Annotated in this window: 57 protein-coding genes, 5 tRNA genes and 1 pseudogene (2 of these 63 cut by a window edge); 38 read left to right on the top strand and 25 right to left on the bottom strand. The window is 52.7% G+C overall.

Going from position 1 to position 57671, the window contains the following annotated elements:
- On the top strand, nucleotides 1-218 hold the end of the coding sequence (locus R3196_RS01555; protein ID WP_318934849.1) for a 2-dehydropantoate 2-reductase. The gene continues 685 nt to the left of window position 1, outside the view; 218 of the gene's 903 nt are visible here — the last part of the coding sequence; the start codon falls outside the window, past its left edge; its stop codon occupies nucleotides 216-218.
- Here R3196_RS01555 and ribBA read toward each other — a convergent pair.
- Genes ribBA through glyA form a run of 4 tightly spaced genes read right to left on the bottom strand, consistent with a single transcriptional unit; the run spans nucleotide 193 to nucleotide 4169 of the window.
- On the bottom strand, nucleotides 193-1263 hold the full coding sequence (gene ribBA / locus R3196_RS01550) for a bifunctional 3,4-dihydroxy-2-butanone-4-phosphate synthase/GTP cyclohydrolase II (protein ID WP_413242890.1): 1071 nt from the start codon (nucleotides 1261-1263) through the stop codon (nucleotides 193-195). The two genes, R3196_RS01555 and ribBA, sit on opposite strands and share 26 nt — an antisense overlap.
- 50 nt (nucleotides 1264-1313) lie before the next feature.
- Complete coding sequence (ribD, locus tag R3196_RS01545) at nucleotides 1314-2426, bottom strand: bifunctional diaminohydroxyphosphoribosylaminopyrimidine deaminase/5-amino-6-(5-phosphoribosylamino)uracil reductase RibD (RefSeq protein WP_318934846.1); 1113 nt, start codon at nucleotides 2424-2426, stop codon at nucleotides 1314-1316.
- Nucleotides 2419-2868, bottom strand: coding sequence for a transcriptional regulator NrdR (nrdR, locus tag R3196_RS01540; RefSeq protein WP_318934845.1), 450 nt, complete (start codon nucleotides 2866-2868; stop codon nucleotides 2419-2421). The genes ribD and nrdR overlap by 8 nt, the downstream gene beginning before the upstream one ends.
- Nucleotides 2869-2912: 44 nt before the next feature.
- Nucleotides 2913-4169: a serine hydroxymethyltransferase gene (gene glyA / locus R3196_RS01535; protein ID WP_318934843.1), complete on the bottom strand. Its 1257-nt coding sequence runs from the start codon at nucleotides 4167-4169 to the stop codon at nucleotides 2913-2915.
- Between the two features lie 162 nt (nucleotides 4170-4331).
- Between glyA and ettA the strand changes: the two genes are divergently transcribed.
- Nucleotides 4332-5999: an energy-dependent translational throttle protein EttA gene (gene ettA / locus R3196_RS01530; protein ID WP_318934842.1), complete on the top strand. Its 1668-nt coding sequence runs from the start codon at nucleotides 4332-4334 to the stop codon at nucleotides 5997-5999.
- Nucleotides 6000-6018: 19 nt separating this feature from the next.
- On the opposite strand, the gene R3196_RS01525 is transcribed toward ettA, so the two are convergent.
- The 10 genes and pseudogenes from R3196_RS01525 to hemA all read right to left on the bottom strand — a co-directional run bounded on the left by R3196_RS01525 (nucleotide 6019) and on the right by hemA (nucleotide 16283).
- Nucleotides 6019-8319, bottom strand: coding sequence for an acyl-CoA dehydrogenase (locus R3196_RS01525; RefSeq protein ID WP_318934839.1), 2301 nt, complete (start codon nucleotides 8317-8319; stop codon nucleotides 6019-6021).
- A gap of 48 nt (nucleotides 8320-8367) precedes the next feature.
- On the bottom strand, nucleotides 8368-8994 hold the full coding sequence (locus R3196_RS01520; protein ID WP_318934838.1) for a TetR/AcrR family transcriptional regulator: 627 nt from the start codon (nucleotides 8992-8994) through the stop codon (nucleotides 8368-8370).
- An 82-nt stretch (nucleotides 8995-9076) separates the two neighbouring features.
- Entirely contained in the window at nucleotides 9077-9925 is an 849-nt protein-coding gene (kdsA, locus tag R3196_RS01515; protein WP_318934938.1) for a 3-deoxy-8-phosphooctulonate synthase, read from the bottom strand.
- Nucleotides 9926-9955: 30 nt separating this feature from the next.
- A complete protein-coding gene (locus R3196_RS01510; protein ID WP_318934836.1) occupies nucleotides 9956-11206 on the bottom strand; it encodes a DUF819 domain-containing protein in 1251 nt (416 codons plus the stop codon).
- A 59-nt stretch (nucleotides 11207-11265) separates the two neighbouring features.
- Nucleotides 11266-12069 carry a SirB1 family protein gene (locus R3196_RS01505; RefSeq protein WP_318934835.1) on the bottom strand — a complete coding sequence of 268 codons (804 nt, stop codon included), beginning with the start codon at nucleotides 12067-12069 and terminating at the stop codon, nucleotides 11266-11268.
- 9 nt (nucleotides 12070-12078) lie between these two features.
- Entirely contained in the window at nucleotides 12079-12456 is a 378-nt protein-coding gene (locus tag R3196_RS01500; RefSeq protein ID WP_318934834.1) for a SirB2 family protein, read from the bottom strand.
- A gap of 89 nt (nucleotides 12457-12545) precedes the next feature.
- Nucleotides 12546-13052: pseudogene (locus R3196_RS01495) on the bottom strand (response regulator); the annotation flags it as partial.
- Nucleotides 13045-13923 carry a peptide chain release factor N(5)-glutamine methyltransferase gene (prmC, locus tag R3196_RS01490; RefSeq protein ID WP_413242889.1) on the bottom strand — a complete coding sequence of 293 codons (879 nt, stop codon included), beginning with the start codon at nucleotides 13921-13923 and terminating at the stop codon, nucleotides 13045-13047. The gene prmC and the pseudogene R3196_RS01495, both read right to left, overlap by 8 nt.
- 5 nt (nucleotides 13924-13928) lie before the next feature.
- Nucleotides 13929-15017 (bottom strand): peptide chain release factor 1, encoded by a 1089-nt coding sequence (gene prfA, locus R3196_RS01485; RefSeq protein WP_318934936.1) that lies wholly within the window; start codon nucleotides 15015-15017, stop codon nucleotides 13929-13931.
- A 15-nt stretch (nucleotides 15018-15032) separates the two neighbouring features.
- Nucleotides 15033-16283, bottom strand: a complete 1251-nt coding sequence (hemA, locus tag R3196_RS01480; protein WP_318934831.1) for a glutamyl-tRNA reductase — start codon at nucleotides 16281-16283, stop codon at nucleotides 15033-15035.
- A gap of 98 nt (nucleotides 16284-16381) precedes the next feature.
- Here hemA and lolB point away from each other — a divergent pair, with 98 nt between their 5' ends.
- The 6 genes from lolB (at nucleotide 16382) to ychF (ending at nucleotide 21311) form a co-directional block, all read left to right on the top strand.
- Nucleotides 16382-17011 (top strand): lipoprotein insertase outer membrane protein LolB, encoded by a 630-nt coding sequence (lolB, locus tag R3196_RS01475; protein ID WP_318934830.1) that lies wholly within the window; start codon nucleotides 16382-16384, stop codon nucleotides 17009-17011.
- Nucleotides 16999-17868: a 4-(cytidine 5'-diphospho)-2-C-methyl-D-erythritol kinase gene (ispE, locus tag R3196_RS01470; RefSeq protein ID WP_318934828.1), complete on the top strand. Its 870-nt coding sequence runs from the start codon at nucleotides 16999-17001 to the stop codon at nucleotides 17866-17868. Before lolB ends, ispE begins: the two co-directional genes overlap by 13 nt.
- 8 nt (nucleotides 17869-17876) lie before the next feature.
- Nucleotides 17877-18824 (top strand): ribose-phosphate pyrophosphokinase, encoded by a 948-nt coding sequence (locus tag R3196_RS01465; protein WP_318934827.1) that lies wholly within the window; start codon nucleotides 17877-17879, stop codon nucleotides 18822-18824.
- 112 nt (nucleotides 18825-18936) lie between these two features.
- Nucleotides 18937-19617 carry a 50S ribosomal protein L25/general stress protein Ctc gene (locus tag R3196_RS01460; RefSeq protein ID WP_318934825.1) on the top strand — a complete coding sequence of 227 codons (681 nt, stop codon included), beginning with the start codon at nucleotides 18937-18939 and terminating at the stop codon, nucleotides 19615-19617.
- 6 nt (nucleotides 19618-19623) lie between these two features.
- Nucleotides 19624-20214, top strand: a complete 591-nt coding sequence (pth, locus tag R3196_RS01455) for an aminoacyl-tRNA hydrolase (RefSeq protein WP_318934824.1) — start codon at nucleotides 19624-19626, stop codon at nucleotides 20212-20214.
- Between the two features lie 5 nt (nucleotides 20215-20219).
- The gene (ychF, locus tag R3196_RS01450; RefSeq protein ID WP_318934822.1) at nucleotides 20220-21311 is read left to right on the top strand and encodes a redox-regulated ATPase YchF; all 1092 of its coding nucleotides are present in this window, start codon (nucleotides 20220-20222) and stop codon (nucleotides 21309-21311) included.
- A gap of 82 nt (nucleotides 21312-21393) precedes the next feature.
- Here ychF and R3196_RS01445 read toward each other — a convergent pair whose 3' ends face one another.
- From R3196_RS01445 to R3196_RS01425, 5 genes are read right to left on the bottom strand one after another with little or no spacing between them, the layout of a single operon-like run.
- Nucleotides 21394-22770 (bottom strand): YfcC family protein, encoded by a 1377-nt coding sequence (locus R3196_RS01445; RefSeq protein WP_318934821.1) that lies wholly within the window; start codon nucleotides 22768-22770, stop codon nucleotides 21394-21396.
- Between the two features lie 41 nt (nucleotides 22771-22811).
- Nucleotides 22812-23231, bottom strand: coding sequence for a group 1 truncated hemoglobin (locus R3196_RS01440; RefSeq protein ID WP_318934819.1), 420 nt, complete (start codon nucleotides 23229-23231; stop codon nucleotides 22812-22814).
- Nucleotides 23232-23250: 19 nt separating this feature from the next.
- A complete protein-coding gene (locus R3196_RS01435) occupies nucleotides 23251-24093 on the bottom strand; it encodes a DUF3034 family protein (RefSeq protein WP_318934935.1) in 843 nt (280 codons plus the stop codon).
- Nucleotides 24093-26411 (bottom strand): putative bifunctional diguanylate cyclase/phosphodiesterase, encoded by a 2319-nt coding sequence (locus R3196_RS01430; RefSeq protein ID WP_318934818.1) that lies wholly within the window; start codon nucleotides 26409-26411, stop codon nucleotides 24093-24095. Before R3196_RS01430 ends, R3196_RS01435 begins: the two co-directional genes overlap by 1 nt.
- On the bottom strand, nucleotides 26404-27063 hold the full coding sequence (locus tag R3196_RS01425) for a methylamine utilization protein (RefSeq protein ID WP_318934817.1): 660 nt from the start codon (nucleotides 27061-27063) through the stop codon (nucleotides 26404-26406). Before R3196_RS01425 ends, R3196_RS01430 begins: the two co-directional genes overlap by 8 nt.
- Nucleotides 27064-27171: 108 nt before the next feature.
- On the opposite strand from R3196_RS01425, the gene R3196_RS01420 reads away from it, so the two are divergent.
- The 7 genes from R3196_RS01420 (at nucleotide 27172) to R3196_RS01390 (ending at nucleotide 30035) form a co-directional block, all read left to right on the top strand.
- The gene (locus R3196_RS01420) at nucleotides 27172-28572 is read left to right on the top strand and encodes a class II fumarate hydratase (protein WP_318934816.1); all 1401 of its coding nucleotides are present in this window, start codon (nucleotides 27172-27174) and stop codon (nucleotides 28570-28572) included.
- Between the two features lie 30 nt (nucleotides 28573-28602).
- Nucleotides 28603-29271 carry an SDR family oxidoreductase gene (locus tag R3196_RS01415; RefSeq protein ID WP_318934815.1) on the top strand — a complete coding sequence of 223 codons (669 nt, stop codon included), beginning with the start codon at nucleotides 28603-28605 and terminating at the stop codon, nucleotides 29269-29271.
- 218 nt (nucleotides 29272-29489) lie between these two features.
- A tRNA-Met gene (locus tag R3196_RS01410) sits at nucleotides 29490-29566 on the top strand.
- Between the two features lie 13 nt (nucleotides 29567-29579).
- Nucleotides 29580-29664: transfer RNA gene (locus R3196_RS01405), tRNA-Leu, on the top strand.
- A 35-nt stretch (nucleotides 29665-29699) separates the two neighbouring features.
- Nucleotides 29700-29774, top strand: a tRNA-Gln gene (locus R3196_RS01400).
- 82 nt (nucleotides 29775-29856) lie between these two features.
- A tRNA-Gln gene (locus R3196_RS01395) sits at nucleotides 29857-29931 on the top strand.
- Between the two features lie 17 nt (nucleotides 29932-29948).
- Nucleotides 29949-30035, top strand: a tRNA-Leu gene (locus R3196_RS01390).
- A gap of 78 nt (nucleotides 30036-30113) precedes the next feature.
- On the opposite strand, the gene R3196_RS01385 is transcribed toward R3196_RS01390, so the two are convergent.
- Nucleotides 30114-31244 carry an FAD-dependent oxidoreductase gene (locus tag R3196_RS01385; protein WP_318934814.1) on the bottom strand — a complete coding sequence of 377 codons (1131 nt, stop codon included), beginning with the start codon at nucleotides 31242-31244 and terminating at the stop codon, nucleotides 30114-30116.
- A 113-nt stretch (nucleotides 31245-31357) separates the two neighbouring features.
- Between R3196_RS01385 and R3196_RS01380 the strand changes: the two genes are divergently transcribed.
- The 23 genes from R3196_RS01380 (at nucleotide 31358) to R3196_RS01270 (ending at nucleotide 52874) form a co-directional block, all read left to right on the top strand.
- A complete protein-coding gene (locus tag R3196_RS01380; RefSeq protein WP_318934813.1) occupies nucleotides 31358-32242 on the top strand; it encodes a DMT family transporter in 885 nt (294 codons plus the stop codon).
- 53 nt (nucleotides 32243-32295) lie between these two features.
- Nucleotides 32296-33738: a tRNA (N6-isopentenyl adenosine(37)-C2)-methylthiotransferase MiaB gene (gene miaB, locus R3196_RS01375; RefSeq protein WP_318934812.1), complete on the top strand. Its 1443-nt coding sequence runs from the start codon at nucleotides 32296-32298 to the stop codon at nucleotides 33736-33738.
- Nucleotides 33739-33758: 20 nt separating this feature from the next.
- A complete protein-coding gene (locus R3196_RS01370; protein WP_318934811.1) occupies nucleotides 33759-34763 on the top strand; it encodes a PhoH family protein in 1005 nt (334 codons plus the stop codon).
- On the top strand, nucleotides 34760-35230 hold the full coding sequence (ybeY, locus tag R3196_RS01365; protein WP_318934810.1) for an rRNA maturation RNase YbeY: 471 nt from the start codon (nucleotides 34760-34762) through the stop codon (nucleotides 35228-35230). Before R3196_RS01370 ends, ybeY begins: the two co-directional genes overlap by 4 nt.
- 18 nt (nucleotides 35231-35248) lie before the next feature.
- Nucleotides 35249-36127 carry a CNNM family magnesium/cobalt transport protein CorC gene (gene corC / locus R3196_RS01360; RefSeq protein ID WP_318934809.1) on the top strand — a complete coding sequence of 293 codons (879 nt, stop codon included), beginning with the start codon at nucleotides 35249-35251 and terminating at the stop codon, nucleotides 36125-36127.
- 6 nt (nucleotides 36128-36133) lie between these two features.
- A complete protein-coding gene (gene lnt, locus R3196_RS01355) occupies nucleotides 36134-37675 on the top strand; it encodes an apolipoprotein N-acyltransferase (protein ID WP_318934808.1) in 1542 nt (513 codons plus the stop codon).
- Nucleotides 37676-37720: 45 nt separating this feature from the next.
- Nucleotides 37721-37915, top strand: coding sequence for a hypothetical protein (locus tag R3196_RS01350; RefSeq protein ID WP_318934807.1), 195 nt, complete (start codon nucleotides 37721-37723; stop codon nucleotides 37913-37915).
- Between the two features lie 50 nt (nucleotides 37916-37965).
- Nucleotides 37966-40551, top strand: coding sequence for a leucine--tRNA ligase (leuS, locus tag R3196_RS01345; RefSeq protein WP_318934934.1), 2586 nt, complete (start codon nucleotides 37966-37968; stop codon nucleotides 40549-40551).
- 33 nt (nucleotides 40552-40584) lie between these two features.
- Nucleotides 40585-41061 (top strand): LPS assembly lipoprotein LptE, encoded by a 477-nt coding sequence (gene lptE, locus R3196_RS01340; protein WP_318934806.1) that lies wholly within the window; start codon nucleotides 40585-40587, stop codon nucleotides 41059-41061.
- A gap of 2 nt (nucleotides 41062-41063) precedes the next feature.
- The gene (gene holA, locus R3196_RS01335) at nucleotides 41064-42098 is read left to right on the top strand and encodes a DNA polymerase III subunit delta (protein ID WP_318934805.1); all 1035 of its coding nucleotides are present in this window, start codon (nucleotides 41064-41066) and stop codon (nucleotides 42096-42098) included.
- The gene (nadD, locus tag R3196_RS01330) at nucleotides 42095-42724 is read left to right on the top strand and encodes a nicotinate-nucleotide adenylyltransferase (protein ID WP_318934804.1); all 630 of its coding nucleotides are present in this window, start codon (nucleotides 42095-42097) and stop codon (nucleotides 42722-42724) included. Before holA ends, nadD begins: the two co-directional genes overlap by 4 nt.
- A gap of 88 nt (nucleotides 42725-42812) precedes the next feature.
- Nucleotides 42813-43136, top strand: coding sequence for a ribosome silencing factor (gene rsfS, locus R3196_RS01325; RefSeq protein ID WP_318934803.1), 324 nt, complete (start codon nucleotides 42813-42815; stop codon nucleotides 43134-43136).
- On the top strand, nucleotides 43136-43606 hold the full coding sequence (rlmH, locus tag R3196_RS01320) for a 23S rRNA (pseudouridine(1915)-N(3))-methyltransferase RlmH (RefSeq protein WP_318934802.1): 471 nt from the start codon (nucleotides 43136-43138) through the stop codon (nucleotides 43604-43606). The genes rsfS and rlmH overlap by 1 nt, the downstream gene beginning before the upstream one ends.
- A 10-nt stretch (nucleotides 43607-43616) precedes the next feature.
- Nucleotides 43617-45488: a penicillin-binding protein 2 gene (gene mrdA / locus R3196_RS01315; protein WP_318934801.1), complete on the top strand. Its 1872-nt coding sequence runs from the start codon at nucleotides 43617-43619 to the stop codon at nucleotides 45486-45488.
- Nucleotides 45475-46590, top strand: a complete 1116-nt coding sequence (rodA, locus tag R3196_RS01310; RefSeq protein WP_318934800.1) for a rod shape-determining protein RodA — start codon at nucleotides 45475-45477, stop codon at nucleotides 46588-46590. The genes mrdA and rodA overlap by 14 nt, the downstream gene beginning before the upstream one ends.
- 17 nt (nucleotides 46591-46607) lie before the next feature.
- A complete protein-coding gene (gene mltB / locus R3196_RS01305; RefSeq protein ID WP_318934799.1) occupies nucleotides 46608-47621 on the top strand; it encodes a lytic murein transglycosylase B in 1014 nt (337 codons plus the stop codon).
- The gene (locus R3196_RS01300) at nucleotides 47611-48417 is read left to right on the top strand and encodes a septal ring lytic transglycosylase RlpA family protein (protein WP_318934798.1); all 807 of its coding nucleotides are present in this window, start codon (nucleotides 47611-47613) and stop codon (nucleotides 48415-48417) included. Before mltB ends, R3196_RS01300 begins: the two co-directional genes overlap by 11 nt.
- A gap of 90 nt (nucleotides 48418-48507) precedes the next feature.
- Nucleotides 48508-49671 (top strand): serine hydrolase, encoded by a 1164-nt coding sequence (locus R3196_RS01295; RefSeq protein ID WP_318934797.1) that lies wholly within the window; start codon nucleotides 48508-48510, stop codon nucleotides 49669-49671.
- 7 nt (nucleotides 49672-49678) lie between these two features.
- Nucleotides 49679-50539: a D-amino acid aminotransferase gene (locus R3196_RS01290; protein WP_318934796.1), complete on the top strand. Its 861-nt coding sequence runs from the start codon at nucleotides 49679-49681 to the stop codon at nucleotides 50537-50539.
- 28 nt (nucleotides 50540-50567) lie between these two features.
- The gene (ybeD, locus tag R3196_RS01285; RefSeq protein WP_318934795.1) at nucleotides 50568-50834 is read left to right on the top strand and encodes a DUF493 family protein YbeD; all 267 of its coding nucleotides are present in this window, start codon (nucleotides 50568-50570) and stop codon (nucleotides 50832-50834) included.
- Nucleotides 50824-51489, top strand: coding sequence for a lipoyl(octanoyl) transferase LipB (lipB, locus tag R3196_RS01280; RefSeq protein ID WP_318934794.1), 666 nt, complete (start codon nucleotides 50824-50826; stop codon nucleotides 51487-51489). Before ybeD ends, lipB begins: the two co-directional genes overlap by 11 nt.
- Nucleotides 51473-52438 carry a lipoyl synthase gene (gene lipA / locus R3196_RS01275; RefSeq protein WP_318934793.1) on the top strand — a complete coding sequence of 322 codons (966 nt, stop codon included), beginning with the start codon at nucleotides 51473-51475 and terminating at the stop codon, nucleotides 52436-52438. The genes lipB and lipA overlap by 17 nt, the downstream gene beginning before the upstream one ends.
- A 25-nt stretch (nucleotides 52439-52463) precedes the next feature.
- A complete protein-coding gene (locus R3196_RS01270; RefSeq protein WP_318934792.1) occupies nucleotides 52464-52874 on the top strand; it encodes an MAPEG family protein in 411 nt (136 codons plus the stop codon).
- Here R3196_RS01270 and R3196_RS01265 read toward each other — a convergent pair.
- From R3196_RS01265 to truB, 5 genes are all read right to left on the bottom strand, one after another.
- The gene (locus tag R3196_RS01265) at nucleotides 52858-53712 is read right to left on the bottom strand and encodes a hypothetical protein (protein ID WP_318934791.1); all 855 of its coding nucleotides are present in this window, start codon (nucleotides 53710-53712) and stop codon (nucleotides 52858-52860) included. The two genes, R3196_RS01270 and R3196_RS01265, sit on opposite strands and share 17 nt — an antisense overlap.
- Nucleotides 53705-54601, bottom strand: coding sequence for a lipoprotein NlpI (nlpI, locus tag R3196_RS01260; RefSeq protein WP_318934790.1), 897 nt, complete (start codon nucleotides 54599-54601; stop codon nucleotides 53705-53707). Before nlpI ends, R3196_RS01265 begins: the two co-directional genes overlap by 8 nt.
- Nucleotides 54602-54723: 122 nt before the next feature.
- The gene (gene pnp / locus R3196_RS01255; RefSeq protein ID WP_318934789.1) at nucleotides 54724-56883 is read right to left on the bottom strand and encodes a polyribonucleotide nucleotidyltransferase; all 2160 of its coding nucleotides are present in this window, start codon (nucleotides 56881-56883) and stop codon (nucleotides 54724-54726) included.
- 94 nt (nucleotides 56884-56977) lie between these two features.
- Nucleotides 56978-57247 carry a 30S ribosomal protein S15 gene (rpsO, locus tag R3196_RS01250; protein WP_034773857.1) on the bottom strand — a complete coding sequence of 90 codons (270 nt, stop codon included), beginning with the start codon at nucleotides 57245-57247 and terminating at the stop codon, nucleotides 56978-56980.
- A 130-nt stretch (nucleotides 57248-57377) separates the two neighbouring features.
- Nucleotides 57378-57671: the end of a tRNA pseudouridine(55) synthase TruB gene (truB, locus tag R3196_RS01245; RefSeq protein ID WP_318934788.1), read on the bottom strand. It continues 645 nt past the right edge of the window; the window shows 294 of its 939 coding nt (coding positions 646-939); the start codon falls outside the window, past its right edge; its stop codon occupies nucleotides 57378-57380.

The following is a 57671-nucleotide window of genomic DNA, read 5'->3' as shown; positions in this document are numbered from 1 at the left end:
CTGAGATTGTTGGCCTGACCCGGCGCGTGGCCAGCCAAACCGCTGCCAACTGGTCGTCCATGCTCAGTGACGTGCGCAACCAACGGCCTACGGAAATTGATTATCTGAATGGTTATATTGCCAGCGGCTGCCAGCGGGTGGGCGCTGCTGCCCCAGCCAATGAACAACTGTGGCAGCAGGTCACGACCTTAACTAAGGATTTTTCTCATCTTCGATAAAGTCGATTACTTCCAGACCAAAACCTGACAGTGCCGAGTAACGTTTCGGCGAACTCATCAGATGCATCTTGTGCACCCCCAGATCAGCCAGGATTTGCGAGCCTATACCTACATTGCGTGACGCGTTGGATGCTGCGGCACTCGGCTTATGCACGCCCTGGTCTTCTTTGGCGAAACTAGCTACCTGCCCGAGAATATCATCGGAATCCTGATGGCGGCCAATCACGACGATAACTCCGCCTTGCTTACCGATATAATCCATTGCATGGCCCAGAGGCCAACTGCGCTTAGCAGCCCGATCCGTAGCGAATAAATCGTTGAAGGTATCCTGCAGGTGCACCCGCACATTGACGATGTCCTGTTCGCCGATATCACCTTTAACCAGGGCATAATGAACTTGCTTATCAATAGTGTCCTGATAGGTAATAAGCTCAAACTCACCATGAGCTGTGGGTAGGTGGCAATGATTTTTGCGCTGCACAGTTTTTTCTTTCAGCGAGCGGTACTCAATTAAGTCAGCAATAGTGCCAATTTTCAGGTCGTGTTCAGCGGCAAATTTTTCCAGATCCGGACGCCGCGCCATAGTGCCGTCTTCATTCAGGATCTCGACAATAACCGCCGCCGGCTCGAAGCCCGCCAGCCGCGCCAGATCGCATCCGGCTTCCGTGTGCCCGGCCCGGTTCAAAACGCCACCCGGCTTAGCTTTCAGCGGGAAAATGTGACCCGGCATAACCAGGTCTTTGGGTTTGGCGTCCGTAGCCACAGCTGCCTGCACGGTACGGGCGCGATCGGCAGCCGAGATCCCGGTAGTTACGCCCTCGGCGGCTTCAATTGAAACGGTAAAATTAGTCGCATAAGGCGCCTGGTTCTGGTTCACCATTAACGGCAGTTGCAATTGCGCGCAGCGCTCTTCAGTAAGCGTCAGACAGATCAGCCCACGCCCGTAGCGCGCCATAAAATTGATTGCAGCCGGGGTCACACATTCGGCGGCAAGAATTAAATCACCTTCGTTTTCCCGATCCTCATCATCCATCAGGATCACCATTTTTCCCTGACGGATATCTTCAATAATTTCGGCAGCGCTTGACAGTGTTGTCACGACTGAGTCTCTCCTCTTACAGCTTGCGGAATGGCAGTCACACGAATATCTTCGCCGACCAGACGTAGGTCTTTTATAACCAGTTCAGGTACCTGTTGCACCTGCTGGAAAGCCGGCAGTTGCAGTAAACTACGGCCAGTGTCACCGAATAGTTTCGGTGCCATATAAATAATCAGTTCATCAACCAGCCCGGCCGACAACAGAGCACCTGCCAGTTCAGCGCCGCACTCGGTCCAGACCTCGTTAACCTCGCGTACAGCCAGTTCCTGCATTAACGCATTTAGATCGACTTTGCCATTAAGCGCTGGTAACCAGCAGCGCTCGACATGTTCGGGCCAGCTTTGCTCATCATCATGCTCAGGCTCTGGACCTGCATAAACGAGTAATACCGGCGAGGTTTCATGAAAAAACGCCTGTGTTGGAGCAAGCTGTCGTTGGGTATCGATAATCACCCGCAACGGCTGCCGCTCAGCCAGCTCATGGCGGGCGGTAAGCCGGGCATTGTCCGCCAGTACCGTGCGGGCAGTGCTGAGAATAGCGCCACTGCAGGCCCGCCAGCGATGCACGTCATGACGCGCGGCAGGGCCAGTAATCCACTGGCTCACACCATTAGCCAGCGCCGTTCGGCCATCAAGGGTCGCCGCCAGTTTTACCCGCAACCAGGGCCGCCGACGGCGTATGCGCGACAAAAATCCGCGATTAAGCAGCTCCGCCTGAGCTTCTAATATGCCAACCTCAACAGCTATTCCTGCTTCAAGTAAGCGGCTGATACCTTTGCCGCCTACCAGAGGGTTTGGATCCTGCATAGCGATGACAACCCGCCCTACCTGAGCGTCAATTACGGCATCGACGCAAGGTGGGGTCCGGCCAAAATGACTGCAGGGCTCCAGGGTAACGTATAGGGTTGCGCCGGCAGCTGCTGCGCCGGCTTCGCGCAGGGCGTGCACTTCGGCGTGTGGTTCACCTGGGCGCACATGCCAGCCACTGCCAATGATCTGACCATCGCGCACGATGACACAGCCGACCATAGGGTTCGGTGCCGCGCTGAACTGCGCCCGGGCGGCCAAATCCAGCGCCTGTTGCATAAAGCTGTGGTGCGTCTCAGTCATTAAGTCGGGCTATCTCCTCGCCAAACTCGCGGATATCGTCAAAGGCGCGATACACTGAGGCAAACCGGATATAAGCTACCTTATCCAGCGCCTTCAGATTTTCCATAACCAGACCACCGATAACCTGGCTGGTTATCTCCCGTTCACCGGTTGCCCGCAGTGATGATTTCACATTATTAATCGCCTGCTCCGTCGCCTCCAGGCTCACCGGACGCTTCTCCAGCGCCCTTAACAAGCCGCTCCGCAGTTTGTCTTCATTAAAGGGCTCGCGGGTGCCGTCGGATTTAATCACCCGCGGCATAATGAGCTCAGCGGTTTCAAAGGTGGTGAAACGTTCCTTACAATTAGTACATTCACGCCGCCGCCGTACCGATGAACCGTCAGCAATCAGCCGCGAATCGATCACTTTGGTATCCTGCATCTCACAAAATGGACAATGCATACGGGCTATCCTTCTTTAAAGCAATCAGTATCAGGCTGTCAGTTTCAGGCATAAACCGGAAAGCGTTTGCACAGCACCTTGACCTGCTCACGCACGGATTCGATAACGCTTTCATCAGAAATATTATCCAGCACATCGCAAATCCAGTTCGCTACCTGCTCAGCTTCCGCTTGTTTAAAACCACGACGGGTAATCGCCGGGGTACCCAAACGCAGCCCTGAAGTGACAAAAGGTGAACGCGGGTCGTTCGGAACCGAGTTTTTATTCACAGTAATGAACGCACGACCAAGCGCCGCGTCCGCATCCTTACCGGTAATGTCTTTATCAATCAAATCCACCAGGAATAAATGGTTCTTGGTGCCGCCGGACACAATCTTGTAGCCTCTCGATTGCATCACCTGCACCATCGTATTGGCGTTATCCAGTACCTGTTGCTGGTAGGCTTTGAACTCGGGTTCCATGGCTTCTTTAAAGGCCACCGCTTTAGCTGCGATCACATGACACAGCGGGCCGCCCTGGCTGCCCGGGAATACACCGCTGTTCAGCTTTTTATGCAGGGCTTCATCGTCACGGCCAGACAAAATCAGTCCGCTGCGCGGGCCTGCCAGGGTTTTATGGGTGGTCGTAGTAACGACGTCAGCGTGGGGGACCGGATTCGGATACAAACCAGCGGCAACTAAGCCAGCTACATGCGCCATATCAACCAACAGGTAGGCACCCACTTCATCGGCAATCTCACGGAACCTGGCCCAGTCAACGATTCCTGAATAGGCAGAGAAACCGGCAACGATCATCTTCGGCTTGTGTTCGCGGGCCAATGACGCAACTTCGGCGTAATCGATTTCACCGGTGCTTTCATCAAGACCGTACTGAATAGCGTTATAAAGTTTGCCGGAAAAGTTAACCGACGAGCCGTGGGTCAGGTGGCCACCATGGGCCAGGCTCATACCTAGCACCGTGTCACCAGCATTCAATAGCGCCAGAAACACAGCGGAATTGGCCTGTGACCCGGCATGGGGCTGCACATTCGCGTATTTCGCGCCAAACAGCTGCTTAGCCCGTTCAATTGCCAGATCTTCAACCACGTCAACGAACTCACAACCGCCATAGTAGCGTTTGTGCGGATAGCCTTCGGCATATTTGTTCGTCAGTTGCGAACCTTGCGCCTGCAGAACCCGTGGGCTGGTATAGTTTTCAGAAGCAATAAGTTCAATGTGCTCTTCCTGACGTTGCGCTTCCTCGGTCATTGCCTGCCATAAATCAGCATCATACTCAGCGATATTCATTTCACGTTTTAACATTAGGGCTCCTGCCTTTGTCGGCTGCCGGGCATGACAGCAAAGTAAAGGGAAATATATGCCGCGTAGTTTACCAATATACTTGGGTTCGCGCCAACTTCAGGGTTAAAATAGCAGGCTGAAATTTTGGCTCACTATTCGCCTTACTAAGGAATGCTTGCAGTTATGGCTCAATATATCTATTCCATGTCACGGGTTTCGAAAGTTGTCCCGCCGAAAAAGACAATTCTCAAGGACATCTCCCTGTCATTTTATCCGGGCGCCAAAATCGGCGTATTGGGTCTGAACGGTTCGGGTAAATCCACCTTGTTGCGAATTATGGCTGGCGTCGATAAAGAAATTGACGGCGAAGCCCGCCCGCTGGCAGGAATTCATATCGGTTACCTTGAGCAGGAACCACAGCTCGACGAGAATAAATCGGTACGCGAAGTGGTAGAAGAAGCTGTAGCTGATGTGAAAGATGCCCTGGCGAAGCTCGACGCAATTTATGCCGCTTATGCTGAAGAAGACGCTGATTTTGATGCGCTGGCGAAACAGCAAGGCGAGCTTGAAGCCTTACTGCAGGCGCGTGATGGCCATAATCTGGATAATACTCTGGAGCGTGCCGCCGATGCCCTGCGTTTACCGCCGTGGGACGCCAAAATCAAATTACTCTCTGGTGGTGAACGCCGCCGTGTTGCCATTTGCCGGTTGCTGCTAAGCCGCCCCGACATGCTGTTGCTCGATGAGCCAACCAACCACCTCGATGCTGAATCCGTGGCCTGGCTGGAACAGTTCCTGCATGATTATGACGGCACCGTGGTAGCTATTACCCACGATCGCTATTTTCTAGATAACGTCGCTGGCTGGATCCTGGAGTTGGATCGCGGCTATGGCATTCCATGGCAGGGTAACTACTCGTCATGGCTTGAGCAGAAAGATAAGCGTCTTGAACAGGAAGAGAAACAGGAACGTGGCCGGCAGCGCAGCATTAAGCAGGAGCTGGAATGGGTTCGGACCAATCCGAAGGGCCGTCAGGCCAAGAGCAAGGCACGCATGGCCCGTTTTGAAGAGCTGCAGAACAGCGACTACCAGAAGCGCAATGAAACGAACGAACTCTTTATTCCGCCGGGCCCGCGCCTGGGTGAGAAAGTGGTTGAGGTTAATAATCTGGTTAAAGCCTACTCCGGCCGTATGCTGATTGACGACCTGAGCTTTACCCTACCTAAAGGGGCTATTGTCGGAATTATCGGCCCGAACGGTGCCGGTAAGTCGACCCTGTTCCGGATGATTACCGGTGAAGAACAACCTGACGCAGGTTCGATTGAATTAGGTGAAACCGTGCAACTTGCCAGTGTTGATCAGTTCCGTAACGATATGGTCGATACCAACACCATCTGGCAGGAAATTTCTGACGGCCAGGACGTTATTCGCATTGGCAACTTCGAAGTAAACAGCCGCGCTTACGTGGGCCGTTTTAACTTCCGCGGTAATGACCAGCAAAAACGCATCGGTGAATTGTCCGGCGGTGAACGCAATCGCGTGCACCTGGCTAAATTACTGAAAGCCGGCGGCAATCTGCTGCTGCTCGATGAGCCCACCAATGACCTGGATGTAGAAACACTGCGAGCACTTGAAGAAGCCCTGCTGGAGTTCCCCGGTTCAGCCATGGTGATCTCGCACGATCGCTGGTTCCTGGACCGGATCGCGACGCACATTCTCGATTACCGCGATGAGGGCAAAGTGAACTTCTACGAAGGGAACTACAGTGATTACGAAGAGTACATGAAGAAAACCCACGGCGAACAAGCCATGGAGCCGCACCGAACGCGTTACAAGCCGATTGGCGTGTAACGCGCCGGCTACGGCTGCATCAGAAGAACTTATTCTTCTCCAGAGCGCCGGGTTTGAAGCTATCAACACCGATAGCTGAAACCCGGAGCTTTTCGCTTTTCTTCAGCGCTTTGGCTTCTTCTGCGTTAATAACTTCTGCTTTACGGGCAGCTTTCACCAGATTATCGCCGTTCAGATCTTCAGCTATATCACCCCGTTTAATTGCCTTGCGAATCCGCTTATAAAGTTCGGCATGCTCATGCATCGCCTGAAATGCCAGTTCCATATGGCCAGTCATGTCTTCGCTGTCATCCTTCCAGTAACACAGGAAGGTATGCCGATCACGGTTTACACCCGGTTCCATCATCAGATCCGCAATGTCCTGATAGCTACGATCCGCGGGCGGGCTATAACGAATACCCCAGGGGAATGATACCAAACGCAGGGCACAGGCCAGGATCCGGTTCGGGAAGTTCGCATAAAAGCCGCGGAAGGCTTCGCCGATCGCGTGCAGATGATAATCTAGTGCATACTCGACAAAGGCGATATCGCCCTTCTGACGGCCCTCATCTTCGTACCGCTTGAGTACCGCTGAAGCCATATACAAATGGCTCAACACATCACCTAAGCGTGCGGACAGCATTTCTTTGCGTTTCAAATCACCACCCAGTGACAACATAGCTAAGTCAGAGGTCAGCGCCAGAGCCCGACTCATCCGTGTAAGTTGCTGGTAATAACGGGCAGTGAAACCACTTACCGGGCTGCTATTAAAGCGCGCGCCGGTCAGCCCCATCCATAGGCTGCTGAACACATTAGCAGTCGCAAAGCGAAGATGCTTCATTAATAGACTGTCAAACTCACGTAGCGCAGCTTCTTCATCCGGATTGTTGGCCGCTTCCATCTCTTTAAGTACGTAAGGATGGCAACGAATAGCGCCCTGCCCGAAGATAATCAGGCTACGGGTAAGAATATTAGCGCCCTCAACGGTAATTGAGATCGGCATGGCGATATAGCCATGGCCCAGGTAATTCTTTGGGCCCAGTTGAATGCCTTTACCGGCATGAACGTCCATAGCCCGATCCATCACCGTGCGACCCATTTCAGTCATATGATATTTGGTCATAGCCGTGATCACCGACGGGCTTTTGCCTTCACATAACGCGGTCAGGGTCAGGCGCCGCATCGATTCGAGAATATAGTTAGTGCCACCAATGGTTCCCATCGCTGCCTGCACGCCTTCAAACTTGCCTATTGGCAAGCCAAATTGCTGCCGCACATAGCCGTAGGCCCCGGTCATACGCTGCGCGACATGCCCGGTCGCGGTAGCCAGTGCCGGCAAGGAGATACCGCGTCCGGCTGATAAAGATTCCATCAGCATACGCCAGCCCCTACCAGCGTAATCCTGGCCGCCGATAATCCAGTCGAGCGGGATAAATACATCCTTGCCTGAAGTGGTACCGTTCATGAAAGCCTGATCCAACGGCAGGTGACGGTCGCCTGTCTTCACGCCTTTATGTTTAACCGGGATTAACGCACAGGTAATACCTATGTCTTCTTTGTCGCCGATTAAGCACTCGGGGTCATAGAGCTTAAATGCCAGCCCCAGTACTGTCGCAACCGGGGCAAGGGTAATGTAACGTTTGTCCCAGTTAAGACGTATCCCGGTAACTTCCTGACCTTCATGCTCGCCCTTGCAGACAACCCCGGTATCCGGGATTGCGCCGGCGTCAGATCCCGCTTCGGTGCCGGTTAAGGCAAAACAGGGAATATCGGTTCCGTCTGCCAGCCTTGGTAACCAATATTTTTTCTGCTCATTCGTACCATAGTGCGTTAACAGCTCGCCGGGCCCTAATGAATTTGGAACCATCACGGTTACCGCCACGCTGATAGAGCGTGATGCGATCCGTGATACAATATGAGAATTGGCGGCAGCCGAAAAAGCCAGGCCACCGAAATCTTCACTGATGGTCATGGCAAAGAATTTTTCTGTGCGTAGATATTCCCAGATTTCCGGCGGCAGATCGCGGTCCTGCTGAACAATCTTGAAGTCATTTATCATCCCCAGCAGGGTTGGCAGCTGGTTATCGATAAACGCCTGTTCTTTTTTGGTAAAAGTCGGCGCCGATATTTTATGAAACTCATGCCAGTCTGGCCGGCCGCTGAACAGATCGGCATCCCACCAGGTGTCGCCCGACTGCATTGCCTCACGTTCAGTATCAGAGAGCGGCGGCAACACCCTTTTAAAAAGGGCCAGTACCGGCCGGCTTATCAGGCTGCGGCGAATTTCACTAACCGCAAACAAGAGTACCAGCAGGACAATAATAAGAATCAGGATTTCCATAACTCACCTATTTTTTCGTGGAGTGGCCGCATACCGGGTTATCCTAGTTTAGGATGCATTCATGCCGCCTGCCAAAAACGGAATTAATTTATCGACAATCTGATCTGCCCGCACGCGCTCACCAAAGTCTGCCGCAGCGATTTCACGCAATGCAGGACCGGATACTTGCGCAAAAACTGTAGCGCCAAGCACAAAGTGCAGCCGCCAGAACATATCAACTGGGCTCAGCTGCGGATTCGCCGTATGCAGTACCGCCATCAACCGCTGCATAACCTCACCAAAGTTGTCCATGGTATAGCGGCGCAGGTGGCCCTGAATTTCAGCGTAGGCGAAACCCAATAAACTCAAAAATAAGGTAGGACCATGCTTACGGACGGCTGACAACTCCCGTAGCGGTTCACGAAAACAATCAAAAACTGCCAGCGTGGTGATCTGCTGCTGTTGCTGCAGCGCCATCAGTTCGCGCTCAAGGGCTGGCATAAATATTTCCAGGTAACGGGCCATGACAGCCTGGATCAGCGCCTTCTTGGAACCGAAATGGTAGTTCACCGAAGCCAGATTGACCTCTGCCCCGGCAGTTATTTGTCGTAATGACGTCTGCTCAAAGCCTTGTTCAGCGAACAAAGCTTCAGCTGCGTTGAGGATTTTTTCTTTCGTCGTTAAGCGCTTTGCCATAGGTCCAGCCGTTTAGAACGTCCATTTAAAACATGTGTTTTAATCTAAAGCATGTGCCTGGCTTGCGCAAGTCGGGAATAGCTTAACCGGTTTCCGTATTAAGAGGTGAAAATGATTTAACCAGTTGGTCAACCGCCTGCATTTGCTGCAGGTACGGCTCCAGTTTATCCAGTGGCAATGCGCAGGGACCATCGCACTTGGCCTGATCCGGATCCGGATGGGCTTCGATAAATAAACCAGCCAGGCCCAAAGCCATGCCGGATCGCGCCAGCACCGTCGCCTGCGCTCTGCGGCCACCGGCGGAGTCTTCCCGACCGCCAGGCTTTTGCAAAGCATGGGTGGCGTCAAACATCACCGGAGCCATTTGCTTCATTTCGTCCATGCCCAGCATATCAACCACCAGATTGTTATAGCCAAAACTACTGCCACGTTCACAGAGAATAACCTGGCGATTACCGGCTTCGGCAAATTTTTTCAGAATATGGCGCATTTCATGGGGCGCCAGAAACTGTGGCTTCTTCACATTGATGATCGCACCGGTCTGCGCCATGGCCACCACCAGATCGGTCTGACGGGCAAGAAAAGCTGGCAGCTGAATGATATCAACCACTTCGGCAACCGGAGCAGCCTGATGCGGTTCATGGACATCGGTAATGACGGGGACGTTAAACGTGGATTTTATCTCAGCGAATATCTCGAGACCTTTATCCAGACCCGGCCCCCGGTACGAATGAACCGAAGACCGATTAGCCTTATCAAAGGACGCTTTAAAAACATATGGAATACCCAGCTTGTTGGTTACCTCTACATAGTGCTCAGCGATGCGCATCGCCAAATCACGTGATTCGAGCACATTCATGCCGCCGAAAAGTACGAACGGCAACTGGTTACCCACCTGCACATCACCAACTTTAATAATCTGAGTATTAATCACATTAAGGTCCCGTCTGTTAGCTAAGGGTTACTGTCCGGCCACAACCCGCAGAATCTGTCCACAAATATAGGCCATATAGGTTCCCAATGCATAGCCGAATACGGCCAGCAGCACACCCACCGGAGCCAGCGAGGGATGGAACGCCGAGGCGACCACGGGTGCCGACGCTGCTCCACCGACGTTGGCCTGACTACCGACAGCCATATAGAAAACCGGGGCTTTTAGCAGTTTCGCGACCAACAACATCAGTCCGGCATGAACAATCATCCACACAGCGCCAATCAGGAAGTACTTGGGCACTTCAACGATTTTGCTGACGTCCATATGCAAACCAATAGTCGCCACCAGGATGTAAACAAATAAGGAACCGAACTTGGAAGCGCCGACCCCTTCAAGTTTACGCACTGGAGTAAAGGATAAGGCGACGCCCAGGGTTGTGGCGATCACAATCAGCCAGAAGAACTTCTTATCGAGACTGAAATCTACCAGCGCTGGCATATTGGCACCAATGTAGGGTGCCAGCACGTCAGAACCCAAATGCGCAATAGCAGTCACACCAAAAGCCACCGCCATAATAAACACCAGATCAGGCAGCTTCGCCTCACGCCGATGCTCACTCTCATAGTGTTCCATCAGCTCTTTAATATCCTCGATCGCCTTGGTATTGGCACCGGTACGGGCATCAATGCGTTGATGATTCGCTGCCATATACAGCAATACCGCCATCCACAGGTTCGCGACAATAATATCTACGGTCACCATGGCTGAGAAAATGTTACCGCCCACCTCATAAACTTCTTTCATCGCCGCCTGGTTAGCCCCGCCGCCGATCCAGCTACCGGCAATGGTGGTCATGCCGCGCCAGACTGCATCAGGGCCCGCCCCGCCTAACATCTCCGGGAATACCGCCGACACCAGTAACAGTGCGATAGGTCCACCGATCACGATACCCAGAGTACCGGTCAAAAACAGAATTAATAGTTTAGGGCCCAGCCTGACAATTGATTTGAGGTCCAGGCTCAGCGTCAGCAACACCAGACAGGCTGGCAGCAGATACCCCATCACCAGCGGATAAATTGCGGTGGTAGTGCCGTCAACGATGTTAAAGGTATTGAGTAAAGAAGGTATGAAATAGCACAACAATAGCGCCGGTACCCACTTATAAAACTTTTGCCAGAAAGGTGATTCACTGCGCTGGGTATAGAAAATACTCCCCAGAATGACTGCAAGAATACCGAAAATAATACCGTCGTTGGTTATCAGAGCTGTGGTTTCCACGAAAACCCCTTATTTTTTATTATTATTGTCAGGCCAGCGCCGCTTCGTATTCTGCCTTGCTAGTGCAAGGTATGTTGTGGCGTTGGCCAGGTTTCCAGTTGCAGACGCAGAAGCTGCGCACTGGGATCATCCGGGCATTGTTCGACAAAATACTGGTAGTCGTCAACTGCCGCATGCTGACAGTCGAGTTCTTCCAGTACATACCCTCTGTCCCGAATCTCATAAGGGTCATCAGGCAGAATGGTCAGAATCATGTGTACTACAGTGAGCGCATTAGCAAATTCAAGATCATTAATAAAAGCATGCTTAAGTTCTGTCAGATAACGCACCAGCACTGATTTCTGATCGGCGACTTCGACCATATCCCAGGAAAAATCCAGCGCATCTTCAGTGACTTCGGTAAAACGTTCCTGTACCTGCCGGTCTTCCAGTAGTTCACCGTTAAGCGGGTCGACAAAATAGCTCTGGTGCTGCCAGTCAAAGCGCAATAACGGGTACCCGGGAAAATCAACGACTTCCAGTGGCAAGCCAGCGTATGCTGCCGCCTCCTGCAGCAACAGTGCCAGACTAACCGGCAGACCGGTACGCAGGCTGATCACCCGATCCAACAGAATTCGCTTACTGCCAGCCACAGGTTCCGGCGCATCGCTGAAGCCTAACGTAAAATAAAAGCGATCAATCAGCGCCTGTAACCGCTTCACCCCTTGCAGCTCAGCAGTTGCCTCTGCGGTTTCGCGCAGCAGCTGATAATATTCGGCTACGTAATGATCACTATCGCTGTGAAAGGCACGGCTAACTTCCCACAGGATTTCTATGGTCGGCAGCATCTCACGATCAACCTGCTCTAAATAAGAAAAATGCATAAACCCCGGTTAGCCAATAAGTGCTTGTTTGCTGAATGCCACATGGAATAAGAAGCCAATCCAGCCCAGCGCGATAATAAAACCGACCATACGCAGACGGAAGCTTGATGCTTTCATCGCCATCAGCCCAAAAGCGATATAACCCAGCAGCCCCAGTAATTTATTTGCTAACCAGGCAGTGTCCCAGGGCCACTGGCTCAGCTGCAGCAACAGACCGATGATCGTCAGCAGTAAAAAAGTATCAATAATATGGGGAACGATTTTCACCCATTTCTTGCTGGCGATAGCCGAACCACAGGAGACCCAGAAAAAGCGCAGCACAAAAAGGCTGATACTGAGTACCACAAACATCACGTGCATATGTTTCAGAGCAGTATAAGAAAGCATTATTCGTCCTTACCTAAGGTTGATTTGATCCGTTGATAAATCTCCGGATGATTTTGTTCTAATTGTTCAAACACCTGTTGTAATTTATGTTCTGCTGCCTTGCGGGCGGCATCCACACGGATAATGTCGCGATAGGAGCGTAATGCCGACATCACACAAGTAAAGAGCTTCTGCGAAGTTAGTTCAGTTTTGGCTTTATAATCATTGATATCGTAGTTAATAACCACATAACGTTCCGGCGCCTGGCCGGGCTGACCAGTACGCAGGATAATCCGCGCATGCTGATTTTGCGCCTGTTCGCGAATAAACTTGGCGACTTTCAGGCCCGCATCATCGGTATCCATCACCACATCGAGCAGTACCAGAGCCAGATCGTTGTGTTCCATAACCAATTGCTCGGCTTCCTGCCGCGAATAGGCACTGAGAAAGTCGAGGCCCCGACCTTCGAAGGTCAACTCCATTAATGCCAGCCGGGTTACTGCGTGAACTTCTTTTTCATCATCCACTATCAGTACTTTCCAGCGCTCGCCACTAGTGGCCGCCGGCATCGTTAACTGCGCTTCCTGCTCATCAGCAAAGAGAAAATCATTATTCATGACACTTTTCCCCACCCTCTCCTGAGTTTGGTTTTCGATATAGGCCCTGACTAATCCGATCCAGATTACCATAATCACGCCAGGTATGAACCTGCTGGTAACCATTTTGCGCCAGCAACTCACGTACGGCCTCACCCTGCTGCCAACCATGTTCGAGCATCAGGTAGCCACCGTCAAACAAATAAGCCGGGGCAGCTTCAATGATATTGCGCAGATCGGAAAGGCCTCCGGCGTCCGCCACCAGTGCCGAAAGCGGCTCAAATCGCACGTCGCCCTGCTGCAGATGAACATCATCGGCCGCAATATAAGGCGGATTGCTCACGATCAGGTCATAGCTATTAATATCCACTACGGCGTCAAACCACGAGCTTTGCCATACCCGCACCGACAACTCTAGTTGCCGGGCATTGGCCTGCGCCAATGCTACCGCTGCAGCTGACTGATCGGTCGCCTCTACCACCCAGCCCGGTCTTTCGCTTTTCAACGCCAGCGCGATAGCGCCGGTACCGGTCCCCAGATCCAATACCCGGGCATGTTCCGGCAGGTTTAACGCCAGCGCCTGTTCAACCAAAACTTCAGTATCAGGACGTGGAATCAGGGTGCTGTCATTAACCAGTAGCGGTAGCGACCAGAACTCGCGATGGCCAGTCAGGTGCGCGACAGGCTCACCCTGAGCCCGGCGCGTGACCAACTCATTAAAGTCCGCATATTGCGCAGCGGTTAGTGCACGTTCAGGCCAGGTCAGCAGGTAAGTTCTGGTTTTTTGTAAACTGTGCGCCAGCAACAACTCAGCATCAAGCCGCGGGGTATCACTGGCTGCCAGCCGCGCTGCCGCCTGCAGTACAGCTTCGGCAATAGTCACTGCGGGCATTAGCATTATTGGTTTTCCGACAGTGCCGCCAGCTGATCCGCCTGGTGTTCCTGGATAATTGGCTCCAGGATTAGGTCCAGCGACCCGGCCAATACTTCATCAAGACGGTAAAGGGTCAAATTGATGCGGTGATCACTGACCCGGCCCTGGGGGTAGTTATAGGTACGGATCCGCTCCGAGCGATCGCCGCTGCCAACCAGGCTGCGGCGAGTGCTCTGCTCTTCCTGGGTACGTTTATCTTCAGCAGCCTGCTGCAAACGCGCCTGTAGCACCGACATCGCTTTAGCCCGGTTTTTATGCTGACTGCGCTCATCTTGGCACTCCACTACGAAACCTGACGGAATATGGGTGATGCGGATGGCTGAATCGGTCCGGTTAACGTGCTGACCACCGGCGCCCGAGGCACGGAAGGTATCCACGCGCAAATCAGCTGGATTAATTTCAATCGCCTCGGTTTCCGGGACTTCCGGCAACACAGCCACAGTGCAGGCAGAGGTATGAACCCGGCCCTGGGATTCAGTTTCCGGTACCCGCTGCACCCGGTGCCCGCCGGATTCAAACTTGAGCTTACCGTATGCTCCATCGCCTGACACGTGGGCAATCACTTCCTTGTAACCACCATGTTCGCCTTCACTGGCCCCAACGATGCTGACCTTCCAGCCGTGCTGTTCGGCATAGCGGCCATACATGCGGAATAAATCCCCGGCAAAAATCGCCGCTTCATCACCCCCGGCGCCCGCCCGGATTTCCACGTAACAAGGTCTGTCATCATTAGGATCGCGGGGCAGTAACAGCACCTGCAGTTCCTGCGCTAACTGTTCTTGCTGTTGTTCACTCTCTTCCAGCTCGACCGCTGCCATTTCGCGCATCTCAGGATCGTCTTCCTGCATCATTTCACGCGCCGCAGCCGCGTTGTTTTGTACCTGCTGATAGGTGGTAAAGCATTTTACCACTTCTTCCAACTGCGAATATTCCCGCGACAAGCCACGAAACTTGTTCTGATCAGCGATCACCTGCGGATCACTCAACAGGTGCTGAATTTCTTCATAACGCTCCAGCAAGCCTTCCAGCTTGCGGGTAATCGAGCTATTCATCATTAAGCGGAAACCTTATTCATCATCAGCATTAAATTGTTTGAATACCGCCAGGGTGGTGTAATCACCTTCAGCACCTGCGGCACGTATAATTCGGGTGGGCGCGTGCAGAAATTGTCGCGTCAGCCGCTGCGTCAGTTCCTGTAAGACTTCATCCGAAGCTTTGCCGGCAGCCAGCTGCCCCTGAGCCCTTACCAGTTGTTCAGCGGCCATGGCTTCGGTTCTGGTGCGAAAATCGCGGATCAAATCCACGTGGTTCAGACTGCGTAGCCAGGCAGAGAAGGCTGCGGTCTGTTCAGCAATAATCTGCTCAGCCTCGGCAGCAGCCTCTTCGCGGTTTTTAATATTTTCGGTAATAATGCCCTGCAGATCATCAACGGTGTATAAATAAGCATCATTAAGATCATTAACCTGAGCTTCGATATCGCGCGGTACCGCCAGATCGATCAACAGCATGGGTTGCCGCCGCCGTTCACGCAGCGCGCTTTCAACCAAGCCCTTACCGATAATGGGCAAGGTGCTGGCGGTGGAACTGATAACGATATCAGCCTGGGGCAAGAGCTCAGGCAGTTCGCCAAGGGTATGGGCCTGGCCGCCAAAACGGGTGGCGACAGCCGCAGCCCGATCCAGCGTACGGTTCGCTACCATCAGGTGCTGCACCCCCTGCTCGGTTAGATGCTGTGCAACTAACTCGGCGGTATCACCCGCGCCGACCAGTAATACCCGGGCGCTATCGAGCTGAGCAAAAATATGGCGCGCCAGATTTACCGCCGCGAAAGCGACGGAGACGGCATTTTCGCCTACCCGGGTTTCGCTGCGAACGGTTTTCGCGACCCGGAAGCTATTCTGAAATAACCGTTCAAGAACCCCACCGACACTGGCCTGGTTTTTTGCAAACTGATAAGCCTGCTTCACCTGCCCCAGAATTTGCGGCTCGCCAAGTATCAGCGAGTCGAGCCCGCTGGCCACCCGCATTAAATGGGAAATAGCCTGAGTATCTTCGTAACTATAAGAATGCGTGCGTAGCTCAGCCACAGACAGCTGATGATAGTCAGCCAGCCAACTGAGCAGGAGCGCCGCTGAAGCCTGACCGTGACAGTATATTTCAGTGCGGTTACAAGTCGATAAGATAACCGCTTCCTGCACGCCGGTCTGCTCGCGTAGCACCGGCAAGGCCTGATGCAGCTGCTCAGCCGAGAAAGCTACCCGTTCCCGTAAGGCAACCGAAGCTGTTTTATGGTTAACACCGAGTGCGAAAATGGTCATAATAGCGGAATTAAACGAGCCCCTGGCTACTGCGAAACGCTGGCAATTGTACGTGAAAGCCCGCATGATGAAAAGCATGGCGCAGTTTGGATGAAGGTATGAAACTCTTAGTTCTATTACTGGCTTTGGCGGGTCTGACCGCCTGTACCACGATTCCGGTAACAAGCCCGGCTACGGCCGTGGACTCTGCGGCAGTGATCCGCCATCAGACTAATCTGGCAGCCATTGATAACTGGACATTGCGCGGCCAGCTGGCAATCTTTGATTTGACCGCGGACGAGCGCCACGCAGTTTACATTGACTGGCAGCAAACACCGACATCGCTGTCTATGCGGTTATCGCATCCATTAAAAGGCACCCTGGCCCGACTCGAAGAGTCGCCCCTCGGCGCCATCCTCACTGACGAGGATGGTATGACGTACCAGGCCTCCACCGCAGAACAACTGCTTAGTCAATATTTCGGGCTCGACCTGCCGCTCGACCTGATGCGCGAACTAGTGCTGGGCCGCCAGTTACCGGGCATGTCGGGCCGCGAGTTTATTTTACAGGGCACGGAGTCCGGGCAGCTTGCCCTGCTCAGCAGTTATCAGTTATCTGCGGCGGGCCAGCAATGGCAGGCCAGCCTTAGCCATTACGCATCAGTCGATGGCGTTCTGCTACCACATAGCTTCCACCTGTCAGCTCCAGCCTGGCGCATTAAATTACGGATTACCCAGTGGCTGATTTAACCCTGCCGGCACCGGCTAAGCTGAATTTATTTTTGCACATTACCGGGCGGCGCAGCGATGGCTACCATCAGCTACAAACCTTGTTTCAGTTTATTGATCAGGCTGACCAACTGACATTTTCGGACACTGCTCAGAGCGGCATTGAGTTTTCCTGCAGCAATCCGGCCCTGGCCGGCCCGGATAACCTGGTAGTCAGGGCGGCCAAGTTGTTACGCCACCATTGTGCGCCCAAGGCGAGCGCGCGTATTCATCTCGAGAAAAAGCTCCCCTTCGGCGGCGGCCTTGGCGGTGGCTCTTCAGATGCAGCCACAACCTTACTGGCGTTGCGGCAGCTCTGGCAACTGAATATAAGCGATCAACAGTTGCAACAGCTTGGTTTGCAGCTGGGTGCCGATGTACCGGTATTTCTTCGCGGTCAGGCAGCCTTTGCCGAAGGCATTGGCGAACAGCTAACACCAACCCAGCCGCCAGCACTCTGGTATCTGATTGTGCACCCCGGTATTGCAGTCAGTACCGCCGATATTTTCCGCCACCCTGACCTGCCCCGCCAACACACGCCGATGCAACTTGAGGACTGGAGCTGGGAAAATACCCGCAATGACTGCGAGCAGCTGGTCCGCCGACTTTATCCTGAAGTTGCCAATGCCCTTGACTGGTTGGTAGAATACGCGCCAGCGCGGCTGACTGGCACCGGAGCCTGTATCTTCGGACGATTCAGCAGTCAGCAGCAAGCGCGTGCTGCGTTGCAGCAAATGCCTGCCCAGTGGACAGGCCTTGTTGCCAGAGGCGTAAACGAATCCCCGGTCTGCCAGCTACTACGGCAGGCTTCAACTGTGAACCTGACCAACCAAGATTGAGGTTTAGTGTGCCTGATATGAAGCTCTTCGCTGGCAATGCCGTGCCAGAACTCGCCCAGAAAATAGCCGACCGGCTTTACATCAAACTCGGTGATGCCGATGTCGGTCGCTTCAGCGATGGCGAAATCAGCGTCATGGTTAATGAAAATGTCCGCGGTTCCGATGTTTTTATTATCCAGTCAACCTGTGCCCCGACCAATGATAACCTGATGGAACTTATCGTCATGGTCGATGCGTTACGTCGCGCTTCAGCCGGCCGTATTACCGCAGTAATTCCCTATTTCGGTTATGCCCGCCAGGACCGCCGGGTACGTTCTGCGCGGGTGCCCATTACCGCCAAAGTCGTCGCCGACTTCCTGTCCAGCGTTGGGGTCGACCGGGTATTAACCGTCGATTTGCACGCTGAGCAAATCCAGGGCTTTTTCGACGTACCGGTAGATAACGTATTCGGTAGCCCGGTATTGCTTGAACATCTGCGGCAACAAGACTTCCATAATCCGGTGGTGGTATCGCCGGACATCGGTGGCGTGGTTCGTGCCCGCGCTATCGCTAAGCTCCTCAATGACATTGACCTGGCCATTATCGATAAACGCCGGCCCCGCGCCAATGAATCACAAGTCATGCATATCATCGGTGATATCCAGGGCCGCGACTGCATTATTGTGGACGACATGATTGATACCGGCGGTACCTTATGTAAGGCAGCTGAAGCACTGAAAGCAAATGGCGCACGTCGCGTATTTGCCTATGCCACACATCCGGTTTTCTCAGGCAACGCGGTAGCAAATATCCGCGACTCAGAAATCGATCAGGTAGTCGTCACCGACAGTATTCCGCTAAGCAAAGATATGAAAGCACTGGACAAAGTCCATCAGCTGACGCTGAGCGGTATGCTCTCCGAAGCGTTGCGCCGGGTGAGTAACGAAGAATCGATCTCAGCAATGTTCGAGTATTGATTGAATTTTGTCGGGCCGGGTGCTACTATTCCGCGCCCTCGAAATCGAGGTACATGTCGGGTTTTTGGTCGCGAATTACCCGGCTTATTTTATTTAACGGAGACACTCCATCATGTCGACTATTGATTTTACAATCCAAGCAGAACTGCGTACGGATACAGGGAAAGGTGCGAGCCGCCGCCTGCGTCGTGCGGAAAAACTGCCTGCAATTTTATACGGTGCGAACAAAGAAGCCGTATCTCTGACTCTTGATCACAACAAAGTGAACAACATGGCAGACTACGAAGCCTTCTATTCGCATATCCTGACTCTGGTTATCGATGGCAAAAAACATCAGGCGATTCTGAAAGATGTTCAGCGTCACCCGTTTAAGCCAAAGCTGACGCACCTGGATTTCCAGCGTGTTGAAAAAGGTCAGAAACTGCATACTCACGTTCCGGTTCACTTCATCAACGAGAAAGCATCTGTTGGCGTGAAAGACGAAGGTGGTGTTGTTGTTCACCATATCAATGACGTTGAAGTGACCTGTTTGCCAAAAGATCTGCCAGAATTCATCGAAATCGACGTAGCTGGCATGGTACTGGGCGACACCTTACATCTGACCGACCTGCATATGCCTAAAGGTGTTGAGCTGGTGGAGCTGACTAAAGGTGAAGATCACGATCAGGCAGTGGTTTCAATCGTTGCTCCGCGTGTTGAGAAAGAGCCAGAGCCAGAAGAAGAAGCACCGTCTGCTGAAGTACCGACGACTAAAGAAAGCGACGAAGACGCAGAAGAGAAAGGCGACGAATAAGTCCCCATGTCTGCAATTCGCTTACTCGTGGGCCTGGGTAATCCAGGCCCCGAATATTCTCAAACCCGCCATAACGCAGGTTTCTGGTTAGTTGAACAGTTCGCCCGCCAACATGGTCAGGCGCTGCAGCCTGAAGCAAAATTTTTTGGTCACACCGCTCGTATCCAGCATGGTAGCCTTGATTTGCGCCTGCTACTCCCGATGAATTTCATGAACCGCAGTGGGCAATCCGTTGCCGCAATGGCGAACTTTTATAAAATTGCACCGCAAGAAATTCTCGTGGCATATGACGAACTTGACTTGCCTCCGGGTACCGCTAAATTAAAAACCGGCGGCGGCACTGGCGGACATAACGGCATTAAGGACATAGTCGCGCAGTTAGGCAGTCCTGAATTTCATCGCTTACGTATTGGTATCGGTCATCCTGGTGACAAAAGCCGGGTAACGGGTTTTGTGTTAGGCAAGGCGCCTGCCACCGAACAGCAATTGATGGACGATACCATTACGCAAGCCTGTCACAGCATCAAAATTCTGCTTGAGCAGGGGATGATTGCGGCACAACAGCACCTTCACAGTTTCAAAGCACAGAGAGAGTAATCAGTATGGGTTTCAAATGCGGTATTGTCGGCCTGCCGAACGTTGGTAAATCAACTTTGTTTAATGCGCTGACAAAAGCTGGCATCGAGGCTGCTAACTTCCCGTTTTGTACCATTGAGCCGAACACCGGTGTGGTGGCTGTACCTGATGAGCGCCTGCACCAGCTGGCTGCGGTAGTTAATCCACAACGTACTATTCCGACCACCATGGAATTTGTTGATATTGCAGGCCTGGTTAAAGGCGCCTCTAAAGGTGAAGGTCTGGGTAACCAGTTCCTTGCCAATATTCGTGAAACCGATGCTATCGGCCATGTGGTCCGTTGTTTTGAGAACGACAATATCGTCCATGTCGCCGGCAAAGTGGATCCTCAGTCTGATATTGAAGTCATTAATATGGAACTGGCGCTGGCTGATCTGGACAGTGTCGAGAAATCCATCCACCGTCTGAGCAAAAAAGCCAAAGGCGGCGATAAACAGGCAGCTGCTGAAGTTGCCGTGCTGCAAAAACTGCTACCAGCGCTGGAACAGGGTGAAATGGCCCGTTCCATAGCGCTGACGCCCGATGAGCGCGCGCTTATCCGCTCTTATAACCTGTTGACGCTCAAGCCCACCATGTATATCGCAAACGTTAACGACAACGGCTTTGAGAATAATCCTTTCCTGGATAAGGTTCGTGAAATTGCCGCCAAAGAAGACGCTATTGTGGTTCCGGTCTGTGCCGAGATCGAATCAGAAATCGCTGAACTGGATGACGAAGAGAAAGCCGAGTTTATGGCTGACTTAGGCTTGACCGAACCCGGTCTGAACCGCGTTATTCGTGGCGGCTACGAATTGCTGAACCTGCAGACATACTTTACCGCCGGCCCGAAAGAAGTTCGCGCCTGGACCGTACCCGTTGGTGCCACAGCCCCGCAAGCTGCCGGCCGTATTCACACTGACTTTGAGAAAGGCTTTATCCGCGCGGTGGTTGTTGGCTTTGACGACTACATTCAGTATAAGGGCGAACAAGGCGCAAAAGAAGCGGGCAAACGTCGCGAAGAAGGCAAAGAGTATATCGTTAAAGACGGCGACGTTATTCTGTTCCGTTTTAACGTCTGATCCTGTTTTAAAGCCAAAGTTTACAGCATTAAGCTGAGAGCGGTTCTGCCCCGCTCTCAGCCACTGCACTTGCCACGTAAAATCACGAATACCCGATACTTACCGCAATCACCATCGCTATTGCACAAGCAAAGAGTAATTTTACCAGTAACGGCGCTACGAACTTAAACCAACGCTCGTAAGGCACTCCCGCCAGACCAAGAATTCCCATTAATACCGGATTCGTCGGCACAATCATATTCATCAGGCCATCGCCCATCTGGAACGCCAGAACCGCAACCTGCCGGCCTATGCCGGCGGTATCCGCAATCGGTACCATAATTGGCATCGTGACAAAAGCCTGGCCACTGCCCGACGGAATAAATAAATTCAGCATACTCTGGATGATCAGCATACTGACGGCGCCGAAGTGCGCACCAAATGCTTCCACCGGCATGGCCATATAGTAAATAACCGTATCCAGTACCTGGCCCTGCTCCAGAATCATCGCTATCGACCGGGCAAAGCCGATCAGCAGCGCCGTCGCCGTCAGTTCACTGGCTCCTTCGATAAAGCGTTGGGCTGCGCTATCGCTGCCCATGCGCGATACCAGCGCTGCAAACAGGCCAAAACCAAGAAAGAGCGCACTCAGCTCGATCAGATACCAGCCGTGGGCAACGATGCCGTAAACCAGCAACACCAGCACTGCGACAAAGCCAAGTAAAATGAGTTTATGGCGGCCGTTTAGTTGCGGGTATGTCTTGGTATCAGTCAGCTCGGGCGGGGTAATATCCGCTACCAGTGACTGGCTTGGATCAGCGGCCACCTTTTTCGCATAACGGTAAACGTGATGAAAGCCGATAGCAAAAATGGGTACCCAGAGCACCAGCCGATACCACAGGCCAGACGCCGGCGGCACCTCAGCAATTGACTGTGCGATCAGTAAGGTAAAGGGGTTAAACAGCGATAAGCCATAGCCAATGCCGTAGCCGACAATGAGAATGCCCATCGCAGTTATGCCGTCGAGTTTGAGCGCGCGGCACAGGGCCACCAGCATGGCCACGAAAATCAGGTACTCTTCGGCCACGCCAATAAGCGCCGAAAAGATACCGAAGGTCAGCATACCACCGAATATCAACCAGCCGGTTTTATCGGCAAAGCGCTGCAGCAGCAGACCAATTACAGCATCCAGCATACCCGTCGCACGCAAAATACCCATTACCCCGCCAATAAGCAGCACAAAGAAGATCACACCGGACGCATCAGCAAGTGCCTGGGGGATGACGGTAAACAAAGTGAGTGGGTTGAGCAACGGCTGCTCTTCAAGCTGAGTATAGCTACCGGCGCTGACTACGGTCTGGCCAATGTCATTAACGGTACGCTCAAACTCGCCCGCGGGGATTAACCAGGTAAGAATCAAGGCCCCTACCATCAAGTACATCATTAATACCAGCGTATGGGGAATCTTTATTTTTATCATTATGAGAAGACCCTGTTTTATGACTTGTTATAAATAATTTTTTATAAAAGGATTATGTCGTCACGCATGGCCGCCAGTATAGCAAGTAACTTATTTTGTGTACCTACCGGGATTTCCTCAGCTTCCATGGCCGCGATTAAGTCCTCCACCAGGGCATTAAATTCACTGGTTGAAATGGCCATACCGCGGTGAACATTGCGCATCGCCGCTCCCTCATATTTACAAGGCCCGCCGCTCACCTCACAAAGATGAATAGTCAGCATTTCGTGAAAGCGGTCGATATCCGCATTTGCGAAATAATGAATAATGCGATCGTCCTGTGCGATCTCCAGAATAAAGGTTTCTACCAGCTGGCTGATACCACTGCGGCCGCCGAGTTCCTGATATAACTGCTGCGCTTTGACTGGAACCGGCGTCAGCCACAATAATAACATCAGCACGAGCGATATCGGTTTGCTCACTTAAATAATCTCCTCAGAACTAAAAGGTGACTTGCAACGATAGGTACCAACCTTTCTGATCAGGTAGTCCGGCGATGGATTTGAGATTAGTATAAGCGCCGACCACGCCCATCGTCTTATTCGGGAACCAGGCCACAAATACATCATGCCAGTCATGTTCGCCAGCGAACCCGAGATTATCTGGTTTTTGCCGGTATTCAGTACCTATCACCCAGTAGCGATTGACGAACATGGCGACGGCGGCTTCTGCCATCAGCTCGTGACTATTGCCCTTATCGCCACCAAATCCCAGTAATCCGGTCTGGTTCGCTTTAGTTGCACGCAGGGTGATATTGGCCAGCCAGGTTCGGGCGAAAGGCCCGTGCAACCATGCCTTGCCAGCGCTGAGGTAGTAATCCGTACCTTTATCAGACCGGGCGCCAACGGCTTGGGGCAACGCGAAAGTGCGATTTTTCTTATGTTGCACGCCAAGACTGATCTGGGGTATGTCACCATAAATCAGATCGCCGGTCAGCCGGACTTTGGCGCCCCAGATATCCTGTTCCAGCTCGCCACCGATGGTGTCTAAATCAAACTGCTGGCGAGCATAGGATACTTCAACGCGGTTTCCATAAGTCACACTGACACCTTGCACACGCAAGCCAAAATCATCGACCCCTGCGGCACTATAAGTCAGTGTGGCTCCCCATTCATCTGCTTCAGCATAACTGGAGAGACTTGCCCAGGGGGTAATGCCGCCTCCACCGGAGCCTTCTATGTTCGTCACACCGCCAGTGGCGAGCAGGCGTCCCTTACCGGCATGGGCAGGCACTACGGTCATCAGAACGCTTATCCAGAAACAGCTAATAATAGTCGGCCGCATCATTTGAGCTCCTTTGTATGAGGCACTTCATAATTGTGCAGCCATTTGTCGAATTCGACGGCGGCCAGCGGCCGGCTGAAATAAAAGCCCTGCATGGTCTCGCAGCCCAGTTGACGTAATACTTGCCAGGCCGATTCATCTTCCACGCCCTCGGCGACCGTCGCCAGGTTCATTTCGTGCGCTAGAGCCAGAGTCGATCGAACTATAGTTTGATCGGCTCGGTTAGCCGACAATTCAGTTATGAATGAACGGTCCAGCTTCAGTTCATCCACTGGCAGGCGTTTCAGCTGAGCCAGCGAGGAGTAGCCCGTACCATAGTCATCAATCGAAATGCGCATACCAGCAGCGCGCAGCTGACCCAGCCGTGCGATAGCCTGTTCAGGATCAGCCATTACCGCGCTTTCTGTCACCTCCAGGGTTACCCGGCCCGGCGGCAGCCCCCGGGCCTTCAGTAACCCAGCCAGGTAATCACCCAGCTCATCCCACTGCAAATCCAGCGCCGAGAGGTTGATCGCCATCACCAGCGAATGGCCTTGCTCATGCCAGAGCTGGAGTTGATCCAATGCCGCCGCACATACCCAGCGGGTTATCCGGTTAATTTCACCGGTTTGCTCAGCTAACGGAATAAACTCATCAGGCCGCACCACGCCAAGCTCGTCGTGGCGCCAGCGGACCAGCGCTTCGGCTCCAATGACAGTGCCGTGCTGGCAATCAAGCTTAGGTTGAAAGTGTAGCTGCAGATCATTTTTACTGACTGCTTCGGGCAGGGCCTTGAGGATCTGCAGCCGGCGCATATAGGTCTCGTCCATGCCGGATTCGTAGGCGCGGGCAAACTCTTTCTTCTGTTTCGCCAGGGTTGAGCAGATCTGGGCCCGGCGTACTAAAGTGTCAACATCCTCGCCATGATCAGGATATTCAAGATAACCAACCCGGAAATCCAGCAGATAATGGGACGCGCCCAGCATCCAGCGTTGCTCCAGCAGTGGCTTCAGTCGCTCAAGTAAAAGCTCAAAGGACTGCAGGTCTTTGCCGTCACTGAGCAAGACAAATTCGTCACCTGCCAGACGGCCAAGCCACCAGGCATCATCGATGTTGTTCTCCAGTCGTTTGCCAACCAGTTGCAGAATCTGGTCACCAATGCGCTGACCCAGCCGATCATTGATCTCCCGGAAGCGGATAACATTCAGTACTCCGAGCACCCCACCTCGCCCTTCCTTTAGCGAGTGGTTGAGGCGGCGTTGGAATGATGCACGGTTCGGCAAACCGGTCAGCAGATCGTGTTCCACCTGATAAACAATATGCTGCTCACGTTCACTGATAGCTTGCCGCATGCTGTCAAAAGCACGCCCCAGCTGGCCAAACTCATCGGTGCGATTCAGCTCAACAGGTTCACTGTAATCGCCACTGCGCAAGGCTTCAGCAGCGTCATTTAGACGTGCCAGCGGCTGGTTGATGCGGCGCGCAGTTAGTCCTGCCAGCAACAGCGCCACCACTAAGGTAACCACCCCGATACCTATATACTGCCGCCGTAACAACAAAAATTCTGCTGCGGCAGCCGCACGGTCGGTGGTTAGCAGAATATAGAGATCATCATCGGTACTGAATGCCAGGTCACTGTTTTGCAGGCTTACCAGATGAGCCGCCATTTCCTGCTCCGTCAGCCACCGCTTCAGGGCATTCAGATTCCCCGGCAGCGCGCTCAGCGCTTGTTGCTCAATAACCGGAAGGCTGGAAGCGAATACCTCCGCCCGCTGCACATCGATAAAAGAAATATTGGCGTTGGTCAGTTGTTGCATCAGTGCCGACAACTCATCATCGACCGCAAAGCCCAGGGTTGCCCAGGCGATCAGGTCAGGTGCTTTTACCGGTACCGTCACCAACTGATAAATCGTATCGTCAACCAGCACCAGTCCGGCGCTTTTATCCATCTCTACCAGCTCATCTCTGGCAGGCAGTAGCGTTACATCATGAGTTGCGGCTATCGGATCGCCGGCCGGGCTTTGCAACACCATGAGTTCGGTACCGATACGCTCACCGTGATTAATTAGCGCCGATACGATAGTTTCTTCGTCGCCGCTGGCTACGGCCTCACGAAAGCCAAAATCATTGGTCAGAACTTCCGCTGCCTGCAGCAACTGCGCGCTGCGCGCCCGCAGTAGTTCGCCAAGCACCCGCTCACTCACCTCCAGTTCACGCTCAATGGTTCGTTCCGACTGATTACTGGTTGCCAGCCAAACCGCAATCAGGGAAATAAGCAACACCCCGCCAGCGAGACTGGCGAACATCAGCAACAAGCGGCTACGAAAACTGTTAACCATTATTTTTTAACCGGTTAAAGCGTTGCTGTAACGACGACGGCGGCGGTGGCGACTGGCCGTCTGGTTTAACCGGCAACGCCACCGACAGAGTCGTTGCATCAGCATCGACAGTGAATACCTTTTCAGCAGTAATTTCGGCGCCCAGCCCCGGATACCAGGCGTAAACGATAACAGGCCCGGTAGCAAGATGTTCCAGAGTGGCCACGCCAGCGTTATTAGTGGTCACTGACTGCCCGTGGGGGCTGACATAAATATAAGCCCTCATGTGGTCATGTATATTACAACCGAGTACCACTATGCCCGGCTCTTCAAATATTAGTTCCGGTGCCTCTTGGTTACTGTACAGTGGCAGTTCGAAGGGCTTGGTTTTAGAAAACGAATAGACCTGATGACGCAGGTTATCACTATTTGGAAACTGCACCTGGCTACCAGCATTCACCGCCAGTACAAAGGGAACAAACAGTTTGTCTACCTGGTCCATAGTCGCCGTACCAGGCGAGCTTTGTTGTGCAGCGATGCTGACCACAGCCTCAGGTAGCGGCCGGCCCTGATTATCCACCACGGTTACCGTCAGCTGTCTGGCCTGCGGCACGGAGGGTATAGCGGCACCGGCGGCGACCAGGCAGGCGAAAATAATTTGAAAGTTGCGCATCGACCACCCATGCTTGTAGTTATCTAAGAGTTATATGAACGTTATCTCTTCTGTACCTTACTTATAGAGTAAAGCAAAACAAACAGATCACAAGAACGGGAGCCAGCAATGACGAAGCAAACGCGTACCGAAACTGACAGCATGGGGAAAATTGAAGTTCCTGCTCATGCTTTATGGCGAGCTCAGACCGAACGAGCACGACAAAACTTCCAACTTAGCCAGTTGCGCTTCCCAACCTCTTTCATCAGCGCGCTGGCGTCCATCAAAGCTTCAGCAGCCCAGGCCAACCAGCAACTTGGCATTCTTACCCGCGAACAGGCAGACGCTATCGTTAGAGCCGCTGGCGCTGTTATTGACGGTGATCATTTCCAGGAATTTCCACTGGATATTTTCCAGACCGGTTCCGGTACCAGTACCAATATGAATATGAATGAGGTGCTGACCAGCCTCGCCAGTCAGCAGTCCGGCGTGGATATCAATCCCAATGATCATGTGAATGCCAGCCAGAGCAGCAATGATGTGATTCCGACCGCCATCCAGGTCGGTGTCACCTTAGCTATTACCAAAAACCTGCTGCCCGCCCTGAACCATCTTCAGCAAATTATCGGGAATAAGGCGGAGACCCTGACGGGGACAGTAAAAACCGGGCGCACCCACTTGATGGATGCCATGCCGATCACTATGGCGCAAGAACTCCAGGCCTGGCAGCATCAATTAGCGCACTGTCAGCAAGCCCTGGAGCATCAGTTGGAGCAGCTTAGCCAGTTGCCCCAGGGCGGCACCGCCGTGGGCACCGGTATTAATGCGCCGCGGCAATTCAGTCCGCTATTCTGTGACTATCTGAGCAAGCGCACTGCCCACAATTTCAGGCCGGCGCCTAATCTGTTTAGTGGCATTGCCGGGCAGGAGGTCAACTTACTCTTGTCGGGGATCCTCAACAGCCTCGCCGCGGTGCTGATGAAGATCAGCAATGATTTACGCTGGATGAATAGTGGCCCACTAGCCGGCTTAGCAGAAATTAGTCTTAAGGCATTACAGCCGGGCAGCAGCATTATGCCTGGCAAAGTGAACCCGGTTATCCCCGAGGCGGTTGCTATGGTTGCGGCGCAGATCGCCGGTAACCATCAGACCATTAGTGTTGCTGCGCAACAAGGTAATTTTCAGCTCAACGTCATGTTGCCGGTGATTGCTTATAATCAGTTACAAAGTATTGAATTACTTAGTAACGCCTGCCGTACCCTGGCCAATGACGCCATCGCCGACTTTACTGTGAATCATGAGCGATTGAATGATGCGCTGTCACGTAACCCGATTCTGGTCACCGCGCTCAACCGTGAGATCGGTTACGACAAAGCCGCCAGCATTGCCAAACAAGCTTATAAAGAGCAGCGGCCAATCATTGATGTGGCAGAAGAAATGACTGATTTATCCCGTCAGCGCCTTGAGCAACTGCTTGATCCGCAGCAATTAACGCAGGGCGGCGTGCCTGGCGAAGAGGATAAATCCTAGCACAAACAGATAAATTAAAAGGAGTACGTTATGAGTAAGCTTCACGTTGTCATTACCGGCTCAAACCGCGGCATTGGCCTGGCCCTGACTAAAAAGTACGTTGAACGCGGCGACCGGGTTACTGCGCTATGCCGTTCTCCTTCAGCCGAACTCAAAGAGCTTGATGTGAATATCGTCGAAGGTATTGATGTCACTGATCCTGAAGGCATCAAAAAAGCCGCCGCGGCGCTTTCTGATCGCACCGTTGATGTGTTGATTAATAATGCCGGACAGCTGAAAAATGAAGATCTCGGTGACCTTGACCGCGACAGTATCGAGCAACAGTTCCGCGTGAATGCCGTCGGCCCACTGCTGCTGACTGAAGCCCTGCAGCCTTCAATGCGTGAAGGCAGCAAAGTTGCGATGATTACCAGCAGAATGGGCTCCATGGCTGACAATGGCTCGGGCGGTTATTATGGCTACCGCATGAGTAAAGCGGCATTAAACGCAGCCGGGGTTTCGCTGGCAAATGATTTACAGGATCACGGCATCGCCGTAGGGATGTTGCATCCCGGCTTCGTCAAAACCGATATGGTCGACAAACAGGGAGATATAACGCCGGAAGACGCAGCTGCCCGCCTGGTGCAGCGAATTGATGAGTTAGGCCTGTCTAACACCGGACACTTCCGGCATAGTAATGGCGAATCCCTACCCTGGTAACTGCAGCACTGACAACGGAAACCGCCCGCGCATCTGAAAATTGAGCGGGTGGTTTCCACGCTTGAGCACCAACTCGTCGATTAAATAACCAAACTATCGGTTTTTTAAACAATCGCACCTATTCCCAGCGTATTTTGCGAAAAATAGGTTGACGCTATGGTCCCTGATTTGCATAATACGCGCCGCACTCACAGAGCGCAGTTTGATAATTCTGAAATGGCTACGTAGCTCAGCTGGTTAGAGCACAGCACTCATAATGCTGGGGTCGCAGGTTCGAATCCCGCCGTAGCCACCATCAGAACTTTTGGGCGGACGTGGTGGAATTGGTAGACACGCTGGATTTAGGTTCCAGTGCTTCACGGCGTGAGAGTTCAAGTCTCTCCGTCCGCACCAACTCATCAGACTAACAAGCAGATTTTTAAGCTAGTTGGGGTATAGCCAAGCGGTAAGGCAGCGGGTTTTGATCCCGCCATTCCCAGGTTCAAATCCTGGTACCCCAGCCACTTAAAAATATCGTAAAAAGTACGCTTGCTTTGTGGATGTTTTCAGGTAATATACGCCCACATTAGCTGTGGGGCCTGAGTTTGGGGTATAGCCAAGCGGTAAGGCAGCGGGTTTTGATCCCGCCATTCCCAGGTTCAAATCCTGGTACCCCAGCCATTTATCTCCTGTTTGTTGCGGGGGTGGCGGAATTGGTAGACGCGCTAGCTTCAGGTGCTAGTGAGCGAAAGCTCGTGGGGGTTCAAGTCCCCCCCTCCGCACCACTTTAATGGTGGTGAGCAACAAGCAAGAACAAAAATAACCGCCGCTGGCGGTTTTTTTGTTTCTATCCCCCCGGTAATTTACTCGCCCATAGCCGCCCGGATAATACGTCGTTTCAGTGGCGCTACCCGCGCTGTCAGAGCCAGGCTCAGACCAACCGCTGCCCGCGGCAATAAATGCCGGGAGCGGAAACCCAGGTGAATCGCGTCCATTGCCCGCATCATGCGTTGATTTACCGCCAACCGCTGACGCTGGTAGTCAGCTAGCGCTGTCGGGAGATGAGGCTGTTGCAGCGACTTCATCAGTTGCTGCACATCACCAAAGCCAAGATTCACGCCCTGACCGGCCAGCGGATGAATGCTATGGGCGGCATCGCCGATAAGCGCCACGCAATCATGAGCGTAATAGCGCAACGCGCGCTGTCGGCGCAGCGGAAAACTGGCCGCTCGCTGCACAGTAAATGGCCCCACCCGCGGCGCAAAGACTTTCTGCAGTTCGTTCCGGACCTGTGTTTTACCAGCGGCTTCCAGCGCTGTCCAGGTCTGGTTGCTGCGGTAATCAATCAGACACGCCTGATGATCATCAAGTGGTAGCAGCGCATAAGGTCCGCAGGGTCGGAAATTTTCCCAGGTAGCAGGCGCAACTGGCTTTTCGGTCGTTACGACAGCCAGCAAACAGCGCATATCATAATCCCAGCCACGCGTGCTAATAGCGGCCATAGTTGCCACCGAAGAAAACGCACCGTCGGCACCAAGCAGCAGATCAAAGACTATTGAGTCGTCATTATCCAGCTTAGCCAGCTGTTGCGACCAGTCAACTGACACCAGGGTGGCACCAGTTATACAGGTCACCAGAGGATGCTCAGCAAGCTGTTGCCACATGGCATACTGTAGCGCATTATTTTCAACCATGGCTCCCAGTGTCCCGGTACCGACTTCCGTTGCAGTAAAGCTAACCTGTTGTTGATCCAGGCTCTGTACCGCTAAGCTGGTATAACTGCGCTGGCGATGGCAGGGAACGCGCTGCCAGATGCCCAGCTCCCGCAACCAGTCGACATTCTGCAGATGCACTGAAGAAATTCGCAGATCCCATGCCTCGCCGGTAGGCTCGGGTGCCGAGCGCTCAATCAGAGTTACCCGGTGGTTGTTAGCGGCAGCTTCAGCAGCCGCTGCGGCGCCGACCAGGCCACCACCGATAATCACAATATGCATCTGCTTTAATCCTGCTTGCTGTATTCATTATACTTACATAATAAAAAATTCTGCCTTCAGAATACACCGCACAGTCATGATAAGATAATGCTTCTTCATTGTCCGGGTCCTGTATGGAAACACCACATCGCACAATTCTCATTGCTTCGGCACTGGTGCTCGCGGCTGAATTCTGTTTTGCCGGCGTCAGTGCGCTGGTCAAATACCTGAGTACCGACCTGCCCTCTGAACAACTGGTATTTTTTCGTAACCTCATGGCTTTTGTGGTGTTACTTCCCTGGCTTTGGCGTAAAGGCCCGGCGGCCTTCAGAACCACCGTGTGGCGTTTTCACCTTAGCCGTGGTATAGCTGGCCTGGCAGCCATGTATCTGTTCTTCTATGCGCTGGCTCATCTGCCGCTGGCGCAGGCCACACTGGTGCTGTTGCTGTCGCCATTTTTAATCCCGATAATCAGCCGCTTTTGGTTAAAGGAACTGGTATTACCGCAAACGTGGCTAGCTATCGCCATCGGTTTTATCGGCGTTTTTATATTTTTAAATCCGCTAAACGCTGATCTGTCACCAGTCATTCTGGTGGCGTTTTTAGCGGCGGTACTGGCCGCTTATACGAAAACCTTGATCCGACGCATGTCGGCTACGGAATCATCCACTAAGATCGTCTTCTATTTTGCCACCCTCGCCACAGTACTCTCGGCCATTCCACTGATCTGGCGCGGCGACTCCATTGCCAGCGAACATGGCTTGGCAATTATGGCGATGAGCTTGCTGGCCGTAGCCGGACAGCTCGGGATGACCAAAGCGTTTTCGCTGGCACCAGCGGCGCGGGTGGGTGTTTTTACTTATAGTTCAGTGGTTTTCGCCGCGCTTATGGGCTACCTGTTCTGGAATGAACCCATCACCTGGTATATGTTCATCGGCGCCATTATTATTACCGCGGCTGGATATCTTGCACTGCGTACCCGCAGAAAAGCAGAAACTGGCGGCAAAGTTGGCAGTTGACTGCAGTTCACGCTAAAATAGCAGTCCGTTTTACCAGTGAGACCGCAAGACCTATGAGCAAGAAGTTATATATCAAAACCTGGGGTTGTCAGATGAATGAGTACGACTCAGCCAAAATGGCTGATCTGCTCAAGTCGACCCATGGCTACGACGTCGCGGCAGAGCCCGAAGACGCTGATCTGATCCTGCTCAATACCTGTTCAATTCGTGAGAAAGCTCAGGAAAAAGTATTCCATCAACTCGGCCGCTGGAAAAACCTGAAAGATAAGAAACCAGGCTTGTTGATTGGTGTCGGCGGTTGCGTTGCCTCACAAGAGGGCGATCATATCCGCGCCCGGGCGCCTTACGTCGATATCGTATTCGGTCCGCAAACCCTGCACCGCTTGCCAGAAATGGTTAATTCCGTGCAGGAAAACCATGCCCCCATGGTCGATATTTCGTTTCCGGAAATTGAAAAGTTTGATCGTTTACCGGAACCGCGTGCCGATGGCCCGACCGCCTTCGTTTCTATTATGGAAGGCTGCAGCAAATATTGTACCTTTTGTGTAGTGCCTTATACCCGTGGCGAAGAAGTCAGTCGCCCGGTTGATGACGTGTTATTTGAGATTGCCCAGTTAGCAGATCAGGGCGTACGTGAAGTTAATCTGCTCGGACAAAACGTAAACGCTTTCCGCGGCGAGCGTTACGATGGCAGCACCTGTCGCTTTGCCGAATTGCTGCATCTGGTTGCTGCGATTGATGGCATTGACCGCATCCGCTATACAACCTCACATCCGGTGGAGTTTACCGACGATATTATTGAAGCCTATGCCGCTATTCCGGAGCTGGTGGATCACCTGCACCTACCAGTACAAAGTGGCTCAGATCGCATTCTTACGCTGATGAAGCGCGGCCATACCGCGATTGAATACAAATCGCAGATCCGCAAGCTGCGCAAAGTGCGCCCGGATATTGCCATGTCGTCTGATTTCATCATCGGCTTCCCGGGTGAAACCGATGCCGACTTTGAGGCAACCATGGATCTGATCCAGGCTGTTGATTTTGATATGAGCTTCAGTTTTATCTACAGCGCTCGGCCGGGTACACCGGCAGCTGATCTGCCTGATGATGTTAGTGAAGATACCAAAAAAGTGCGCCTGCAATTACTGCAACAACGCCTGAACCAACAATCCCATGCTCACGCGCGGCGTATGTTACACACGGAGCAACGCATTCTGGTTATCGGACCGTCGAAGAAAGATCCAATGGAGCTTAGCGGCCGCACCGAGAACAACCGGGTAGTCAACTTTGTCGGCTCACCTGATCTTATCGGCCAGTTCGTTGACGTTTACATCAACGACGTGTTTGTTAACTCGCTGCGGGGTGAACTGCTCCGCACCGAAGCGGAAATGGGACTGCGCGTGGATACCGCTCCCCAGGCCATTCTGAGTAAAAAAGTACGGAGCCAGCCGGATCATCTGGGTGTTACCACAGTGATACCGACGGTGTCGCTTTAACCAAAATTAAAGAGGTTTTTTTGAGTTCATCCCCGACTACCCTGGATATTGATTTAGCGCCCGCAGACTCCCGCCGTCTGGCGGATTTGACCGGCCCTTTTGATGAGAATTTGAAGCACATCGAACGCCGTCTGGGCGTTGAAATAACCTATCGCAGCAATGCGTTCCGTATTATTGGTCCCGCCCACACCGCTGAAGCAGCGGCCACTATTCTTCGTGACCTCTATGTTGAGACCGCGGTAGTCAAAGGTGAGTCCAGCGAAATTGATCCCCAGCAGGTGCATCTGGCCATTCAGGAGGCCAAAGTTCTGGAACAGGAGCCTGCCGATCCCAAAGCGGCCGATCCGACGCTGGATAAGATGGTGCATATCAAAACCAAGCGTGGCCTGATCAAACCCCGTAACCCCAATCAGGCTGGCTACGTGCGCGCGATTCTCAGTCATGACGTGAATTTTGGCGTCGGCCCGGCTGGCACCGGTAAAACCTATCTCGCGGTTGCTTGCGCTGTTGATGCGCTGGAGCGTCAGGAAATACGCCGCATATTGCTGACCCGGCCAGCTGTTGAGGCGGGTGAAAAGCTCGGCTTCTTACCGGGAGATCTGGCGCAGAAAGTCGACCCCTACCTGCGGCCGCTATACGATGCCCTGTTTGAAATGCTTGGCTTCGAGAAAGTCGAAAAACTGATTGAACGTAACGTCATTGAAGTTGCACCGCTGGCTTATATGCGTGGCCGCACCCTCAATGACGCTTTTATTATCCTCGATGAAAGCCAGAACACGACCTGTGAACAAATGAAGATGTTCTTAACCCGGATCGGTTTTAATTCGCGGGCGGTCATTACCGGCGATATCACTCAGGTCGATCTGCCCCGTGGACAAAAATCCGGGCTGCGCCATGTTATCGAAGTTCTTAAAGATATTGACGATATTAGCTTTACCTTCTTCCAGGCAACTGACGTGGTCCGGCATCCGGTGGTACAACGTATCGTTCAGGCTTATGATTCCTTTGAAGAGAAAAATCCGTGAGCCACGTTACTATTGATCTTCAGCTTGCTTCAACTTGCGCCAAACCGCCCGCTGAAGCGGATATAGAGCTTTGGGTCAGTGCTGCGTTGCGCCAGATAGAAGAACAAGAGCCTTGTGAACTCACTGTCCGTATAGTGGACGAAACCGAAGCGCTGGAACTGAATCAGAGTTACCGGCAACGCGATTATCCAACCAATGTCCTGTCATTCCCTTTCGAGGCTCCGATTGAATTACCGGTGCGGTTGCTTGGCGATCTGGTAATTTGTGGACCGGTTATCGAACGTGAGGCGGCCATGCAGCAGAAGCCACTGACTGCACACTGGGCGCATATGATTGTACACGGCACCTTGCATTTGCTAGGTTATGACCATATTGACGACGATGAGGCAGTGGTCATGGAACGCCTCGAACAACAAATTCTCGAGGCATTGGGTTATGCTGACCCCTATGTTGATGATTATGTCTAAACGGAGTAAGACCAGCAAATGAGCGATGATAATCCCCACTCTAGCAGCGGCTCTTCACGTAAATCGTGGGCAACCAAACTGTTGCAGGTGTTTACCGGAGAGCCGAGCAGCCGCGAAGAACTCGTCGATATGATTCAGGACGCCGAAGAGCGTGACCTGATTGATAACGATACCAAAGAAATGATCGAAGGGGTGCTGGACGTCGCCGAACTCAAGGTTCGGGACATTATGGTGCCGCGCTCCCAGATGGTGACCATTGATATCAACCAGACGGTCGAATCCTTCCTGCCAATAGTAATAGACTCACAACACAGCCGTTATCCTGTGGTCAGTGAAAATAAAGACCATATTGAAGGTATTTTGCTGGCCAAAGATCTGCTGGCCTACGGTTTTGGCATGACTGATGAAGAATTTTCCCTGACCAAAGTTATCCGCCCTGCCGTGATTGTCCCGGAAGGCAAGCGCGTCGACGTGCTACTCAAAGAGTTTCGCGAACAGCGTTACCATATGGCTATTGTCGTTGATGAATATGGCGGCGTTTCCGGTCTGGTTACTATCGAAGATATTCTTGAAGAGATCGTTGGCGAAATCGAAGATGAAACGGATTTCGATGAAGACCTCAAAGCCGACATCCGGCGCATAAATAAATCCCGTTATTCAGTAAAAGCGCTGACCACCATTGAAGATTTCAATGACTATTTTGACACCCGCTATGGGGATGAAGAGTATGACACTATAGGCGGCATGGTGGCTCATGGCTTTGGTCATTTGCCGCAGCCCGGCGAAGAGATTACTCTGGCTGGTATTTTGTTCAAGGTTACCGGCGCCGATAAGCGCCGCATCCAGCAGTTACAAATTACTATCCCGGAGCAAACATCAGCCACTGACGCAGACTAGGTCCTGATGTTGACGCTTACACGCCCGCGCTGGCAACCGCTCATTCACCGCCTTACCGCGCTGCTACTTGGAGCCAGCCTGGTATTTAGTTATGCGCCCTTTAACCAAGCCTGGCTAACGATTCCGGTATTGGTGCTATTACTGGCACTAACGCGACGCAGTTCCCCACGTCAGGCTGCACAAACGGGTTACTTTTTTGGTTTTGGCTGGTTTAGTGCCGGCCTGAGCTGGATTTACGTCAGCATTGACAGTTTCGGGGGACTGCATCCAATCCTGTCAGTGGCCGTGCTGATAGTGCTGTTTCTCTACCTCAGCCTGTTTCCGGCTCTGGCGCTGTGGTTGTGGCGTCGCAGTTCACGCTGGTTCGCTGACGCAGCTATCTGGCTGCTACCGCTAATATGGCTGGGTACCGAAAGTCTGCGCGGTTGGTTGCTGACCGGTTTCCCCTGGCTTGAACTTGGTTATACCCAGACCGACAGCGCCTTAGGCAACTACGCTCCCTGGCTGGGCGGTGCGGGGATCACTCTGGTCATGCTGATGGTGAGTATCACCTTAATCCGGTGGCTGCAGACCCGCAAGGCGTATTTCCTCGTGGTGGCAGCTGCCCCGCTGCTGCTGACGTTTGTGCTGCCGCTGCTATCGCCCCTTGAGCGTACCGGCGAATCAGCGAGGGTCCTGCTGGTGCAGGGTAATATCAGCCAGTCAGTTAAATGGAATCCGGATCAGCACTGGCCTACCCTGATGCGTTACCTTAATCTCAGCCGCCCTTACTATGAACAGCACGACATCATCGTCTGGCCTGAATCTGCGGTGACCATGCCAGAGCCTTTCACTGATGATGTGCTGTCAGATATGCACGAGCATGCTGCAGCCACTGAAACGGCCCTGATTACCGGTATTATTGATTATCAGAATGATAACTATTACAACAGCCTGATTGTGCTCGGACAAGATGCTGAGGATCAGGTTGAGCAGCCCTATCACCATGGCCATGGCAACCGCTACCGTAAGCATCACCTGCTACCTATTGGTGAATTTGTGCCATTTGAAGATTTCATCCGCCCGTTAGCGCCGTTATTCGATTTACCGATGTCATCTTTTTCCCGGGGCAGCTTCCGTCAGCCAAACCTGAACGCTCGAGGCTTCCGTCTTAATGCGGCCATTTGTTATGAAATTCTGTTTCCGGCGCAGGTTCGGGCCAATCTGCAACAAGACACGGACTTTATTCTGACGGTCAGTAATGATACCTGGTTTGGTCGTTCTCACGGCCCCGCCCAGCACATGCAGATTGCCCGCATGCGAGCGCTTGAACTGGGTCGCCCGCTAATTCGCGCAACCAACAGCGGCATCAGCGCGCTGGTTGACGAACGCGGTCAGCAGGTACAAACCGCGCCGCAGTTTACCGCCGCCACCCTGAGTGCGGATCTGGCAGTAGTAAACGGAACCACAGGTTTTTCCCGCTGGGGATCTTCACTAAACTGGTTACTGGCTATTTTCCTTGGCTTCATCCCTATATTCAGCATGGTCAAGCGGCGCCAAAATAAGTAAACTGTTGGCAATTAACTCCCTATTCAATAAATAATGGACTTCACCATGGCTAATATTATCAGTGCGATTATTTTTGCCCTTCTAGTTGCTGCCGGCACCTTAGGTGTGACCTCTCTGGCAATGTACCTGTTGCATCGCAACCCGGAAGACCGGGATGCGCAACAACGTCAACGTATTGAGTACGCCTTTTTCGGTGTGGCGGCCCTTATTGTGATGCTGCTGATGTGGTACGCCCTGTAAGATTTCCTTTTTTATTATGTCGTTATACGGAATTTGAAATGTCTAAACTGATGCAGGACCACTACGATCCGGCGGCCATTGAGTCAGCCGCTCAGCAACGCTGGGAGAATGAAAATCTGTTCGCCGTGAGCGAGAAGCCAGATCAGGAAAAGTTTTATTGTCTGGCTATGTTTCCCTACCCCAGTGGCAAACTCCATATGGGTCATGTGCGCAATTACACCCTTGGCGACGTCGTTGCCCGTTATCAGCGGATGCAGGGCAAAAATGTGCTCCAGCCGATGGGTTGGGATGCCTTCGGTTTGCCAGCGGAAAATGCTGCTATTCAGCACCAGACGGCACCGGCGAAGTGGACTTATCAGAACATTGATTACATGCGCAATCAGCTGAAATCGCTTGGCTTTAGCTATGACTGGTCACGCGAAATCGCGACCTGCAAACCAGACTATTACCGGTGGGAACAATGGTTCTTCACCAAGCTTTTCGAAAAAGGCCTGGTTTATAAAAAACATGCCACAGTGAACTGGGATCCGGTTGATCAGACGGTACTGGCCAATGAACAAGTTATTGACGGACGAGGCTGGCGCTCGGGCGCCAAAGTTGAACAAAAAGAAATTCCACAGTGGTTTATAAAAATTACCGCGTATGCGGACGAACTATTAGACGATCTTGAACAACTGGAAGGTTGGCCGGAGCAGGTTAAGACCATGCAGCGCAACTGGATCGGTCGCTCGGAAGGGGTCGAGATCGATTTTAGTGTCAGCGCACAAAACGATCCACTGACCGTCTACACCACCCGCCCGGATACCCTGTATGGGGTCACTTATATGGCCGTTGCCGCGCAGCACCCATTAGCCCGCAGGGCAGCGGCAAATAATCCGGAGCTAGCCGCGTTTATCGAGTCTATTAAATCAGCCAAGATGGCTGAAGCCGACCTTGCCACTATTGAGAAGAAAGGTATGGATACTGGCATGCGCGCCATTCATCCACTAACCGGCGAGAAGATTCCGGTATGGGTCGCTAACTTTGTACTGATGGATTACGGCTCTGGCGCCGTGATGGCGGTACCAGCCCATGATCAGCGTGACTGGGAGTTTGCCACCACTTATCAGTTACCGATCAAACCTGTTATCGCTCCACACTCAGGTGAAGGCGATATCAGTAACAGCGCTATTACTGAAAAAGGCCTCACTATTGAATCAGGACCATATACCGGGCTGAGCAGCGAAGAGGCCTTTAATGCCATTGCCGCGGCGCTGGAACAAAAAGGCATTGGCCGCCGCCAGGTTAACTACCGTTTACGCGACTGGGGTGTATCCCGTCAACGCTATTGGGGTGCGCCCATCCCTATGCTGAATCTGGCCGATGGCAGCTCGGTGCCAGTACCTGAAGACCAGTTGCCCGTGACCTTGCCGGAAGACGTGATCATGGATGGCACCACCTCGCCGATTAAAGCGGACCCACAGTGGCGGCAGACTAGCTATCAGGGGCAACCGGCAGAACATGAGACCGATACCTTTGATACTTTTATGGAGTCATCTTGGTATTACGCTCGCTATTGCAGTGCCAATTATCAGGACGGTATGCTCGACCCCGAGCAGGCCAACTACTGGCTGCCCGTCGACCAGTACATCGGTGGTATTGAACATGCCATCCTGCACCTGCTGTACGCACGGTTCTTCCATAAACTCCTGCGCGATGCCGGCCTGGTTAATTCAGACGAACCTTTTAAGCGGTTATTAACCCAGGGCATGGTGCTGGCTGATACTTATTATCGTGAAGATGCCAGCGGCGTGACCACCTGGTACTCACCGCTGGACGTGGACATTCAGCGTGACGAAAAAGGCAAGATTGTTTCCGCTGTGCTGCGCAGCGATGGTAACCCCGTCAACTACGGCGGCATGACCAAAATGTCCAAATCAAAGAACAATGGTATTGATCCCCAGGTCATGATCGATAAATACGGGGCTGATACTGTTCGTTTATTTATGATGTTTGCCGCGCCACCAGAAGCCACTCTCGAATGGTCCGATTCCGGCGTTGAGGGCGCGCAGCGTTTTTTACGCCGCGTCTGGCGTCTGGTCAGCGATTTTGTTGCCGTCAGTGACCAACCGCGGGCCGATAACTGGCAGGACCTCAGCGCTGCGCAGGAAGATCTGCGCCGTGACGTGCACCGCACCATTCAGAAAGTCACCGATGATATGGGCCGTCGGCAACACTTTAATACCGCCATTGCCGCTATTATGGAACTACTGAATAAATTACAGAAGGCGTCTCTGGAGAGCCCTTCGGACCGTGCCATTATGGCCGAGGCGCTGGATGCTGTAGTGCTGATGCTGGCCCCGGTAACACCACACCTGAGTGAAGTGTTATGGCAGGCGCTGGGCCATAGTAGCGACGCTAATTTCGCACCATGGCCTGAATATGATGAAAAAGCTCTGGTCGAGTCATCAGTGCTGATAGTCATCCAGGTAAACGGTAAAGTAAGAGGCAAGCTGACTGTGCCGGCGGACGCTTCCGCGGAGACCGTCATTGCGGCTGCATTACAGGATGAAAATGTTGCCCGCTTCACGGCTGACAAAACCATCCGTAAACAGATTTATGTGCCCGGAAAGTTAGTCAATATTGTGGCTAACTGAACCGGAAATCGCGCCAACCAACGAGGATAAGCCATGCGTTATCTAGCGGTGCTGTTATTGAGTATCATGCTGACTGCCTGTGGCTTCCAGCTACGAGACAGCTATCAGTTACCGCCACAGCTCGAACGGGTGCATATTGATGCGGCGGCTTTCAGTGAAATCAGGCAGGTCGTGATCCAACGCTTTGAGCTGGCCGGTGCCGAAGTTGTCGATGACAGCGAAGCTCTGACGGTGCGTATCATTAGTGACGCGCTAGACCGCCGCGCACTGTCATTGTCGCGCAGTGGCCAGGTGGCTGAGTATGAGCTGATTTATACCCTGTGGTATGAACTAATCCGTCGCGACGGCACTGCCGCGCCGGCACAGCGGATCGAAGTCTATCGTGATTATCAGGATGACCCTAATTTTGCGCTGGCCAAAACCCGCGAACGGGAAGTGCTGGTGGCCGAAATGCGCGAAGATGCGGCCCGGCTGTTGTTGCGGCAGGTCATCACCCAGTTGGCCGAATAACCATGCAGTTGGCACTGCCCCAACTTGCCGGCCATTTGCAGCAGCATGGCCTCCCGCCCCTGCTCAGCGTGTTTGGGGATACCCCACTGTTGGTTGATGATGCCTTACAGATCATCCGTCAGTTCGCCCGCAGCCAGGGCATTGATGAGCGCGAGCGATATATCCAGGATAGCCAGTTTGACTGGCGCCAACTCGCTGAGCAGAGCGCCAGTCTGAGTCTGTTTTCGCAGCACCGGCTGCTGGAGCTTGAACTACCCGAAGCAAAACCCGGTCGTGAAGGCGGCGACGCCCTGCGTAATTATTTCAGCGCGCCGCCCCCTGACCAGACCCTTGTTATCATTGGCCCCAAGCTCAAAAATGAACAGCTTAAAGCCAAGTGGTACCAACAACTGAGCCAGGCCGGTCCGGTGATCCAGGCCAATAGCCCCGATCGCGCCTCATTACCGCGTTTCATTGACCAGCGTTCAGCTCGATATAATTTGGCGCTGGGGCCCGATGCTGTACAACTGATAGCAGACTGGTTTGAAGGCAACTTACTGGCTCTGGATCAGGAGTTGCAGAAGCTCGCCCTGATGGATCTGCCACAACCCGTCGCGGCTGCGGAGATACAGCAAGCGGCTCAGGATCAAAGTCGCTTCAGTGTATTTGCCCTGCAGGAAGCGATTCTCGCTGCCGATGTCGACAATGCACTGCATCGGTTGCAACGGTTATTCGAGGAGGATATTGAAGTCGCTATCCTAAACTGGATGTTGCAGCGCGAATGGTACAAGCTACAGCGCCTGCAGCAAGGCCTGGCCGGCGGCGGCGATCTGAGCACCCTGTTCCGCCGCGAGGGGATCTGGCGCAATCAGGAGGCCAGCTACCGGCAATTTGTTCAACGTATGCAAGGCGCCCCCCTAAGCCAGGCAGCAGACCTCTTGCGCCGCTTAGAGCTGGCGTTTAAACGCGACAGCGGCGAGCGCGTCCAGACTCTGGTAACCCATCTGGTAGTACTTTATTGTCGCCCCGATCTGGCAGTCAGGTTTACCGCGTCATGATGCGCCTTATCCTGGGGGGAACTTTTGACCCGATTCACTGGGGCCACCTGCGCCCTGCAGCGGCGGCCCGGGAATGGCTGCGCGCCGACATGCTGCACTTGTTACCCAGTGCGCAACCACCGCATCGCGACTACCCTGCCGCCAGTGCTGATCAACGCCTCAGTATGGTACAACTAGCCGCCCGGGAATTGGCCTGCTGTCAGGCCGACGACTGGGAATTGCAGCAAGCGCGGCCGTCCTACACTGTGCAGACCTTAGCTGAATTAAAACGCCGCTGGCCGGATGACACCCTGGTTTTTCTGCTCGGTGATGACGCTTTTGCCAACCTGGATAAATGGCACAACTGGCAGCAACTGACCGCTCATGCGCACCTGGTGGTTATGCAGCGCCCAAACCACAGCCCTGGCTGGAGCCCGGAAGTACTCAGCTTCTATCAGGATCATTACGCCACCACCCCCATGGAACTGACGCGCCGCAGCAGTGGCTTAGTGCTGCTTGCTCCGACACCCGAAGTTACCATTTCTGCTACCGCTATACGTACCGCAATAGCCCGCGGCGAGGCTTGGGAACACTGGCTACCCCTCGCAGTAGCTGACTTTATTAAAAGCCATCATCTCTATCGTTAACAGCTGCTTTTTGAGGCTCTCTCGTGTTAAACTATCGCACTTACAGATTCAATGAATCTCATGCTTTTTTTAACGGAGAAATGAACTCTTGCAAGCGGAACAATTAAGCCATTTTGTAGTCGAAAAAATTGAAGAACTGAAGGGCCGGGATGTTAAGGTGCTGGATGTACAGGAACAAACGGACGTTGCTGTATACATGATCGTCTGCTCCGGCAGCTCCAAAACCCATGTAAAAAGTATCGCCAACCATGTCGCCACCGAAGCCAAACGTGAAGGTGTAGCGCCACTGGGCGTCGAAGGTCATGAACACTCTGAATGGGTGCTGGTCGACTTAGGTGATGTGGTCGTGCATGTGATGCAGGAACCCATCCGTGACTTCTATGAACTTGAAAAGCTCTGGAGCCGCAAATAATGCGGATTCAGCTGATTGCAGTCGGTCAGAAAATGCCGGACTGGATCAGCACCGGTTATCAGTTATACGCTAAACGCTTTCCGCCCGATTGCCATCTTCAGTTGACTGAGATTGCCGCCGGTAAGCGTGGCAAAAATGCCGATATTGCCCGTATTCTCCGGCAAGAGGGCGAGGCGATGCTGGCAGCAGTCGGCAAAGGCGATCGTATTGTAACTCTGGAAGTGGAAGGTAAAAGCTGGACCACAGCTCAGCTTGCCCAGCGACTCCAAAGCTGGCAGATGGACGGCCGCGATTTGAGCCTGCTAGTCGGCGGACCTGAGGGTCTGGCTCCCGCCTGTCTGACGGCTGCCGATGAGCGCTGGTCACTGTCTGCGCTGACCTTGCCCCATCCGCTGGTCCGTGTGCTTATCGCTGAAAGCCTCTATCGCGCCTGGAGCCTGACGACAAATCATCCCTATCACCGTGAATAACTAACCGATTATGGTAAAGCAACGCGCCACTATTCGTGATCATCAGGCAGAATCTGCACTCTTCGCTCGCCGGGCCTGGGTGGCCCTGCTATTGACCACAGTGGTATTCGCGATCTTGCTTTACAACATGTATGGACTGCAGGTTACGCAGCATCAGAATTTTCAGACCCGTTCCAACGACAACCGGATAAAAGTCGTTCCCCTGGCACCTAACCGCGGACTCATCTACGACCGCAACGGCCAGTTGCTGGCTGAAAATCGTCCGGTACTAAGCCTTGAGCTGGTGCCGGAACGCGTACCGGACCTTGATGCCACTCTCAGCCGTTTGCAGCAATTACTGTCTATAAGCGATCAGCAAGTTGAAGAGTTCCAGCAAAACCGCAAGCGCGAACGGCGCTTTAATCAGATCATTTTGCTGGACCGTTTAAATGAAGCCCAGGTCGCTCGTTTCGCGGTGCGTCAGCATGAATTCCCCGGTGTTAGCATTGAAGCGCGACTGGTGCGCTATTATCCCCACGGAGACCTATTGACCCATGCCCTAGGTTATGTCGCGAAAATTAATCGTAATGACCTTGAAAAACTACGTGCAGAAGGCGTTCACGCTAACTACGTTGCCACTCGTACCATGGGTAAACTGGGTATCGAGCGATTCTACGAAGAACAATTGCATGGCGTGATTGGCTACCAGCAAGTCGAGGTGGATATTCACGGTCGCCCGATACGCACGCTGTCGGTGGAACCTCCGGTACCGGGGCAGGATCTGCAGCTTGAACTGGATTTAGATTTGCAACGTTATGCCCATGAGCAACTCGGCGATGGCCGCGGCTCTATTATCGTTATGGATCCGCGCGATGGCGGTCTGCTGGCGATGGTCAGTAAACCAGGTTATGACCCGAACTGGTTCGCCCAGGGCATTTCCTATCAGCAGTACGAGGGATTATTGAGTTCCCCCCATTCGCCATTACTCAACCGTTCGACTCAGGGCGGCTATCCTCCGGCCTCTACCATCAAGCCGCAATTGGCCATTCTGGGTCTTGAGGAAAATATCATTACACCGGATACCAAGATCTGGGATCCTGGCTGGTTTAAGATCAAAAATATTGACCACCGCTACCGCGACTGGCTTGCCTGGGGCCATGGCTGGGTCGATGTTGCCTCGGCCATTATCGAAAGTTGTGACACCTTCTTCTATGACCTGGCGCTGAAAATGGGCATTGACACAATTTCCGAGCATATGAGCCAATATGGCTTCGGCGATTATACCGGTATCGATATTGCTGAAGAATCCGCAGCTGTCATGCCCTCCCGTGGCTGGAAGCGCGCTCGTTTCAACGAACCCTGGTATGCCGGTGAAACCATTTCTATCGGTATTGGTCAGAGCTACTGGACAGCTACGCCGATCCAACTGGCGGTGGCAACCTCGGTATTGGTAAACCGTGGCAAGCGGCCGGTACCCCGGTTTTTGCAGAAAATCCAGGAAGGCGATATTGAGCTGCCGGCGGTGGTAGAGCAAAAGCCACCCGTGATACTAAAAAACCCGGATAACTGGGATATCGCCCTTGATGCCATGGTCGATGTTGTGTCCGGCGTCAAAGGAACCGCGCGCTCAGCATTCCAGAACGTTCAATTTACGTCTGGCGGCAAAACCGGCACTGCTCAGGTTCGTAGCATTGCTCAGGATGAAAAGTATATTGCAGAAGATATCGCCGAGAAATACCGGGATAACGCGATGTACGTTGGCTATGCACCAGCCGATAATCCTGAAATTGTGGTGGTCGTGACTCTGGAAAACGCCGGCGGCGGTGGCAGCGTGGCTGCACCGCTTGCCCGCAATATAATGGATTTCTATTTTAATCAGGAGCGACAGCGTGCGAACAACTGATGAGCGTGAGCGCAACCCCTGGTTACAACGCCTGCATATCGACGGTCCGCTGCTGGTCGCCCTGCTAGCGCTAGCCGCGCTTAGTCTGGTCACGATATACTCCGCCAGCGGGCAGGACTGGCAAATGACCGAACGCCAGGGTATTCGCATCGGTATCGCTTTTATCGTCATGCTGGGCATTGCGCAGATCCCCTTAAGCGCCATTCAGCGCTGGTCACTGCCGCTGTTTGCTGTTGGCGTAGCCTTATTACTGGGTGTGCTGTTATTCGGGATCTCGGTTAACGGCGCCCAACGCTGGCTGGATATTGGCGTGACCCGCATTCAGCCTTCCGAGCTGATGAAATTAGCGGTGCCAATGGCTATTGCCTGGTTTATTGCCGAACATGGAATTCCTCCGAGCAAGCGACGCCTGGCCGCAGCCTTTGTCCTGCTGTTGATTCCAACCCTGATGATTGCCAAACAGCCTGATCTGGGTACCTCACTGCTGATCGCTTGCTCGGGCATTTTTGTGCTGTTTCTGGCGGGTATGAGCTGGCGGCTGATCATCTTCTTTATCATCGCAGTCGGATCGTTTATACCGGTCTTATGGTTATTCCTGATGCGTGAGTATCAGCGGCAGCGGGTGTTGACCTTCCTCGATCCGGAGCGGGATCCGCTTGGCAGCGGCTACCAGATCATTCAGTCAAAAATTGCCATAGGATCTGGCGGTATTGAAGGTAAAGGCTGGTTACAGGGTACCCAATCACAGCTCGAGTTTTTGCCCGAGCGCCACACCGACTTCATTTTCTCGGTATTTAGCGAAGAATTTGGCCTGGTCGGCGTAATCGTTCTTCTCCTGATATACGGATTTGTTATCTTTCGTGGCATGATTATCTCGATGCGGGCACAACGCACTTATCATAAACTACTCGCCGGTAGCCTTACCCTGACTTTCTTTGTCTATGTCATGGTCAATATCGGCATGGTTTCCGGTTTGCTGCCTGTGGTTGGCGTACCATTACCACTAATCAGTTATGGTGGCACTTCCATGGTGACCTTGCTGGCTGGTTTTGGTTTAATTATGGGCATCTCCACCAACCGCCGGTTGGTAATGCACGGTTAATAACAAGGAATAATCCAATGCTTAATTTGCTCCGCCCGACTATTGCAGCTTCACTGATTATTATAGGTGCAACTACCGTATCGGCTGCCGCAGTTGCCGATCAGTCTGAACGCGAAGCTTTTATCAGTGAACTGGTAGAAAAACATCAATTCACTCGCGCTGAAGTGACCGGCTTGCTGCAACAGGCGCAGTTAAACAACGATGTACTGGAAGCGATTCAACGCCCCTGGGAAGCTAAGCCATGGCATCAGTACTATCCGATTTTTCTGACCGAAAAACGACTCGACGCAGGCTTACGTTTCTGGGCGCAGCACGAGGAAACCCTCGCCCGCGCTGAACAAGAGTACGGTGTACCGGCCGAAGTTATTGTCGCTATCATTGGCGTGGAAACCTTTTACGGTTCTTATCTGGGAAATTACCCGGTACTCGACGCACTGTATACCCTGGGTTTCCATTACCCGCCACGCTCAACCTTTTTTCGCTCTGAACTGCGTGAATTCTTTCTGCTTAGCCGCGAAGAGGGCCTGAATCCACGCGACCTTAAAGGCTCCTATGCTGGTGCCATGGGCTTCGGACAGTTTATCTCCTCATCCTATCGCTATTACGCTGTGGATTTTGACGGTGACGGGGTCCGTGATCTGCTAACCAATCCGGTCGACGCCATCGGCAGTGTCGCTAACTATTTTTCACGCCATGGCTGGCAACATGACGCCCCGGTGGCGGTGAAGTTGCCGGCGGCGGAAAGCCATGCCAGCCTGGTTACTCAAGGTCTTAAACCCGAAAAGTCCGTTGCTGAACTTAATGCCCAGGGCCTGCAATTGCCGGCGAATGTGGCACTGGATGCCAGTCAGCCCGCCAAAGTTTTTGCTTTTCAGCAAACTGACAGCAATGAATACTGGCTCGGTTTGCAAAACTTTTACGTTATTACCCGCTACAACCATAGCCCTTTATATGCGATGGTTGTGCACCAATTCAGCGAACAGTTAGCCCAGGGTCATAGATCTAGTGAAGAGCAGTCCAGTGCAGAATAGCTTTGCCTTTTTATTGGTGGCGGCAAGTTTAAGTTTACTGGCACAGGGCTGTAGCTCTGAACCAGCGAGCCGTTATTCGCAAAAATATGATTCCGTGCCTGAGCGGCTGCCGTCTGCAGCTGAGCTGGCGGAGCCTGAGCCACGGATAGAGCCACCATCACGGCAAGGCAACCGGCCGTACGAATTGTTCGGACAGACCTGGCAGGTAATGACAGACGCCCGCGGTCATGTTGAGGAAGGTACCGCTTCCTGGTACGGCGAAAAGTTTCACGGTCACCTCACATCCAATGGTGAAATTTACGATATGTACGCCATGAGCGCGGCACATAAAACCCTGCCTCTCCCCACCTACGTGCGGGTTACTAACCTGGCCAACGAACAGAGTGTGGTCGTGCGGGTAAATGACCGGGGCCCGTTCCATGGCGATCGTATTATCGATTTATCTTACGTTGCAGCCTATAAGCTAGGCATGCTTGCCACTGGCACCGCGCGGGTTCGGGTTGAAGCACTGCACCCGGAACAGGATAACGCACAGCTGGCAGTAACCACCCCACTGCGCCCGGAAGAATTGGTTCAGTTTTATATTCAGGTTCACTCGGGTAGCAACCAGCAGTGGCTTGAAGAAGCGGCGCAGCAGCTGGCAAGAATCTACCATGTCGCTGCAACTACTCAGGCTAATAACGGTCTATACCGGGTAGTGCTGGGCCCTTTTGCCGGGGCTCAGGCTGATGAAATATTAGAGCAACTGCGACAGGATGGTTATCCCGATGCATTTCGCGTGAAGGCTCCTGAATAACAGTCCCGGTTTTGTGAACAATGCCGGGCAGACAATGTTATCATTCGCGCTTATTTTTAAATCTTTAGTTAACTACAGAGAATCTCGATTATGCGAACCGCTTTTCATCGTTTTATCCGCACACTCGCCTGCACCACTGTATTATTTGGCGCCGTCGCGCAAGCCGCGATTGTTCCGCCCGCACCTGGCGTTAACGCGCGTGGTTATATTCTGATTGATTATGTCACCGGCAACGTAATCACCGAGGGCAACGCTGACGAACAGCTACCACCGGCCAGCCTGACCAAAATGATGACCAGTTATATTATTGGCAAAGAAATGCAGAGCGGCCGTATTACCAACAGCGATATGGTGACTATTAGTGAAAACGCCTGGGCTAAAAATTTCCCTGATTCGTCAAAAATGTTCATCGAAGTGGGTAAGCAGGTCAGCGTTGCTGATTTGAATCGCGGTATTGTTATTTCTTCAGGCAACGATGCCTGTGTTGCTATGGCCGAGCATATCGCTGGCAGCGAGAGCGCTTTCGCTGATTTGATGAATACCTATGCCGCAGAATTAGGCCTGACCAATACCTACTTTGCAAACAGCCACGGCCTGCCGGATCCGAATCAGTACACCTCAGCACGCGATATGGCAAAACTTGGCCAGGCGCTGATCCGTGATGTACCTGAAGAATATGCTCTGTACGCTGAGAAATCGTACACCTACAACAATATCAAGCAGTACAACCGCAACTCCCTGCTATGGGATGCCAGCATGAACGTTGACGGTATTAAAACCGGCCATACCCAGGAAGCCGGTTACAGCCTGGTCACCTCGGCCACCGAAGGCGATACCCGGCTGGTTGCCGTCGTGATGGGAACCGACAGTGAGCAGGCACGGAAGATCGAAAGCAAGAAACTGCTGAACTACGGTTTCCGCTACTTCGAGACCATCAAAGCTTATAGCGCTGGCGATAGCTTCGTTGATCACCGGATCTGGGGTGCTGAGCAGGATACTATTGCACTGGGCGTCGCTGAAGATGTGGTGATTACTCTGCCAAAAGGGCAGCGCGACAACCTGAAAGCCAATTTTGAGTTGAGCCAGGAGCTTGAAGCCCCGCTGGCCAAAGGTACCCAGGTTGGCACCGTATACTTGCAGCTTGATGGCAAAGATCTTGCCAGCTTCCCGCTGGTCACTCTGACCAATGCGGAAGAAGGTGGCATCTTTAAACAGATGATGGACTGGGCCAAAAAGAAATTTAACGAAGAGTAATACCTGAATGTCATCGACAGTTTATCTGAACGGCGACTGGATCGCCCCTGAACACGCAAAAGTCTCGGTCTTTGACCGGGGCTTTTTATTTGCTGATGGTATCTACGAAGTCGTTCCGGTCTACAGTGGTAAACCATTTTTGCTGGAACTCCATCTGGCCCGCCTGTATCGCTCGCTGCGGGAAATCACCATTACCGTAGCTGACGATGCCTTCTGGCATGAGTTAGTCCGTGATCTGATCGAACGAAACAATTATGGCGACGCCAACGGTCTGATCTATATTCAGGTCACCCGCGGCGCTGAAGCCAGTCGTGCCCACTTACCGGGTAACAGCTTAACCCCCACTGTATTTGCCACTATAAGCCCGCTGGCCATTCACTGGGATCAGCCAGCGCCGGCGCGGGTGACGTTACTGGAAGATATCCGCTGGTTACGCTGCGACATAAAAAGTATCAGCCTGCTTGGCAATATCTTGTTGAAGCAACAAGCGGCCTCCGTAGGTGCGGTCGAACCGATATTGCACCGCGACGGGCTTATTACTGAAGGCGCTTCCAGTAACTTTTTTGCGGTTCATAATGGCGAGCTCTTCACAGCACCTAAAAATCATTTAATCCTGCCAGGCATTAGCCGCGACTGGGTTATTGAGTTAGCTCACGAAGCCGGTATCAGGGTGCATGAGGAACCATTCAAAGTTGCTGACCTGCCGCAACTTGATGAACTCTTCCTGACCAGTTCCAGCCGTGAAGTGCAGCCCATTGGCCAAATTGATGATATAATTATTGCCGATGGTCAATGCGGTCCTGTGACCGCCATTTTAATTGAAGCTTTTCATGCCAGCAAACGCCGCCTTCTGAACAGCCGGCGTTAGGCACCTGAGATCCCGGCAGGAGTGAATAATGCAAGAGACTCGCTTCGACGAACTGGTTGAATTCCCTACTGACTTTACCTTTAAAGTCATGGGCGTCGCCTCACCAGAACTACCAGATTCAGTAGTCGCGGTAGCGCAACAACATGCACCGGGCGACTATGCACCGACCGTAAAGCCAAGTAGTAAGGGCAATTACCATTCGGTTTCGATCCGCATCCGGGTCGAAAGTCAGCAGCATATCGAAACCCTTTATCGCGCTCTATCTGATATTGAAGATGTCCGCTATGTCCTCTGATCTGATTATCAGGCAGCTTGGCAGACAACCCTACGAGCCGGTCTGGACAGCAATGCAGGCGTTTACCGATCAGCGCGACAGCGATACTCCGGATGAACTCTGGGTGCTTGAACATGATCCGGTATTTACTCAGGGCCAGGCAGGCAAAGAAGAACATATTCTTGCCCCCGGTGACATTCCGGTGGTCAAGGTGGACCGTGGCGGCCAGGTCACCTATCACGGCCCCGGGCAACTGGTAGTGTACTTTCTGCTGGATATTCGCCGGCGCAAAATGGGCGTACGTCAGTTAGTTAACCAGATAGAAGATACCATTGTCGATCTGATGGCTAAATACCAGATTACTGCCGCGGCCCGGCCGGATGCGCCCGGTGTTTATGTCGGTAATACTAAACTTTGTTCGCTGGGTTTGCGTATTCGGAAAGGTTGCTCTTTCCATGGGCTGGCGCTTAACGTCAATATGGATTTAAGCCCGTTCCAACGCATCAATCCCTGCGGCTATGCTGGTATGCAAATGGTTCAGACCGCCAGCCTTGAAGGCCCGCAAACCGTGGCCGAAGCTGCCCCGCTGGTAACGGATATTTTCGCCCGGCGGCTCGGCTATCAACACATTCATGAACAAACAGGATTTGCCAAAGACTATGTCCAAGCCAGTTAGAGTAGAACCCGGGGTAAAATTACGTGACGCGGATAAAATGGCGCTTATTCCGGTTAAAGTGGTGCCAACTGAACGGGATGAAATGCTGCGTAAGCCGTCCTGGCTGAAGGTAAAATTACCCAGTTCCACCACCCGCATCGACGAAATTAAACAGGCTATGCGCAAGCATGGGCTGCACTCGGTATGCGAAGAAGCATCCTGTCCTAACCTGCCTGAATGTTTCAACCACGGCACCGCCACCTTTATGATTCTGGGTGCTATTTGCACTCGCCGCTGCCCGTTCTGCGATGTTGCCCACGGTCGTCCGCTGCCGCCGGATCCGCAAGAAGCCGTCAAACTCGGTGAGACCATCCGCGATATGAAAGTGAAGTATGTGGTGGTGACGTCGGTAGACCGCGATGATCTGCGTGATGGCGGTGCCCAGCACTTTGCTGATTGTATTCGCGAGATCCGCGCCCATAGCCCGGGCATTCAGGTCGAGGTACTGGTCCCTGACTTCCGCGGCCGTATGGACGTTGCGCTCGACATCCTGACCGCTGAAGCGCCGGACGTCTTTAACCATAACCTGGAAACCGTGCCGCGGATGTACAAAGCAGCGCGTCCCGGTGCGAATTATCAGTGGTCACTGGATTTGCTCAAACGTTATAAAGAAGGTCGTTCAGATGTGCGTACTAAATCTGGCCTGATGGTCGGACTGGGCGAAACCAACGAAGAAATCCTGGAAGTGATGCGCGATTTACGCGCTCATGACGTAGATATGCTCACCATAGGCCAATATCTGCAACCCAGCCGTCATCACCTGCCGGTAACCCGGTACGTGCATCCGGATGAGTTTGAGATGTTCCGTCAGGAAGGCGTGAAAATGGGCTTCTCCCATATTGCCAGCGGACCTTTAGTACGCTCGTCGTATCACGCCGATCTGCAGGCAGCCGGTAAAGAAGTAAAATAATAATCAACCTGAATAAGGCGGTGCCATGAGTATTTTGATTTGGTGTTTACTGATTGCCGGACTATTACCAATCGCCGCTAAGGCCCCTGTGGTCTACTACCAGAATGCCGAACAGTCCAAAGGCTATGACAACCGGCACCCACGGGCACAGCAGCAGCGCCTGACCGGCATCGGTGCCCGGGCAGTTGCAGGCCATTATAATGCTTACGAGGCCTTCCCGTTATTTGCGGCGGCGGTATTACTGGTGATTGCAACCCGTCAGGTTTCCGACTTTATGGTGTTACTGGCGGTTGGTTTTATTATCTTCCGGGTGGCTTACCATGTGCTGTACCTACTCAATTTTGCTACGCTTCGCAGTCTGATATGGTTCTTTGCCCTGCTTTGTCCGGTCATTATGATTGCCCAGACCGCCATCACCATTACCGGTGCCGCGTAATCAGTTCGAGGTACAGAGCGGGCCAGACTGCAGTGTCGTGATAGTGCATAGCCGTCATTTTTGCGACCGGGCGCCATGCGTATTTTCCTGCACTATTACAGGCCGGTACCGGAAACAAGCCGGCCTGCTCCTTGTCCATGGAGCCCAAACGCCAGCGGCCATCCGCCAGCTTTGTGCCCAGCAATCGCCAGTCGGGTACCGCGAATTGCCACGGCAACTCCTGCCAGAACGCCTGCAACTGAGAAGCGCTCATAATCATCGTATCGGAAACCGCCACATTCAGTGAAGCATGGTCATATTTACCGCTACAAAAGGCTTCGGCTAACTCACCAGTCATCTGATATTCATCGGCAAGCCCCAGCCAGTGGCCGATTTCATGGGCAATCAGCGCCTGCGACGAGCGTAACGGCAACGTGATCTGGTAGTCGTTCGCACTCGCCACCCCCTGAGCGTTGGCGAATAGTAGATGACGATCTCCCGCCTCATATGGAAACAGCGGTAAGCGGCACTCCAGACGGTCTCGTTCGCCTTTGGTGTTACAGTCCAGGCTTCCTGGCTGATAAAAACGCGCGCTAAAGCAAGCCATTGTGTCAGCCAGCGGATGCTGATGCCAGTCAGCAAAACTGTGAATAAGCGAAATTGACTGCGCTGCTGAAGGCAGCCAGACCTGTACCGCGCCGGGCAGCTGACAGCGAAGATTATCGGAAACCTCAAGAGCGCGCTGCCACGGACTGATAGTGATTAATGACCAATCCGGTGCTGCTGCCGTCGCGACCCGGCCCGGTAACAAGGCCAGCACGCTACCGAGCAGCAGCGGCAGACAAACTGCTCTATTCATCCTGCCCGACAACGGCCATACTGCGTTCAAGTTCGAGCCCGGCATAGCGATGTTCGAGGAACATATATACGCTGGTTGTCAGCGCCAGTCTGAAATAGACTGTTGCCAGTTTATGCTGTCCGGCCAGTTGTTGGTGTTTACCTAAATAGAAATAGGCTTCACACATCCGTTCCGCCAGGGTTTCGTCTTCTCTCAGATCGCGGGCGGCATGGCGATCGATAAAATCGACCGGGCTGATAGCACCAAGCATAAGATCGCTCAATACCCAGCCCCACTCATCCCCCCCGTGGGCAATACGCCGCTGTGCCAGATTGATTCGCGCCTGCTCCCGGTCTAACTCAACTTCAGCGAGATACAACCATAACACCCGGTACGGATCCGCCGGGCTTTGCTCAAAATAATACAAGAGATCGTCAACCGCCAGGTCGAACCGACTATCGTAGTAGGCCGCAACACCGCGATTTAGATGCGCATAAGGGTGATCAGGGTCAAGTTCCAGCGTTGCTTCATAAGCTTCAAAGGCATAGTCAAACTGAGCCGCTTGGGTGAAGTGAATGCCCAGGTAATTATAAGCATCTGCCAGACGTGGCTGGTATTCGAGCGCGTGGTTAAAATCAATACGCGCCAGTGCTGTCATCCCCAGACCATCATATAAAGCGCCGCGCCGGTACAATAGTTCAGCCATAGTTTCAGCCGACAACTGCTCTTCGGCTATCACCTGGGAGAGTTTAGCCACTTCCAGCTGATAACGCAGTTCAGGCGGCTGTGGTGCCACCACGAACAGATTCTTCAGCGCATCCTCAGGCTGTTCCTGAGGCGCTATCATGCATCCCTGCAATAACAACAGCAGAACACCGGCTAATGCTGCTGCCAGCGGTTTTATTTTCATTAGCTCCTGCCTTGGTTCACTTTTCATTAATGGCAACATCATACCTCAGGGCTCAGCAAAAAAGAAAAGGAGCCAGCGGCTCCTTTTCAAATTGCTCAGCAAACGAAAAACTAAGGATTCACTTAGTTATTATCGTCGTCACTTTCTTCCTGACTTTGTTTCGCTTCTTCACTTGGTTTCTCACCCGCTGCTTCAGCAGATTTTTCGACCGCATCTTTCATGCTAAGACGCACACGTCCCTGCCGATCGATCTCAAGTACTTTGACCGGAACCGTCTGACCGACTTTCAGGTATTCATTCACGTCATTAACGCGCTCTTCAGCGATTTGTGAAATGTGTACCAGACCGTCTTTGCCAGGCAGAATCGTAACGAACGCACCAAAGTCTACGATACGGGCAACTTTACCTTCATAAATACGACCGACTTCAACATCAGCTGTCAGTTCTTCAATACGCGCAATCGCTTTATCCGCTGAAGCTTGATCCGTGGCTGCGATGCGAACAGTACCATCATCGTTAATTTCGATGTTGGTATTGGTGCTTTCTGTTAATTCACGGATGACCGCACCACCTTTACCGATAACGTCACGGATTTTATCCGGATTAATCTTCATGGTGTGATAACGCGGTGCGTAATCAGACAACTCGGTACGGGCACCAGATAAGGCTTCGTCCATCACATTCAGAATGTGCAGACGTGCGGCTTTCGCCTGGGCTAACGCAATTTCCATGATTTCACGGGTGATACCGTCGATCTTGATATCCATTTGCAGGGCAGTAACACCGTCTTTGCTTCCAGCAACTTTAAAGTCCATATCGCCGAGATGATCTTCGTCACCCAGGATGTCAGAAAGCACGACAAACTTGTCGCCTTCTTTAACCAAACCCATGGCGATACCGGCAACGGAAGATTTAATCGGTACGCCGGCATCCATTAATGCCAGTGAGGCACCACAAACTGAAGCCATAGAACTTGAGCCATTGGATTCAGTGATTTCAGATACCACACGGATGGTGTACGGGAATTCTTCCTGTGACGGCATGACTGCCTGCACACCGCGTTTGGCCAGTTTACCGTGACCGATTTCCCGACGCTTCGGTGAACCGACCATACCGGTCTCGCCCACGCAGTACGGAGGAAAGTTGTAATGCAGCATGAAGCGGTTGGCGTTATAACCAGTCAGATCATCAATCATCTGTGCATCACGTTCAGTACCCAGAGTCGCAGTGACCAAAGCCTGAGTTTCACCGCGGGTAAATACCGCTGAACCGTGGGTCCGTGGTAATACGCCGGTGGCCATATGTAGGGCACGAACCATGTCCGGATCACGACCGTCTATACGTTTTTCGCCAGCCGTAATACGGCTACGAACAACGTTTTTCTCTAGAGAGTGGAACAGGTCGCTGATTTCTTTCGTGTCTACTTCTTCATTTTCAGCAGTCAGCTGATCAGTAACCTGGGTTTTCAGTTCACTGATCTTGGCATAGCGCTCAGCTTTCTCAGTGATGCGATACGCTTCACCAATGCCTTCTTCAGCCAGCTCTTTAATTTTCTTCAGCAGCTCTTCGTTGGTTTCCGGAGCAGTCCATTCCCACTTCGGCTTACCTGCTTCTGCCGCTAGTTCATTGATGTTGTTGATAACGGTCTGCATTTGCTCATGACCATAAACCACAGCACCAAGCATTGCGTCTTCCGACAATAACTGAGCTTCAGACTCAACCATCAATACGGCGTTTGCAGTACCGGCAACGACCAGATCCAGCTTCGATTCCAGCAGCTCTTCTGTACTCGGGTTCAGCACATACTCATCGTTAACCACACCCACACGAGCTGCCCCAATCGGACCATCAAATGGCAGACCAGAAATCGCCAGCGCCGCTGAGGCGCCAATCAGCGCGACGATATCAGGGGATACCTGCGGATTCACAGAAATTACGGTAGCGATAATCTGTACTTCGTTTTTGAAGCCTTCAGGAAATAATGGACGAACAGGTCGGTCGATTAACCGGCTTATCAGCGTTTCATTCTCGCTTGGACGCCCTTCACGCTTGAAGAAACCACCGGGAATTTTACCGGCTGCGTAAGTACGTTCCTGATAGTTTACTGTTAACGGGAAAAAGTCCTGGCCTGCTTTGGTTTCTTTTTTACCAACAACAGTGACCAACACCGTAGTGTCGTCCATACTGGCCAGAACCGCACCCGTTGCCTGGCGCGCCATCGCACCAGTTTCTAAAGTTACGGTATGTTGACCGTATTCAAATGTTTTAGTAATCGGATTCACGTTTTATTTTCCTTTACTCTTCGCTTCTGCTTTGTGTTTTTGTGTTCAAATTTAACAAAAAAGGGGCCTCAAGGCCCCTTTCGATGAACAGTGCTTAGCGGCGTATACCGAGCCGCTCAATCAGACTTGCGTAGCGCTGATTGTTTTTACGCTTCAGGTAGTCCAGCAATTTACGACGCTGACTTACCATGCGCAACAAACCACGACGCGAGTGGTGGTCTTTTGCGTGTTCTTTAAAGTGGCTTTGCAATTCGTTAATGTTTGCAGTCAGCAGTGCAACCTGCACTTCCGGAGAACCAGTATCGTTCTCGCCCTGACCAAAGTTTTTAACGATTTCAGCTTTTTGTGCTGCAGTTAGTGACATATCTTACTCCTGGTAGATGGAAAATGTCAGTGCCAATCACTAATTCAGCACCAACTGATTCGCCGAGCATTATACGGGCTATAGACCCTAAACGCAACGGACGAAGCGACAATAATAATAAGAAACCCGGCTATCTTGGCACATCATTCATGACCCGCTTGGGCTGTAACTTTCCGGCTTCCGGACGCCCAATCCCCAGCAGCGCATTATCGCTTTGCCGGCGAACCCGAACATGGCTGGCGTCCGGCGGAATAGGCGAAGCAACATTGGCACCATTACCAGCCAGAAATTTACTACTCTCAGGATCACTTAGCCAGACTTCCGGAATCTGTTGAATCACCGCATCGTTGGGCAGCAATAAGGCATCCATGGCAGCGTAATCACCCTGGTCTTGATTTGTTTTAGCTGCCACATCAGCCAGTTC

This window comes from Pseudidiomarina sp. (assembly GCF_033722695.1).
In the GTDB taxonomy this organism is placed as follows: Bacteria; Pseudomonadota; Gammaproteobacteria; order Enterobacterales; family Alteromonadaceae; genus Pseudidiomarina.
The sequence above is the reverse complement of the archived record's forward strand: the minus strand, read 5'-3'. Positions and strand labels throughout refer to the sequence as shown.

Bases quoted from the DNA above. Each gene is read 5' to 3' on its own strand.
- lptE (WP_318934806.1), top strand. From the start codon at position 40,585: ATGCGTTATCTAGCGGTGCTGTTATTGAGTATCATGCTGACTGCCTGT.
- lnt (WP_318934808.1), top strand. From the start codon at position 36,134: ATGTTGACGCTTACACGCCCGCGCTGGCAACCGCTCATTCACCGCCTT.
- ribD (WP_318934846.1), bottom strand. From the start codon at position 2,426: ATGACTGAGACGCACCACAGCTTTATGCAACAGGCGCTGGATTTGGCC.
- R3196_RS01290 (WP_318934796.1), top strand. From the start codon at position 49,679: ATGTCATCGACAGTTTATCTGAACGGCGACTGGATCGCCCCTGAACAC.
- R3196_RS01270 (WP_318934792.1), top strand. From the start codon at position 52,464: ATGAGTATTTTGATTTGGTGTTTACTGATTGCCGGACTATTACCAATC.
- nrdR (WP_318934845.1), bottom strand. From the start codon at position 2,868: ATGCATTGTCCATTTTGTGAGATGCAGGATACCAAAGTGATCGATTCG.
- ribBA (WP_413242890.1), bottom strand. From the start codon at position 1,263: ATGGTGATCCTGATGGATGATGAGGATCGGGAAAACGAAGGTGATTTA.
- rpsO (WP_034773857.1), bottom strand. From the start codon at position 57,247: ATGTCACTAACTGCAGCACAAAAAGCTGAAATCGTTAAAAACTTTGGT.
- prmC (WP_413242889.1), bottom strand. From the start codon at position 13,923: ATGCCCGCAGTGACTATTGCCGAAGCTGTACTGCAGGCGGCAGCGCGG.
- R3196_RS01420 (WP_318934816.1), top strand. From the start codon at position 27,172: ATGACGAAGCAAACGCGTACCGAAACTGACAGCATGGGGAAAATTGAA.
- mrdA (WP_318934801.1), top strand. From the start codon at position 43,617: ATGGTAAAGCAACGCGCCACTATTCGTGATCATCAGGCAGAATCTGCA.
- R3196_RS01525 (WP_318934839.1), bottom strand. From the start codon at position 8,319: ATGGAAATCCTGATTCTTATTATTGTCCTGCTGGTACTCTTGTTTGCG.
- lipA (WP_318934793.1), top strand. From the start codon at position 51,473: ATGTCCAAGCCAGTTAGAGTAGAACCCGGGGTAAAATTACGTGACGCG.
- R3196_RS01425 (WP_318934817.1), bottom strand. From the start codon at position 27,063: ATGCGCAACTTTCAAATTATTTTCGCCTGCCTGGTCGCCGCCGGTGCC.
- leuS (WP_318934934.1), top strand. From the start codon at position 37,966: ATGCAGGACCACTACGATCCGGCGGCCATTGAGTCAGCCGCTCAGCAA.
- mltB (WP_318934799.1), top strand. From the start codon at position 46,608: ATGCTTAATTTGCTCCGCCCGACTATTGCAGCTTCACTGATTATTATA.
- ettA (WP_318934842.1), top strand. From the start codon at position 4,332: ATGGCTCAATATATCTATTCCATGTCACGGGTTTCGAAAGTTGTCCCG.
- R3196_RS01505 (WP_318934835.1), bottom strand. From the start codon at position 12,069: ATGCATTTTTCTTATTTAGAGCAGGTTGATCGTGAGATGCTGCCGACC.
- R3196_RS01265 (WP_318934791.1), bottom strand. From the start codon at position 53,712: ATGAATAGAGCAGTTTGTCTGCCGCTGCTGCTCGGTAGCGTGCTGGCC.
- lolB (WP_318934830.1), top strand. From the start codon at position 16,382: ATGAAACTCTTAGTTCTATTACTGGCTTTGGCGGGTCTGACCGCCTGT.
- R3196_RS01500 (WP_318934834.1), bottom strand. From the start codon at position 12,456: ATGCTTTCTTATACTGCTCTGAAACATATGCACGTGATGTTTGTGGTA.
- ychF (WP_318934822.1), top strand. From the start codon at position 20,220: ATGGGTTTCAAATGCGGTATTGTCGGCCTGCCGAACGTTGGTAAATCA.
- hemA (WP_318934831.1), bottom strand. From the start codon at position 16,283: ATGACCATTTTCGCACTCGGTGTTAACCATAAAACAGCTTCGGTTGCC.
- R3196_RS01460 (WP_318934825.1), top strand. From the start codon at position 18,937: ATGTCGACTATTGATTTTACAATCCAAGCAGAACTGCGTACGGATACA.
- R3196_RS01380 (WP_318934813.1), top strand. From the start codon at position 31,358: ATGGAAACACCACATCGCACAATTCTCATTGCTTCGGCACTGGTGCTC.
- R3196_RS01385 (WP_318934814.1), bottom strand. From the start codon at position 31,244: ATGCATATTGTGATTATCGGTGGTGGCCTGGTCGGCGCCGCAGCGGCT.
- holA (WP_318934805.1), top strand. From the start codon at position 41,064: ATGCAGTTGGCACTGCCCCAACTTGCCGGCCATTTGCAGCAGCATGGC.
- pth (WP_318934824.1), top strand. From the start codon at position 19,624: ATGTCTGCAATTCGCTTACTCGTGGGCCTGGGTAATCCAGGCCCCGAA.
- R3196_RS01520 (WP_318934838.1), bottom strand. From the start codon at position 8,994: ATGGCAAAGCGCTTAACGACGAAAGAAAAAATCCTCAACGCAGCTGAA.
- corC (WP_318934809.1), top strand. From the start codon at position 35,249: ATGAGCGATGATAATCCCCACTCTAGCAGCGGCTCTTCACGTAAATCG.
- R3196_RS01435 (WP_318934935.1), bottom strand. From the start codon at position 24,093: ATGCGGCCGACTATTATTAGCTGTTTCTGGATAAGCGTTCTGATGACC.
- R3196_RS01415 (WP_318934815.1), top strand. From the start codon at position 28,603: ATGAGTAAGCTTCACGTTGTCATTACCGGCTCAAACCGCGGCATTGGC.
- prfA (WP_318934936.1), bottom strand. From the start codon at position 15,017: ATGAATAGCTCGATTACCCGCAAGCTGGAAGGCTTGCTGGAGCGTTAT.
- glyA (WP_318934843.1), bottom strand. From the start codon at position 4,169: ATGTTAAAACGTGAAATGAATATCGCTGAGTATGATGCTGATTTATGG.
- R3196_RS01295 (WP_318934797.1), top strand. From the start codon at position 48,508: ATGCGAACCGCTTTTCATCGTTTTATCCGCACACTCGCCTGCACCACT.
- R3196_RS01350 (WP_318934807.1), top strand. From the start codon at position 37,721: ATGGCTAATATTATCAGTGCGATTATTTTTGCCCTTCTAGTTGCTGCC.
- rlmH (WP_318934802.1), top strand. From the start codon at position 43,136: ATGCGGATTCAGCTGATTGCAGTCGGTCAGAAAATGCCGGACTGGATC.
- R3196_RS01430 (WP_318934818.1), bottom strand. From the start codon at position 26,411: ATGGTTAACAGTTTTCGTAGCCGCTTGTTGCTGATGTTCGCCAGTCTC.
- lipB (WP_318934794.1), top strand. From the start codon at position 50,824: ATGTCCTCTGATCTGATTATCAGGCAGCTTGGCAGACAACCCTACGAG.
- ybeD (WP_318934795.1), top strand. From the start codon at position 50,568: ATGCAAGAGACTCGCTTCGACGAACTGGTTGAATTCCCTACTGACTTT.
- R3196_RS01445 (WP_318934821.1), bottom strand. From the start codon at position 22,770: ATGATAAAAATAAAGATTCCCCATACGCTGGTATTAATGATGTACTTG.
- nlpI (WP_318934790.1), bottom strand. From the start codon at position 54,601: ATGAAAATAAAACCGCTGGCAGCAGCATTAGCCGGTGTTCTGCTGTTG.
- nadD (WP_318934804.1), top strand. From the start codon at position 42,095: ATGATGCGCCTTATCCTGGGGGGAACTTTTGACCCGATTCACTGGGGC.
- miaB (WP_318934812.1), top strand. From the start codon at position 32,296: ATGAGCAAGAAGTTATATATCAAAACCTGGGGTTGTCAGATGAATGAG.